The 56,756-nt window shown below is 41.4% G+C and carries 58 protein-coding genes, 1 other RNA gene and 1 other annotated feature; of the genes, 50 read left to right on the top strand and 9 right to left on the bottom strand.

Annotated elements, in window-relative coordinates; all coding sequences use genetic code 11:
• The first annotated feature begins 308 nt into the window (after nucleotides 1–308).
• The gene (locus CHI10_RS20090) at nucleotides 309–2,504 is read left to right on the top strand and encodes a RelA/SpoT family protein (protein ID WP_095245941.1); all 2,196 of its coding nucleotides are present in this window, start codon (nucleotides 309–311) and stop codon (nucleotides 2,502–2,504) included.
• A gap of 14 nt (nucleotides 2,505–2,518) precedes the next feature.
• On the top strand, nucleotides 2,519–2,959 hold the full coding sequence (gene dtd, locus CHI10_RS20085; RefSeq protein ID WP_095245940.1) for a D-aminoacyl-tRNA deacylase: 441 nt from the start codon (nucleotides 2,519–2,521) through the stop codon (nucleotides 2,957–2,959).
• 49 nt (nucleotides 2,960–3,008) lie between these two features.
• Here dtd and CHI10_RS20080 read toward each other — a convergent pair whose 3' ends face one another.
• The gene (locus tag CHI10_RS20080) at nucleotides 3,009–4,754 is read right to left on the bottom strand and encodes an N-acetylmuramoyl-L-alanine amidase family protein (protein WP_286137513.1); all 1,746 of its coding nucleotides are present in this window, start codon (nucleotides 4,752–4,754) and stop codon (nucleotides 3,009–3,011) included.
• Between the two features lie 249 nt (nucleotides 4,755–5,003).
• Between CHI10_RS20080 and CHI10_RS22505 the strand changes: the two genes are divergently transcribed.
• The 5 genes from CHI10_RS22505 to CHI10_RS20060 all read left to right on the top strand — a co-directional run bounded on the left by CHI10_RS22505 (nucleotide 5,004) and on the right by CHI10_RS20060 (nucleotide 10,082).
• Nucleotides 5,004–5,159 (top strand): hypothetical protein, encoded by a 156-nt coding sequence (locus CHI10_RS22505; RefSeq protein ID WP_163143348.1) that lies wholly within the window; start codon nucleotides 5,004–5,006, stop codon nucleotides 5,157–5,159.
• Between the two features lie 114 nt (nucleotides 5,160–5,273).
• Nucleotides 5,274–5,513, top strand: a binding site (T-box leader).
• Nucleotides 5,514–5,609: 96 nt separating this feature from the next.
• Nucleotides 5,610–6,884, top strand: a complete 1,275-nt coding sequence (hisS, locus tag CHI10_RS20075; RefSeq protein ID WP_095245939.1) for a histidine--tRNA ligase — start codon at nucleotides 5,610–5,612, stop codon at nucleotides 6,882–6,884.
• Nucleotides 6,885–6,909: 25 nt separating this feature from the next.
• Nucleotides 6,910–8,685 carry an aspartate--tRNA ligase gene (gene aspS, locus CHI10_RS20070; RefSeq protein WP_095245938.1) on the top strand — a complete coding sequence of 592 codons (1,776 nt, stop codon included), beginning with the start codon at nucleotides 6,910–6,912 and terminating at the stop codon, nucleotides 8,683–8,685.
• Between the two features lie 187 nt (nucleotides 8,686–8,872).
• A non-coding RNA gene (gene ssrS / locus CHI10_RS20065) (6S RNA) lies at nucleotides 8,873–9,060 on the top strand.
• 260 nt (nucleotides 9,061–9,320) lie between these two features.
• A complete protein-coding gene (locus CHI10_RS20060; RefSeq protein ID WP_095245937.1) occupies nucleotides 9,321–10,082 on the top strand; it encodes a tRNA threonylcarbamoyladenosine dehydratase in 762 nt (253 codons plus the stop codon).
• Between the two features lie 61 nt (nucleotides 10,083–10,143).
• Here CHI10_RS20060 and CHI10_RS20055 read toward each other — a convergent pair whose 3' ends face one another.
• Entirely contained in the window at nucleotides 10,144–10,662 is a 519-nt protein-coding gene (locus tag CHI10_RS20055) for a hypothetical protein (RefSeq protein ID WP_095245936.1), read from the bottom strand.
• A 177-nt stretch (nucleotides 10,663–10,839) separates the two neighbouring features.
• Between CHI10_RS20055 and CHI10_RS20050 the strand changes: the two genes are divergently transcribed.
• Nucleotides 10,840–11,781 (top strand): ABC transporter ATP-binding protein, encoded by a 942-nt coding sequence (locus tag CHI10_RS20050; RefSeq protein WP_095245935.1) that lies wholly within the window; start codon nucleotides 10,840–10,842, stop codon nucleotides 11,779–11,781.
• Nucleotides 11,759–12,718 (top strand): ABC transporter permease, encoded by a 960-nt coding sequence (locus tag CHI10_RS20045; protein WP_095245934.1) that lies wholly within the window; start codon nucleotides 11,759–11,761, stop codon nucleotides 12,716–12,718. The genes CHI10_RS20050 and CHI10_RS20045 overlap by 23 nt, the downstream gene beginning before the upstream one ends.
• A gap of 39 nt (nucleotides 12,719–12,757) precedes the next feature.
• Here the strand turns inward: CHI10_RS20045 and CHI10_RS20040 are convergent, their stop codons facing one another.
• Entirely contained in the window at nucleotides 12,758–14,017 is a 1,260-nt protein-coding gene (locus CHI10_RS20040; protein ID WP_179289092.1) for a replication-associated recombination protein A, read from the bottom strand.
• Nucleotides 14,018–14,408: 391 nt separating this feature from the next.
• On the opposite strand from CHI10_RS20040, the gene cymR reads away from it, so the two are divergent.
• The 22 genes from cymR (at nucleotide 14,409) to CHI10_RS19935 (ending at nucleotide 35,905) form a co-directional block, all read left to right on the top strand.
• Nucleotides 14,409–14,828, top strand: a complete 420-nt coding sequence (gene cymR / locus CHI10_RS20035; protein WP_095245932.1) for a cysteine metabolism transcriptional regulator CymR — start codon at nucleotides 14,409–14,411, stop codon at nucleotides 14,826–14,828.
• 68 nt (nucleotides 14,829–14,896) lie between these two features.
• Nucleotides 14,897–16,039 (top strand): cysteine desulfurase family protein, encoded by a 1,143-nt coding sequence (locus CHI10_RS20030; RefSeq protein ID WP_095245931.1) that lies wholly within the window; start codon nucleotides 14,897–14,899, stop codon nucleotides 16,037–16,039.
• 242 nt (nucleotides 16,040–16,281) lie between these two features.
• Nucleotides 16,282–17,397: a tRNA 2-thiouridine(34) synthase MnmA gene (gene mnmA, locus CHI10_RS20025; protein WP_095245930.1), complete on the top strand. Its 1,116-nt coding sequence runs from the start codon at nucleotides 16,282–16,284 to the stop codon at nucleotides 17,395–17,397.
• Between the two features lie 115 nt (nucleotides 17,398–17,512).
• Nucleotides 17,513–18,178, top strand: a complete 666-nt coding sequence (locus CHI10_RS20020; RefSeq protein WP_095245929.1) for a tetratricopeptide repeat protein — start codon at nucleotides 17,513–17,515, stop codon at nucleotides 18,176–18,178.
• 26 nt (nucleotides 18,179–18,204) lie between these two features.
• Nucleotides 18,205–20,631, top strand: coding sequence for an SF1B family DNA helicase RecD2 (gene recD2, locus CHI10_RS20015; protein ID WP_095245928.1), 2,427 nt, complete (start codon nucleotides 18,205–18,207; stop codon nucleotides 20,629–20,631).
• 102 nt (nucleotides 20,632–20,733) lie between these two features.
• The gene (locus CHI10_RS22500) at nucleotides 20,734–20,883 is read left to right on the top strand and encodes a hypothetical protein (protein WP_179289091.1); all 150 of its coding nucleotides are present in this window, start codon (nucleotides 20,734–20,736) and stop codon (nucleotides 20,881–20,883) included.
• 121 nt (nucleotides 20,884–21,004) lie between these two features.
• Nucleotides 21,005–21,475 (top strand): PRC-barrel domain-containing protein, encoded by a 471-nt coding sequence (locus tag CHI10_RS20010; protein ID WP_095245927.1) that lies wholly within the window; start codon nucleotides 21,005–21,007, stop codon nucleotides 21,473–21,475.
• A gap of 15 nt (nucleotides 21,476–21,490) precedes the next feature.
• On the top strand, nucleotides 21,491–21,682 hold the full coding sequence (locus CHI10_RS20005; protein WP_095245926.1) for a hypothetical protein: 192 nt from the start codon (nucleotides 21,491–21,493) through the stop codon (nucleotides 21,680–21,682).
• 26 nt (nucleotides 21,683–21,708) lie between these two features.
• Nucleotides 21,709–21,843, top strand: coding sequence for a YrzQ family protein (locus CHI10_RS20000; protein WP_081757307.1), 135 nt, complete (start codon nucleotides 21,709–21,711; stop codon nucleotides 21,841–21,843).
• Nucleotides 21,844–21,964: 121 nt separating this feature from the next.
• Nucleotides 21,965–23,053, top strand: a complete 1,089-nt coding sequence (locus CHI10_RS19995; RefSeq protein WP_095245925.1) for an AI-2E family transporter — start codon at nucleotides 21,965–21,967, stop codon at nucleotides 23,051–23,053.
• A gap of 368 nt (nucleotides 23,054–23,421) precedes the next feature.
• Nucleotides 23,422–26,055 (top strand): alanine--tRNA ligase, encoded by a 2,634-nt coding sequence (gene alaS, locus CHI10_RS19990; RefSeq protein WP_095245924.1) that lies wholly within the window; start codon nucleotides 23,422–23,424, stop codon nucleotides 26,053–26,055.
• Between the two features lie 239 nt (nucleotides 26,056–26,294).
• Nucleotides 26,295–26,561 carry an IreB family regulatory phosphoprotein gene (locus CHI10_RS19985; protein ID WP_009333061.1) on the top strand — a complete coding sequence of 89 codons (267 nt, stop codon included), beginning with the start codon at nucleotides 26,295–26,297 and terminating at the stop codon, nucleotides 26,559–26,561.
• A 2-nt stretch (nucleotides 26,562–26,563) separates the two neighbouring features.
• Nucleotides 26,564–26,980, top strand: a complete 417-nt coding sequence (gene ruvX, locus CHI10_RS19980; RefSeq protein WP_048010335.1) for a Holliday junction resolvase RuvX — start codon at nucleotides 26,564–26,566, stop codon at nucleotides 26,978–26,980.
• Between the two features lie 14 nt (nucleotides 26,981–26,994).
• On the top strand, nucleotides 26,995–27,279 hold the full coding sequence (locus tag CHI10_RS19975; protein WP_095245923.1) for a DUF1292 domain-containing protein: 285 nt from the start codon (nucleotides 26,995–26,997) through the stop codon (nucleotides 27,277–27,279).
• 259 nt (nucleotides 27,280–27,538) lie between these two features.
• Nucleotides 27,539–28,672 carry an endolytic transglycosylase MltG gene (mltG, locus tag CHI10_RS19970; RefSeq protein ID WP_095245922.1) on the top strand — a complete coding sequence of 378 codons (1,134 nt, stop codon included), beginning with the start codon at nucleotides 27,539–27,541 and terminating at the stop codon, nucleotides 28,670–28,672.
• 270 nt (nucleotides 28,673–28,942) lie between these two features.
• On the top strand, nucleotides 28,943–29,578 hold the full coding sequence (locus CHI10_RS19965) for an O-methyltransferase (RefSeq protein WP_095245944.1): 636 nt from the start codon (nucleotides 28,943–28,945) through the stop codon (nucleotides 29,576–29,578).
• Between the two features lie 5 nt (nucleotides 29,579–29,583).
• Nucleotides 29,584–30,513, top strand: coding sequence for a peptidase U32 family protein (locus tag CHI10_RS19960; protein ID WP_095245921.1), 930 nt, complete (start codon nucleotides 29,584–29,586; stop codon nucleotides 30,511–30,513).
• A 35-nt stretch (nucleotides 30,514–30,548) separates the two neighbouring features.
• Nucleotides 30,549–31,817, top strand: a complete 1,269-nt coding sequence (locus tag CHI10_RS19955) for a peptidase U32 family protein (RefSeq protein WP_095245920.1) — start codon at nucleotides 30,549–30,551, stop codon at nucleotides 31,815–31,817.
• A 3-nt stretch (nucleotides 31,818–31,820) separates the two neighbouring features.
• Entirely contained in the window at nucleotides 31,821–32,456 is a 636-nt protein-coding gene (gene udk / locus CHI10_RS19950) for a uridine kinase (protein ID WP_095245919.1), read from the top strand.
• Nucleotides 32,457–32,701: 245 nt separating this feature from the next.
• A complete protein-coding gene (gene greA, locus CHI10_RS19945) occupies nucleotides 32,702–33,178 on the top strand; it encodes a transcription elongation factor GreA (RefSeq protein ID WP_095245918.1) in 477 nt (158 codons plus the stop codon).
• Between the two features lie 56 nt (nucleotides 33,179–33,234).
• Nucleotides 33,235–35,028 (top strand): peptidoglycan D,D-transpeptidase FtsI family protein, encoded by a 1,794-nt coding sequence (locus tag CHI10_RS19940; protein WP_095245917.1) that lies wholly within the window; start codon nucleotides 33,235–33,237, stop codon nucleotides 35,026–35,028.
• A 211-nt stretch (nucleotides 35,029–35,239) separates the two neighbouring features.
• Nucleotides 35,240–35,905: a YrrS family protein gene (locus CHI10_RS19935; protein WP_095245916.1), complete on the top strand. Its 666-nt coding sequence runs from the start codon at nucleotides 35,240–35,242 to the stop codon at nucleotides 35,903–35,905.
• A 23-nt stretch (nucleotides 35,906–35,928) separates the two neighbouring features.
• Here the strand turns inward: CHI10_RS19935 and CHI10_RS19930 are convergent, their stop codons facing one another.
• A complete protein-coding gene (locus CHI10_RS19930) occupies nucleotides 35,929–36,135 on the bottom strand; it encodes a YrzA family protein (protein WP_048010327.1) in 207 nt (68 codons plus the stop codon).
• Between the two features lie 215 nt (nucleotides 36,136–36,350).
• Between CHI10_RS19930 and mtnN the strand changes: the two genes are divergently transcribed.
• From mtnN to sigK, 4 genes are all read left to right on the top strand, one after another.
• Nucleotides 36,351–37,055 carry a 5'-methylthioadenosine/S-adenosylhomocysteine nucleosidase gene (gene mtnN / locus CHI10_RS19925; protein WP_095245915.1) on the top strand — a complete coding sequence of 235 codons (705 nt, stop codon included), beginning with the start codon at nucleotides 36,351–36,353 and terminating at the stop codon, nucleotides 37,053–37,055.
• Nucleotides 37,056–37,171: 116 nt separating this feature from the next.
• On the top strand, nucleotides 37,172–37,432 hold the full coding sequence (locus CHI10_RS19920) for a YrhC family protein (RefSeq protein WP_095245914.1): 261 nt from the start codon (nucleotides 37,172–37,174) through the stop codon (nucleotides 37,430–37,432).
• A 372-nt stretch (nucleotides 37,433–37,804) separates the two neighbouring features.
• Nucleotides 37,805–37,945, top strand: a complete 141-nt coding sequence (locus CHI10_RS19915) for a YrzI family small protein (RefSeq protein ID WP_095245943.1) — start codon at nucleotides 37,805–37,807, stop codon at nucleotides 37,943–37,945.
• 838 nt (nucleotides 37,946–38,783) lie between these two features.
• Complete coding sequence (gene sigK, locus CHI10_RS19910; RefSeq protein WP_095245913.1) at nucleotides 38,784–39,503, top strand: RNA polymerase sporulation sigma factor SigK; 720 nt, start codon at nucleotides 38,784–38,786, stop codon at nucleotides 39,501–39,503.
• Between the two features lie 25 nt (nucleotides 39,504–39,528).
• On the opposite strand, the gene CHI10_RS19905 is transcribed toward sigK, so the two are convergent.
• A complete protein-coding gene (locus tag CHI10_RS19905; RefSeq protein WP_095245912.1) occupies nucleotides 39,529–40,494 on the bottom strand; it encodes a F510_1955 family glycosylhydrolase in 966 nt (321 codons plus the stop codon).
• Nucleotides 40,495–40,941: 447 nt separating this feature from the next.
• Here CHI10_RS19905 and CHI10_RS22495 point away from each other — a divergent pair, with 447 nt between their 5' ends.
• Together CHI10_RS22495 and CHI10_RS19900 are read left to right on the top strand one after the other, a co-directional pair.
• Nucleotides 40,942–41,094, top strand: a complete 153-nt coding sequence (locus CHI10_RS22495; RefSeq protein WP_174749532.1) for a hypothetical protein — start codon at nucleotides 40,942–40,944, stop codon at nucleotides 41,092–41,094.
• 124 nt (nucleotides 41,095–41,218) lie between these two features.
• Nucleotides 41,219–43,018, top strand: a complete 1,800-nt coding sequence (locus tag CHI10_RS19900) for a M3 family oligoendopeptidase (RefSeq protein ID WP_095245942.1) — start codon at nucleotides 41,219–41,221, stop codon at nucleotides 43,016–43,018.
• A 38-nt stretch (nucleotides 43,019–43,056) separates the two neighbouring features.
• Here the strand turns inward: CHI10_RS19900 and pssA are convergent, their stop codons facing one another.
• Nucleotides 43,057–43,596 (bottom strand): CDP-diacylglycerol--serine O-phosphatidyltransferase, encoded by a 540-nt coding sequence (pssA, locus tag CHI10_RS19895; RefSeq protein ID WP_095245911.1) that lies wholly within the window; start codon nucleotides 43,594–43,596, stop codon nucleotides 43,057–43,059.
• Nucleotides 43,597–43,866: 270 nt separating this feature from the next.
• Between pssA and CHI10_RS19885 the strand changes: the two genes are divergently transcribed.
• Entirely contained in the window at nucleotides 43,867–44,643 is a 777-nt protein-coding gene (locus tag CHI10_RS19885) for a phosphatidylserine decarboxylase (protein WP_095245909.1), read from the top strand.
• A 71-nt stretch (nucleotides 44,644–44,714) separates the two neighbouring features.
• On the opposite strand, the gene CHI10_RS19880 is transcribed toward CHI10_RS19885, so the two are convergent.
• Complete coding sequence (locus tag CHI10_RS19880) at nucleotides 44,715–44,855, bottom strand: sporulation histidine kinase inhibitor Sda (protein ID WP_035331211.1); 141 nt, start codon at nucleotides 44,853–44,855, stop codon at nucleotides 44,715–44,717.
• Nucleotides 44,856–45,384: 529 nt separating this feature from the next.
• Here CHI10_RS19880 and CHI10_RS19875 point away from each other — a divergent pair.
• From CHI10_RS19875 to CHI10_RS19840, 8 genes are read left to right on the top strand one after another with little or no spacing between them, the layout of a single operon-like run.
• Nucleotides 45,385–45,900, top strand: a complete 516-nt coding sequence (locus CHI10_RS19875; protein ID WP_095245908.1) for a YqeG family HAD IIIA-type phosphatase — start codon at nucleotides 45,385–45,387, stop codon at nucleotides 45,898–45,900.
• A 3-nt stretch (nucleotides 45,901–45,903) separates the two neighbouring features.
• Complete coding sequence (gene yqeH / locus CHI10_RS19870) at nucleotides 45,904–47,010, top strand: ribosome biogenesis GTPase YqeH (protein ID WP_095245907.1); 1,107 nt, start codon at nucleotides 45,904–45,906, stop codon at nucleotides 47,008–47,010.
• A gap of 46 nt (nucleotides 47,011–47,056) precedes the next feature.
• Entirely contained in the window at nucleotides 47,057–47,896 is an 840-nt protein-coding gene (gene aroE / locus CHI10_RS19865) for a shikimate dehydrogenase (protein WP_095245906.1), read from the top strand.
• Nucleotides 47,890–48,180, top strand: coding sequence for a ribosome assembly RNA-binding protein YhbY (gene yhbY, locus CHI10_RS19860; protein WP_095245905.1), 291 nt, complete (start codon nucleotides 47,890–47,892; stop codon nucleotides 48,178–48,180). Before aroE ends, yhbY begins: the two co-directional genes overlap by 7 nt.
• A 39-nt stretch (nucleotides 48,181–48,219) precedes the next feature.
• On the top strand, nucleotides 48,220–48,789 hold the full coding sequence (locus CHI10_RS19855) for a nicotinate-nucleotide adenylyltransferase (RefSeq protein WP_095245904.1): 570 nt from the start codon (nucleotides 48,220–48,222) through the stop codon (nucleotides 48,787–48,789).
• Entirely contained in the window at nucleotides 48,779–49,345 is a 567-nt protein-coding gene (gene yqeK / locus CHI10_RS19850; RefSeq protein ID WP_095245903.1) for a bis(5'-nucleosyl)-tetraphosphatase (symmetrical) YqeK, read from the top strand. The genes CHI10_RS19855 and yqeK overlap by 11 nt, the downstream gene beginning before the upstream one ends.
• 4 nt (nucleotides 49,346–49,349) lie before the next feature.
• Nucleotides 49,350–49,706 (top strand): ribosome silencing factor, encoded by a 357-nt coding sequence (rsfS, locus tag CHI10_RS19845; protein ID WP_095245902.1) that lies wholly within the window; start codon nucleotides 49,350–49,352, stop codon nucleotides 49,704–49,706.
• Entirely contained in the window at nucleotides 49,703–50,452 is a 750-nt protein-coding gene (locus CHI10_RS19840) for a class I SAM-dependent DNA methyltransferase (protein ID WP_095245901.1), read from the top strand. Before rsfS ends, CHI10_RS19840 begins: the two co-directional genes overlap by 4 nt.
• A 76-nt stretch (nucleotides 50,453–50,528) precedes the next feature.
• On the opposite strand, the gene comER is transcribed toward CHI10_RS19840, so the two are convergent.
• Complete coding sequence (comER, locus tag CHI10_RS19835; protein ID WP_095245900.1) at nucleotides 50,529–51,353, bottom strand: late competence protein ComER; 825 nt, start codon at nucleotides 51,351–51,353, stop codon at nucleotides 50,529–50,531.
• An 89-nt stretch (nucleotides 51,354–51,442) separates the two neighbouring features.
• Between comER and CHI10_RS19830 the strand changes: the two genes are divergently transcribed.
• The 3 genes from CHI10_RS19830 to CHI10_RS19820 all read left to right on the top strand — a co-directional run bounded on the left by CHI10_RS19830 (nucleotide 51,443) and on the right by CHI10_RS19820 (nucleotide 55,138).
• Nucleotides 51,443–52,075, top strand: coding sequence for a helix-hairpin-helix domain-containing protein (locus CHI10_RS19830; protein ID WP_095245899.1), 633 nt, complete (start codon nucleotides 51,443–51,445; stop codon nucleotides 52,073–52,075).
• A 102-nt stretch (nucleotides 52,076–52,177) separates the two neighbouring features.
• Entirely contained in the window at nucleotides 52,178–52,741 is a 564-nt protein-coding gene (locus CHI10_RS19825; protein ID WP_095245898.1) for a ComE operon protein 2, read from the top strand.
• A 69-nt stretch (nucleotides 52,742–52,810) separates the two neighbouring features.
• Nucleotides 52,811–55,138 carry a DNA internalization-related competence protein ComEC/Rec2 gene (locus CHI10_RS19820; protein ID WP_095245897.1) on the top strand — a complete coding sequence of 776 codons (2,328 nt, stop codon included), beginning with the start codon at nucleotides 52,811–52,813 and terminating at the stop codon, nucleotides 55,136–55,138.
• A gap of 126 nt (nucleotides 55,139–55,264) precedes the next feature.
• On the opposite strand, the gene CHI10_RS19815 is transcribed toward CHI10_RS19820, so the two are convergent.
• Nucleotides 55,265–55,399: a YqzM family protein gene (locus CHI10_RS19815; protein WP_095245896.1), complete on the bottom strand. Its 135-nt coding sequence runs from the start codon at nucleotides 55,397–55,399 to the stop codon at nucleotides 55,265–55,267.
• A 298-nt stretch (nucleotides 55,400–55,697) separates the two neighbouring features.
• Between CHI10_RS19815 and holA the strand changes: the two genes are divergently transcribed.
• Nucleotides 55,698–56,726 carry a DNA polymerase III subunit delta gene (gene holA, locus CHI10_RS19810; RefSeq protein ID WP_095245895.1) on the top strand — a complete coding sequence of 343 codons (1,029 nt, stop codon included), beginning with the start codon at nucleotides 55,698–55,700 and terminating at the stop codon, nucleotides 56,724–56,726.
• Nucleotides 56,727–56,756: the final 30 nt, after the last annotated feature.

Below are 56,756 nucleotides of genomic sequence, written 5' to 3'. Positions count from 1 at the left end.
CGGAAATCAACGGGCAACATTAATAGGTGAAAACAACAATTTATACTAAAAGAGCCTTTTAATTTTTTAAAAATAGTATTTAAAGGGTTTCCAAATCCATTTCTGGAAAAACAATAAAGGAATTAGGACAAAAAACGACAAAATTTTTGTTATTCCCATAAAAATAACAGTCTATCCCTTTACATCTTCACTTTTTTTTTCGATAATAGTAGCAATATTAATTTTTTTAATAACTTGTTATTTATGACCATTTTCAAAATTATTACATTATGCAACTGCATAAAATTCAGGGAGATAAAGGTGATTCCATGGCGAACGATCAAGTTCTGACCGCCGAGCAAGTCATCAACAGGGCAAAAGAATATTTAAACGATGAGCATGCAGAGCTTGTTAAAAAAGCATACGAGTTTGCCAAGCATGCCCATCGTGAACAATATAGAAAATCCGGTGAACCATACATCATCCATCCAATCCAGGTAGCAGGCATACTTGCTGATCTTGAGATGGATCCATCTACGATTGCAGCCGGCTTTCTTCACGATGTGGTTGAAGACACCGAAGTCTCATTGGAGAATATCGAAGAAGCCTTCAATTCAGAAGTGGCCATGCTTGTCGATGGTGTAACAAAGCTGGGGAAAATTAAATATAAATCTCAGGAAGAGCAGCAGGCTGAAAACCACCGGAAAATGTTTGTGGCTATGGCCCAGGACATCCGTGTAATCCTGATTAAGCTTGCTGACCGCCTTCACAATATGCGGACACTCAAGCATCTGCCGGCTGAAAAGCAGCGCCGCATTTCAAATGAAACACTTGAAATCTTTGCGCCTCTTGCCCATAGGCTTGGAATCTCCAAGATTAAGTGGGAGCTTGAAGATACAGCCTTGAGGTACCTAAATCCGCAGCAGTATTACCGGATTGTAAACCTGATGAAGAAAAAAAGGGCGGAGCGGGAAGAGTATTTAGATGATGTAATCAATGTTATGAGGAGCAGAATGTCAGAGGTCTCGATTAAATCAGAAATCTCGGGACGCCCTAAGCATATTTACAGCATCTACCGTAAAATGGCCCTTCAAAATAAGCAATTCAATGAGATATATGATTTGCTGGCTGTACGCATTGTTGTAAACAGCATTAAGGATTGCTATGCGGTTCTCGGGATTATTCATACTTGCTGGAAGCCAATGCCCGGCCGTTTCAAAGATTATATTGCAATGCCTAAACAGAATATGTATCAGTCACTTCATACTACGGTTATCGGACCAAAGGGCGACCCTCTGGAAGTCCAGATCCGCACTATGGATATGCACAGAATTGCTGAGTTTGGTATTGCTGCACATTGGGCTTATAAAGAAGGAAAAAGAGTGAATGAGGGCTCTTCTTTCGAGGAGAAGCTGACATGGTTCCGTGAAATACTTGAATTCCAGGATGATGCAGCCAATGCTGAAGAATTCATGGAATCGTTGAAAATTGATTTGTTTTCCGATATGGTGTTTGTGTTTACTCCCAAAGGGGACGTCATCGAGCTTCCTTCCGGGTCAGTCCCGATTGACTTTGCTTACCGGATACATTCGGAAATAGGAAACAAGACTATCGGCGCCAAAGTGAATGGGAAAATGGTAACCCTGGATTATAAGCTGAAAACCGGAGATATCATTGAAATTCTGACATCCAAGCATTCCTATGGGCCAAGTAAAGACTGGCTGAAGCTGGCTCAGACTTCACAGGCAAAAAATAGAATTCGGACGTTCTTCAAAAAGCAAAGAAAAGAAGAAAATGTGGAAAAAGGGAAAGAGCTTGTTGAACGGGAAATCCGCAATATGGAATTTGAGCTGAAGGAAATCCTGACACCTGATAATGTCAAAAGGATTGCAGAGAAATTTAATTTCGCTACTGAGGAAGATATGTATGCTGCTGTTGGCTATAATGGGGTAACAGCCCTTCAGGTTGCCAACAGGCTTACAGAAAAATGGCGCAAGAAGCGCGACCTTGAACAAACCTCCGATATTACAAATGCTGTTTCGGAACTAAAGACATTTACTTCAGCAAAAAAACGCGAATCCGGTGTCCGGGTTTCAGGCATAGATAACCTCCTCATTCGCCTTTCCCGCTGCTGTAATCCTGTCCCGGGGGATGAAATCGTCGGGTTTATTACAAAGGGCAGAGGTGTCTCTGTACACCGTGATGATTGCCCTAATATCGAAACGGATGATGCAAAACAAAGGCTCATCCCGGTAGAGTGGGAAACAGCATTAAATGACCGGAAAGAATATAATGTTGAAATAGAAATTACCGGTTATGACCGCAGAGGTTTATTGAACGAGGTTCTTCAGGCTGTTAATGAAACGAAAACCAACATTTCAGCCGTATCGGGCCGTTCGGACCGAAACAAATCAGCAACGATCAATATGTCCATTGCTATACACAATGTAAGCCACCTGCAAAGGGTTGTAGAGCGGATAAAGCAAATCCCTGATATTTACGCGGTAAGAAGGATTATGAACTAAAGGGAGCAGATAGAATGCGTGTTGTAGTGCAGCGAAGCAAAGAAGCCAGTGTAACGGTGGACGGAGTAACCGTTGGAAGCATCAAAAAGGGGTTTGTTTTGCTCGTTGGAGTCACCCATGAAGATAAAGAAGAGGACGCAGCATTTCTGGCTGATAAGATTGCCAATCTTCGCGTCTTTGAAGATGATGCCGGCAAAATGAATCTATCACTGCTCGATCAGAAAGGTGAAATTCTTTCAGTTTCGCAATTTACACTGTATGGAGATTGCCGAAAGGGCAGACGGCCCAATTTCATGGATGCGGCCAAGCCTGCGCATGCCGTGAAAATCTATAATGCTTTCAACCGGTTTCTGAAAGCTAAAGGCCTGAAAGTCGAAACAGGTGAATTCGGCGCCATGATGGATGTTCAGTTAACCAACGATGGGCCAGTTACCTTAATCTTAGAAAGCAAATAATGAACGCAAAAAGCCCCGGCATCCCAATTTGAGTGCCGGGGCTTTTTTGCTAATTCTTAAAATAGCGGGCAAGTCCCTGATAAATTCCTGCTGCTGCTGATTGCTGATACTGTGCAGAAGCAATCAGGGCTTCTTCTGCCGGATTGCTTAGATATCCAAGTTCAATCAGAACGGCATTCCGTTTGTTCTCCCTGATTACATGGTAGTCTCCGACTCTATATCCCCGATCTCTCAGGTTTGTCATCGCAGTTACATTGGAGTGGATATTGGAAGCGATTTCCTTTTGGAAAGGATGATAGTAATAGGTAGTCGCTCCCCGAGCAGTCCGGTCCGGCGTGCTGTCATAATGAATGCTGATAAAAGCATCTGCATTATGATGATGTGAAATGCCTACTCTCGAAGGCAGCGGCAAATAGGTATCTCCGCTCCTGGTCAGAATGACATTAGCACCTGCAGCCCTTAATTTTTCGGCAAGCAATTGAGCGGTCCTGATAGTAATGTCCTTTTCACGTGTCCCTCTTGCTCCTGTTGTCCCGTTATCACGGCCTCCATGACCGGGATCAATCACAATAGTTTTATTATTCAGGTGCTTTTCCGCTCCCGGCTTTGTTACTGCAGGTGCAGATCCTTCAACTGAAACGATCCAGCCTGCTACAAAACCCTTTCCGCCGTTTGGCAGGCGAATTTCATACCAATCATTATTCAGACTGATAATCTCGAAGCTGTCTCCTTTATTTGCTCTATGGACGACACCTGACTGGGTACTCGCTTTTTTTCTAATATTTGATCCGTTATGTAAGATAATTGCAGAACTGCCGTTTATATTTTGCTGAGAGGAGCCGGAGTTCTTTTCGGCTGTTATGTCTATGAACCAGCTTGCCGCCCATCCATAAGAACCAGGCTGATATTCAATCTTTACCCAATTATTAGCTTCTTCAAGAATGGAGAAAGCTTGGCCTTTGGCAACTGAACCAATTGGTTTTCCATTTAACGATGCTTTGTTTCTTACGGTTAAAGTGGTTGCTGTTACAGTGCCGGTTTTTCCGGATGAAGCCTGTTTTGGTTTGCTTTCTGATTGTGAGGATTGAACCGTAATATATTGGCTGCTGATCCATCCTGTATTTCCTGAGAAAGAGATTTCTGTCCAGCTGTTATTTTGAGAAAGTACCGCAACTGTCTCACCCGAATTAAGTTTGCCGATGATGTCACTTTGTAGAGAAGGCTTGTTTCTCACATTTAGAGAGTTTGCCGTGATAGTCCCGGTTTGGCTGATGCCGGATGAACTTTTCTTTCGTGTGCTGCTGAATTTGATAAATTCAGTTGCCACCCATCCATCTCCATATGGAGTTTGAATCTTAACCCAGCTTCCTTCTGTGCTCTTGACCTTATAGGCTGTTCCTTTTTGGATGGTCCCCAGAACGCCGTAACTTGTACCAGGACCCTTTCTCACCCTAAGGCCATCTGTTGTGATAACTGCCTGGGAATTTTCACCTGCCGTTTTTTCTCCGGTCTGATTTGAAGTCAAATTGGAAACAAGCCAGCTTGCGACATAGCCATTTTCCCCCTGAAAATTAATTTTAATCCACTCTCCTTCACGGGAAAGGATGTTAAATTGATCTCCTTTCTGGGCTTGTCCCAGAATGGGGTAGCTTAAACCAGGTCCTTGACGGACGTTAAGATTGCTGGTGGTGATTGTTACAGAACTGTTTTCAGCTTTAACCTGTGTTTCCGTCTGTGTTATGCCGGCAAAAAGCATTAGGCATATCACGAGAATAAGTGGCTTTCTTTTCTTCAACAGGCCGCCTCCTTTCAAAATTAAAATCCTTATTAAAAGAAAAACAAACAAGGTGCCGGCAGTCAAGAGAACTTTGGTCCTAAAATACTTCTCCATCTTGTGCAATATCCCTTCTAATATCGGATTATCATCCATCATTTTTAGCTGGGAAATTAATTTTTCCCTTATGAAACATTTCAACTGAAAATGGCAAGAATAGAACAGACTACATAAAAAAGGGTGAGCACAATGAGATTTGGAGATAAAGGAATGTCTGCACAATCTGGTGAAAATCAGCTGTTTGGGGTGGATTTTCATGATTTTATACAAAAAGAACAGAACTCGAACATGATCGAACTCGCGTCAGAGTTTGGACTATCTCTCAGGGATGTAAGAAAACTGAAAAAAAGGCTGGAACGATCATAGCATGTTTTTAGTCTTGACATTGAAGGAAATGCTCCGTATTATAATATAAATAAAATGACAAAACAATTAAATGTCTAGCTGCAGCGCCAGACCAAGGCGTTCATGCTTTTCGATAATAAACCATTGATGGAGAAGAGTAGTTAAACCCCACATGAAAAGAGAGAGAATGCCGCCCGGCTGAAAGCATTCTCACATGATGATTTAACGAAAGAACACTTCGTAGGTTTCTCTCTGAAAAGGATTCATCTTTAGTAGGAGCTGAACGTTAACAGGCGTTAACTGTAAAAGAGGAAGTCTATTTATAGGCTTCAACTAGGGTGGCACCACGGGAAAAACCAGACTCTCGTCCCTTGTATTTAATATACAAGGAGGCGGGGGTTTTTTTGTTTTTACGATTGCAAATCTGAAATTTCATACATACTTATCATTTTGCATTAGGAGGTAATTTTTATGTCAATTCGAATACCGAGGGGAACGCAGGACATTCTGCCGGGAGAAGTTGAGAAATGGCAATTGATTGAAGAGAAGGCAAGGGAGCTTTGTGAGAAGTTTCAATACCGTGAAATCAGGACACCAATATTCGAACATACAGAATTATTTCTTCGCAGTGTTGGAGATACAACGGATATTGTTCAAAAAGAGATGTACACATTTGAAGACCGCGGCGGCCGCAGTCTGACCCTTCGTCCTGAAGGAACAGCTTCAACTGTAAGATCATTTGTTGAGCATAAAATGCATGGCGATGCAAGCCAGCCTGTAAAGCTTTACTATATGGGGCCTATGTTCCGTTATGAACGCCCACAGGCTGGTCGTTTCCGCCAGTTTGTCCAGTTCGGTGTCGAAGCGATCGGCAGTGCAGATCCGGCAATTGATGCAGAAGTAATTGCACTGGCAATGTCACTTTATAAAAGCATGGGTCTGCAAAAGCTTAAGTTGATTGTGAACAGCCTTGGAGATAAAGAAAGCCGTACTGCACACAGAGAAGCCTTGGTCAACCACTTTAAGCCGCGGATTGGTGAGTTTTGCCAGGATTGCCAGAACCGTCTTGAGAAGAATCCAATGCGCATTCTGGACTGTAAACAAGATCGTGAACATGAACTTATGAAATCTGCTCCATCCATTTTAGATTTTTTAAACGATAATTCCAAAACCTATTTCGAAAAGGTTCAAAAGTATCTAAAGAACCTGGATATTGACTTTACGGTCGATCCGAATCTTGTTCGCGGCCTGGATTACTACAATCATACAGCTTTTGAAATTATGAGTGATTCCGAAGGTTTCGGAGCTATTACTACTCTTTGCGGCGGCGGACGATACAATGGCCTCACTGAGGAAATTGGCGGTCCTGAAGCGCCGGGAATCGGGTTTGCTTTAAGTATTGAGCGATTCATTGCTGCTCTTGAAGCGGAAAAGGTCGATCTGCCTCTTGCTAAGAGCATTGATTGCTACCTTGTCTCCCTTGGAGAGGAAGCTAAGGATTATACAGTCGGCCTTCTTCAAAAACTTCGGATGGCAGGATATTCTGCTGAAAAAGATTATCTTGACAGAAAAATTAAAGCGCAGTTTAAAGCGGCAGACCGCTCGAATGCGAAATTTGTTGCTGTCCTGGGCGAAGATGAACTTAAAGCGAATAAAATTAATGTAAAATCGATGGAATCAGGGGAGCAAACAGAGGTTGAACTTGATTCGTTTATAGAGAAGTTCACAGCACTTTATCAATCATAAACTTGTGTTTACAGGAGGAATTAGTATGTTTGGGCGAACGTATTTTTGCGGGGAAGTAACGGAAAGATCTATTGGAGAAAAAGTAAGCTTAAAAGGCTGGGTGCAAAAACGCCGGGATCTGGGCGGCCTGATTTTTGTCGATCTTCGTGATCGCACTGGCATCGTTCAGGTTGTATTCAATCCGGAAGTATCCCCTGAAGCTCTTGCAGCAGCTGAAAAGATCCGCAATGAATTCGTGCTGGATATAGAGGGAGAAGTAATTGCACGTGAAGATGGCACGATCAATGAGAATCTGAAAACAGGGCGCATTGAGATAAAAGCTGAAAAAGTTACAATCATAAATGAAGCAAAAACACCTCCTTTTGTTATTGGTGATAATGCAGATGTTTCCGAGGATGTCCGTCTTAAATACCGCTATCTGGATTTGAGACGCCCGGTTATGTTTGATACCTTTAAAATGCGTCATCAAGTAACAAAAGCTATGAGGGATTTTCTTGACAGCGAAGGGTTTCTTGATGTAGAAACACCGATCCTAACGAAGAGCACCCCGGAAGGAGCCCGTGATTATTTAGTTCCAAGCCGTGTGCATCCGGGTGAATTCTATGCTCTTCCGCAATCCCCTCAAATCTTTAAGCAGTTATTAATGGTAGGCGGTATTGAACGCTATTACCAAATTGCACGTTGCTTCCGTGATGAAGACCTGCGTGCAGACCGCCAGCCTGAATTTACTCAGGTCGACATCGAAATGAGCTTTATGAGCCAGGAAGAAATCATCGGCCTGATGGAAAACATGATGGAAAAGGTCATGAAAGAAGTAAAAGGCCTGGATGTCCAGCTTCCATTCCCGCGCATGACCTATCAGGAGGCGATGGACCGTTTTGGGTCTGATAAGCCGGATACACGCTTTGGGATGGAATTAACGGATCTGTCGGAAATAGTGAAAGAGTCAAGCTTCAAGGTGTTTGCCGGAGCAGTAGCTTCCGGGGGCCAGGTTAAGGCCATTAATGTGAAAAATGGGGCAGGAAAGTATTCCCGAAAAGATATTGATGCTCTAACAGAGTTTGCAGCTGTATATGGTGCAAAAGGGCTTGCGTGGTTAAAAGCTGAAGAGGACGGATTAAAGGGGCCGATTGCCAAGTTTGTGACTGAAGATGAGCAAACATCATTCTACGCAGCTTTGTCAGTAGAACCAGGAGACTTGCTCCTCTTTGTTGCTGATAAGAAGAGTGTAGTCGCTGATGCACTTGGCGCTCTGCGATTAAAGCTCGGAAAAGAGCTTGAGCTGATTGATCAAAGCAAATTTAATTTCCTTTGGGTTACAGACTGGCCGCTTCTGGAGTACGATGAGGAAGAAGGCCGCTATTATGCAGCCCATCATCCTTTTACAATGCCTGCCAGAGAAGATTTAGATCTTCTTGATAAGGATCCTGCTGGGGTCCGTGCACAAGCATATGACCTTGTGTTAAATGGCTACGAGCTTGGCGGCGGTTCATTGCGTATTTTCGAAAGAGATATTCAGGAGAAAATGTTCAGTGTGCTCGGATTCTCAAAAGAGGAAGCTGTAGAACAGTTTGGATTCCTGCTTGAAGCATTTGAATACGGCACTCCTCCGCATGGCGGTATTGCCCTGGGATTGGACAGACTCGTAATGCTATTGGCCGGCAGAACAAATCTGAGGGATACAATTGCATTCCCTAAAACTGCAAGTGCGAGCTGTGTGCTTACAGAAGCTCCCGGCGAAGTCAGCCAATCGCAGCTAAATGATTTGAATTTAGCACTTAATTTGAAAAAAAGTGAGTAATTTCCTATTTAATGGTTAATTTGCTGAAAAAATTTATTTTTCAGAAAGTTAAACCAGGAAGTTACTCCTGACTTTTAGGGAAACTTCCATATCTCAAGGAAGAAAATGGATATATTTGTCCATATCACCTCCATTTCAGCAGCTTGAAAAAGACAAAATCGTGTGATATGATCATATCAATAAATAAAGAGTCCTGATGTGTTCGTTGTAAAACCTGAAATTTTGACCAACATTATTCCTTCGGGAGTCCGGAGTTTTCCAGCAGCGTAAATGCCTCATGGATGAGGACTTACAAACGCAGGAAATAGGACACCCACCTGCTGAGTGCGGGTTCAAAACGAGGGCATCAACAGCGACGGCACGATTGGGACTCTTTAGTAAATACGACGATAAAAATCCATGCCAGCTCAGGCATGGATTTTTTGTGTCTGTTTATTATGATCACTGCTAAGAAGATTAGTTTTAAATACGATAACGCTGTTAACACTATTGAAGATAAGTTTTGATTTTAGTTTAAAATGCTAATATCATTAATCCCATAGAACTACTTGCTTTAATATTAAAGTATGATATATTCATTATCGGGTATAAGATAAAACATGCTTATTAAATAACATCTGATGGAGTTGATATATATGCTTCACCAATTTTCCAGAAATGAATTGGCTATTGGCAAAGAAGGCCTCGAAAAAATGAAAAATAGTACCGTTGCCGTACTGGGCATTGGAGGAGTTGGTTCCTTTGCAGCGGAAGCATTGGCACGTTCCGGTGTTGGCCGGCTTGTGCTGGTTGATAAAGACGATGTTGATATTACAAATGTGAACAGGCAGGTCATCGCTTTATTATCCACTGTCGGGAAACCAAAGGTGGATTTAATGAAAGACAGAATCAAGGATATCAATCCTGACTGTGAAGTTATTGCTTTGAAAATGTTTTATACGGAAGAAACTTATGAGCAATTCTTTGATTATGGTCTGGACTTTGTAGTTGATGCTTCCGATACAATTGCCTATAAAATTCATCTAATAAAAGAATGCTTGGATAGAGGAATTCCAATGATCTCAAGTATGGGTGCTGCAAATAAGATGGATCCAACCAGGTTCCAGATTGCTGATATCTTTAAAACTCATACCGACCCGATTGCTAAGGTTATCCGCACGCGCCTGAGAAAAGAAGGAATCAGAAAAGGCGTTCCGGTAGTATTTTCCGATGAAAGCCCGATCGTAATCCGGGAAGATGTCCGAAAAACAGTTGGAAAAGATGATGCTGAAATCAGAAAGGCCAAAATGCCGCCATCTTCTAACGCATTTGTTCCTTCTGTTGCTGGTTTAATCATGGCCAGCTATGTAAACAGAGAACTTCTAAGCGATATAAAAATTGCACGTGTAAATGACTGAAAAGAGACCGGCCTTCAGCAGGCCGGTTTTTGCGCGTTTAAATGTCCTGAAATTCCTGCAGTTAATGAACTGCTCTTTTCTCTTCTATGCTGTCATTCTTCAGCAGCTGGTCTGCTTCTTTCAGGATGCATGCCATTTCCTCATATTGCAAAAGGTGATTTTTATATTCCGCTTCTTTTTCATTCAACTTTTTAATTAACTGCTCATATTGAATCTTTAAGTGAACTTGTTCTTCGTGCAGACGTTTATTTTCCTTCATTTGCTCTGGGTTAGGCTTTGTCTTGGCATAGTTTTTTAAAAAGTGTATGACTTGAGCCAAATTGGCTGGCGGAGCAGTATCAGGAGTTTCAGGTGTTTGAGTGCCAGCAGTATTCCTTGAGCTTTTTTCTGATCCATGATCTTCTCTTTTTGTAATGACCATGTTCCATCGATATTGACAGGCTGAAACCGTACGTCCGAGCACTGTACTAGCCTTCTTAAAGGCTGATGCTTTTGAATCGCCATTTGATGTGTATTCAAGTACTGTCTCTTCGAGTAATTGATCCTCTTCCGGCTTCCATAAGTCTTTCCGTTCCTTCATTTCTTTGATCACCTCGAAAATACGATTGTTAGGCTTATCGTCACCTTAATAGATGAAAATATTCCATTCTCAGCCCGTGAAGGGTAAAATAGCAAGGAGCAAATCTAATTTTGATCCCGGCCTTAAAGATGTCTGCAAAACGGACAAAACATTATTAGCTGGGAGGAGGATGAATACATGGATACTCTTGTAGAAATACAGGAAGTGACAAAAGTGATAAAAGGAAAAACAATAATTGATTCTGTCAGCTTTGACGTGAAAAAGGGAGAGGTATTCGGTTTCCTTGGCCCAAACGGTGCAGGTAAAACCACCACTATTCGAATGCTGGTGGGCTTGATCGGCATTACTTCCGGGGACATAAAGATTCTTGGCAGCAGCATTAAAACAGATTTCGAAAAAGCGGTTTCCCATATTGGAGCTATTGTAGAGAATCCTGAGATGTATAAGTTTTTGTCAGGTTATCAAAATCTCATCCATTATGCACGAATGTCAAAAGGAGTGACAAAGGAGAAAATTGATGAGATTGTCGAGCTGGTAGGCCTGACTGATCGTATTCATGATAAAGTGAGGACATACTCGCTTGGAATGAGGCAGAGACTTGGTCTGGCGCAGTGTCTTTTGCATGATCCCAAAATCCTCATTCTGGATGAGCCTACGAATGGGCTTGATCCGGCAGGCATCAGGGAGATTCGGGATCATCTGAGGATGCTTGCGAGAGACAGAGAAATGGCTGTCATTGTTTCAAGCCATTTATTATCTGAAATGGAAATGATGTGCGACAGAATCGGCATTATTCAAAACGGGAAGTTGATTGATGTTCAGCACATCAGTGATTTTGTACAGGGAAAAGAAAAAGTGTATGAAATGGAAGTGGATGACCCTGATATAGCAGAAAGAATGTTAAAAAGTATATACCCCGAATTACCTATACAGACCACTGAAAACAGCGTGATTCTTCCGCTCGTCCGTGAACGCATTCCTGAGATGGTAAAGGAGCTGGTCCGGAAAGATATTAATATTTTTGCTGTCCGTGAAGTAACCAAAACATTGGAAGATCGCTTCCTGGAAGTTACTGAGTACAAGGGAGGTGCCGAACATGCCCGGACTGATTCAAAATGAATGGATGAAGATTTTTAGGCGCCCGGGGACTTTTGTCATGATTGGACTGCTTTTAATCATGACGACTGTTGCAGGCGCTTTTATAAAATATCAGGAAAGCGGTGGGACGGTCCCGGATAATACGGAATGGAAAAGGGGCTTGCAGACTCAAAACGAAAGCTATCAAAAACAGCTTGAAGAGATGGGAGAAACGGTTCCCAGAGATATGAAGGAACAGTATCTGAGGGAGATTGCCCTTAATGAATACCGAATCCAGCATGATATTTCACCGAATGAGGAATACTCTGTCTGGGGATTTGTATCCGATACCTCACAGCTGATTGAATTTGCCGGCCTTTTTACCATCATCATTGCCGGAGGGATTGTGGCAAATGAGTTTAGCTGGGGAACCATCAAACTTCTTTTGATTAGGCCTATCAAAAGAGTGAAAATCCTTGGAGTAAAGTATATTACCGTGATTTTATTCGGTCTGATGCTGCTGGCCGTCCTCTTCGGATATTCAGCACTTCTGGGCGGTCTCCTCTTTGGATTCCCTGAAAAAGCAGTTCCTTATTTATATTATTACAATGGGACAGTGGAAGAGCAAAGCATGGGACTTCATCTGATAGCTTATTATGGCCTTAAATCCATAAATATGCTTATGCTTGCAACCATGGCTTTTATGATTTCGGCAGTTTTCAGGAATAGCTCTCTGGCAATAGGACTTTCGCTGTTTCTGATGTTTATGGGAGGACAAGTCACAAGACTGATAGCCATGAAGTATGATTGGGCAAAGTACAGCCTTTTTGCCAATACAGATCTTCTTCAATATTTTGAGGGAGTGCCAATGGTTCAGGGAATGACACTTGGATTTTCGATCATGATTATTTTTATCTACTTCCTGCTTTTCCAGGTGCTTGCATTTTATGTATTTAATAAAAGAGATGTTTCTGCTTAGTAAATAAGAGAAGGTCTGGCATCGCTGCCAGACCTTTTGCTATTTACGGAGTTTTTCATAAATCGATGCTAATGCCTGTTCAAATTTGCCTGTTTTCTTAGGCTGATAGTATACCTTGTTTTTTATTCTGTCCGGTAAGTACTGCTGTTTGACCCAGCCTGTTTCGTAATCGTGAGGGTACAGATAGCCGGTGCCTCTTCCAAGCTCTGTGGCTCCTTTGTAGTGGGCGTCCTTCAAATGATCGGGGACTTCACCGCTTTTGCCTGCCCGAATGTCTGCAATGGCAGAATCCAAAGCTTTGTATGCAGAATTGGATTTTGGAGATAAGCAAAGCTCTATGACCGCATTTGCAAGCGGTATCCTTGCTTCCGGAAATCCAATTCTTTCGGCTGTTTCAACGGCTGCGAGAGTTCTGGCACCGGCTTGGGGTGATGCAAGGCCGATATCTTCATAGGCAATAACCAGCAGTCTTCTGCTTATACTCTGCAGATCGCCTGCTTCAATTAATCTGCCCAAATAGTGAAGCGCAGCATTTACGTCGCTTCCGCGGATAGACTTTTGAAAACCGGATAATACATCGTAATGGGCATCCCCATCTTTATCGTGTGTAAAGCTTTTGCGCTGAATGCATTCCTCGGCAACAGACAAGTCAATTTTAATGATGCCTTCTTCATCCTCATTTGTTGAAAGTACAGCCAGTTCCAAGGCATTAAGGGAGCTTCTGACATCGCCATTCGAAGCGGTGGCCAGATGAGTTAGAGCTTCTTCGGTAACATCGGTTTGTTTATTGCCAAGGCCCCGTTCCTTATCCTGCAAGGCTCTTGCCAGTGCTTTTTTTATTTCATCTGCAGACAGAGACTTCAGTTCGAAAATTTGACACCGGCTTCTGATCGCAGGATTTATTGCATGATATGGGTTGCTGGTTGTGGCGCCAATTAAAGTGATGCTGCCATTTTCCAGATAGGGAAGCAGAAAGTCCTGTTTGCCTTTATCAAGCCTATGGACTTCATCCAGAAGCAGAATGACTTTACCCGACATTTTTGCCTCTGCCGCTACCACTTCCATATCTTTTTTATTATTAGTCACTGCATTTAAAGTGCGGAAAGCATATTTGGTGCTTCCAGCAATGGCACTTGCAATAGACGTCTTGCCTATGCCTGGAGGCCCGTACAGAATCATCGATGAGAGCTGCTTAGCCTGCACCATGCGATAAATAATTTTTCCTTCTGAAACAAGATGCTCCTGGCCGATGATTTCATCTATCGTTCTCGGCCTCATCCGGAATGCAAGAGGTTTAATGTTCAAAGTTATCACTCCAGCCTTTTGCCGGCAGTTTGCAGTCTGCCTATCAATTTTCAGCAAAGCTTCCGCTTTCTATTTAAGATACCATAACATTTCCTGCTGTAAAATCAATTAGACCGCCATTGCAAGCGTACGGGATTCAATCCCTCGCGCACCTTTTCTCCGTGAAATATGCTATAATGTCAAAAGTCTATAATCTTACTAAGGATTTAACATTTCATATATAATGAAGCCGATTATTTTAAGGGAATTCGGCAGCCAGGCGAATTGCCGGGGCAGCTTTACAGTATTGTGAAGCTTTAATTGACCGTTTTTTGGAAAAGCTTAATAGAAAAGGATAAATCGTTGCGATTAAAATGCTCTAAGAAAAGGATAGAGGTGCAAGCTGATGAAAATATCTACTAAAGGCCGTTATGGTTTAACTATAATGATTGAATTAGCTAAAAAGCATGGGGAAGGTCCCACTTCATTAAAATCGATTGCCCAGACCAATGACCTGTCTGAGCACTACCTGGAGCAGCTTATTGCTCCGCTTCGGAACGCCGGGCTTGTTAAAAGCATCCGCGGTGCATACGGCGGATATATTTTAGGCAATGAGCCGGCAAAGATTACCGCCGGGGATATCATCAGAGTTCTGGAAGGACCGATCAGTCCAGTGGAAGGAATTGAAGATGAGGAGCCTGCAAAGAGGGAACTGTGGATGCGAATTCGTGATGCAGTGAAAGATGTGCTTGATAACACAACGTTAGAAGATCTTGCCAGCCATACAGATACCGGAGAATCGGATGCTTATATGTTTTATATTTAGGCCTTAATCATAGAATAATTTTCGTGGAAAATACAAGCAGCAGGATGAAATGAAGTAGGTGAACTAATTTGGAAAGAATATACCTTGACCATGCAGCAACTTCTCCAATGCATCCGGAAGTGATTGAACGGATGACTGAAGTCATGAAATCTGAATATGGAAATCCCTCAAGCATCCATTATTTCGGGAGGAGTGCACGCCACATTGTCGATGAAGCAAGATCTGCTTTAGCAAACAGTATTGGTGCAAAAGCCAATGATATTATTTTTACAGGCGGCGGAACAGAAGCTGATAATCATGCGATTTTTGGAACGGCTGAATCCTGCCGCCATATGGGCAAACACATTATCACAACTCAAATTGAACATCATGCGGTTTTGCATGCATGTGAGGAGCTTGAAAGACAGGGGTTTGAGGTAACGTATTTGCCTGTTGATCCAAATGGGCGTGTTTCGGTAAAGGACGTAGAAGATGCTTTGCGTGAGGATACAATACTCGTAACGATCATGTACGGAAATAATGAAATAGGGTCTCTTCAGCCGATTAAGGAAATAGGCGGGTTATTGGCAGAGCATCCTGCCAAATTCCATACTGATGCTGTTCAGGCATATGGGCTTGAAAAAATTGATGTGCAGGAATTGAGAGTGGATTTGCTTTCCGTCTCCGCCCATAAAATAAATGGCCCAAAAGGGATCGGATTTTTATATGCCCATCCTGATGTGAAGCTTTCTTCACGGCTATTTGGCGGTGAACAAGAAAGGAAGCGCCGGGCAGGAACGGAAAATGTTCCTTCTATTGCAGGCTTCCAGGAGGCTGTCCGGATCACTCAGAAGGAAATGGAAGCTAAGCGGGAAGAACTGCATTCTTTTAAGATGCTGTTCATGGATAAACTGAAACAGGAAGATGCTGTTTTTGAACTGAACGGATTGCTTGATTATTCCCTTCCTCATGTTTTAAACTTAAGCTTTCCCGGAACAAATGTTGAAGCCATGCTGGTTAACCTTGATTTGGCTGGAATAGCAGCATCAAGCGGATCGGCCTGTACTGCAGGCTCCATCGATCCATCCCACGTCCTTGTCAGCATGTTTGGAAAAGGTTCAGACAAACTGCAAAATTCCATCCGTTTCAGCTTCGGCCTCTTTAATACAAAAGAACAAGTCGAACAAGCAGCAATACAAACAGCTAAAATCGTGAAACGGCTGGCTAAATAGATTAAGATATTGGAAACATGCATTAGGATGAACATGATTCTTAAGAAATTGCTTTTAATTTGTCACTAAGTTTTTACACTGAGTTGATTGGAGCGGAGGGCACTTGACTCCTGAGGGAAGTGAGAGAAGTGCGAGACCCCACAGGCGGAGCCGAGGAGGCTCGCATCTCTCCCCGCGGAAAGCAAGTGTCCGCAGCGGAAATCAACGGACAGAATTATGAGTGAGGAATAGAGGTGAAATAGATGAACAAAGATCCAAAGGATACCCGGGTAGTGGTTGGTATGTCCGGAGGCGTTGATTCTTCTGTGGCGGCCCTGCTTTTGAAAGAACAGGGTTACGATGTAATCGGCATCTTCATGAAAAACTGGGATGATACAGACGAAAATGGTGTTTGTACCGCTACAGAGGACTACAATGATGTCATCCGGGTATGCAACCAAATCGGCATCCCATATTACGCAGTCAACTTCGAAAAGCAATATTGGGATAAAGTATTTACCTACTTCCTTGAAGAATACAAGGCAGGGCGGACACCTAATCCTGATGTTATGTGTAATAAAGAAATTAAATTTAAGGCATTCCTTGAACATGCTGTGAACCTCGGCGCCGACTATCTGGCGACAGGACACTATGCGCGTGTGGAATTCAGGGATGGCGAATACAAAATGCTGAGAGGCCTTGATGATAACAAGGACCAAACCTATTTCCTGAACCAGTTGACACAGGAGCAGCTTGAGAAAGTGATGTTCCCAATTGGCGACATTGAAAAATCAAAAGTTCGTGAACTTGCAAAAGATGCCGGTTTGGCAACTGCAGCAAAGAAAGACAGTACGGGAATCTGCTTTATTGGTGAGCGCAACTTCAAGGAGTTTCTTGGGAATTACCTTCCGGCACAGCCCGGAAACATGGAAACTATGGACGGAAAAGTTGTCGGCAAGCATGATGGCCTTATGTACTATACCATCGGACAGCGGCATGGACTTGGCATTGGCGGAGCAGGTGAACCCTGGTTTGCCATCGGTAAAGACCTGAAGAGAAATGTCTTGTATGTCGGACAAGGCTTCCACAATGAAATGCTCTATTCAGACTCCATTATTGCTGTTAATAGCAGCTGGGTAACAAATTCAGAAATGCCGCAGGAATTTGAATGTACGGCTAAGTTCCGATATCGTCAGGCTGACAGCAGGGTAAAGGTTCAAATACTTGAAGATGGCAAGGTCAAAGTTGCTTTTGAGGAGCCAATTCGGGCTGTTACCCCTGGTCAGGCGGTTGTCTTTTATAATGGAGACGAGTGCCTTGGCGGAGGAACAATTGATGAAATATTCAAGGATGGCAAACAGCTGGATTATGTAGGTTAAGAAAAGATGGACCCCGATTCCTATCAAAGGATCGGGGTTTTATTACGGGAATAGAAGGCAGCGGAAAAGGTGAATTCAAATATGCTATACTTTGATTTGAATGGAGTGATGAATAATGGATAAAAACCAAATGGGTATTCAATATATGCAAGAAGGAAAATGGGAGGAAGCAGCGAAGGTTTTTATGGAAGCAATTGAAGAGAATCCTTCAGATCCTGTTTCCTATATTAACTTTGGAAATGTGCTATCAGCTGTAGGTGAAAACGAAAAAGCGCTGAAGTTCTATGAGAAAGCAATCGGACTTGATGAAAATGCAGGTGCTGCTTACTACAGTGCCGGAAATTTATATTATGAATTACAGCAGTTTGATGAAGCTAAAAAGATGTTTGAAACTGCATTGCAAAAAGGGCTGGAAACTGCAGATAATTTCTTCATGCTTGGCATGTCCCTAATAGCCCTTGACCAGGGAAGACTGGCTTTGCCTTATTTGCAGAGAAGTGCGGAGCTGAATGAAAATGACGCCGAAGCGCATTTCCAATATGGATTATGCCTGGCACAGCAGGAATACATTGATGAAGCGATCAGGCAGATGAAAAAGTGCATCGAAATTGAGCCGGAGCATGCAGATGCTTACTACAATCTTGGAGTAGCATATGGATTTAAGGAAGACGATAATGAAGCACTTGCTTACTTCAATAAGGCACTGGAAATTCAGCCGGACCATATGCTTGCGGGCTACGGAAAAAAGCTGATTGAAAAGGGCGGCAGCGAATTGAATTAAAGTTGTTTTTAGGGGAGGGAATGGAAATGGAAAAACAGGATTCCATGGATCTTTTTGCCGAACAGGGGAAGTTCATAAAGGGCAGACATCTGGTCACTATCTTTCATAATGAGCAAAACTTATATACGGTTGTGCGCATTAGGGTTGATGAAACGAATGACTCTTATGATGAAAAAGAAGCAGTCATTACCGGCTATCTGCCAAAGATGCATGAGCATGAAACCTATATTTTTTATGGTGAATTCAAAGACCACCCTAAGTTCGGCATCCAATTCCATGCAAGCCATTACAGGAAAGATCTTCCCCAGACGAAACAAGGCGTAGCCAATTATTTATCAAGTGAATTATTTAAAGGGATTGGCAAGAAAACAGCCGAGCAAATCGTGGAGACACTTGGAGAAGATGCGATTACTCGTATTCTAAATCAGCCGTCCCTGCTCGATAATGTTCCCAAGCTGTCACCTGAAAAAGCTAAATTGCTTTACGATACGCTGATGGAACACCAGGGCCTTGAGCAAGCCATGATCGCACTGAATCAATATGGCTTTGGCCCGCAGCTTTCCATGAGAATTTACCAGGTCTATAAAGAAACGACAATTGAAGTCGTTCAAAATAATCCTTATAAGCTGGTTGAGGATATAGAAGGGGTCGGATTTGGCCGTGCTGACGAACTGGGATATCAAATCGGAATATCAGGCAATCATCCTGACCGTATAAAAGCTGCCTGCCTCTACATATTGGAAACGGAGAGCATGCAGGCAGGCCATGTTTATATTGAAGCAAAGCCTCTTTTGCAAAGTGTGAAGAAGCTGCTGGAGGAAAATAAGCGTGATTTGATTGAATACAAGGATATTTCCAATGAACTGATTAAGCTTGAAGAGGAAGGGAAGATCATGGCTGAAGGCCAGAAAATTTTCCTTCCATCTCTTTATTTTTCCGAAAAGGGACTAGTAACCAATATTAAGCGGATTCTAAATCAAACCCAGTATGATGAACAGTTCCCGGAGTCTGAATTTCTTTTGGCCCTTGGGAATTTGGAGGAACGTCTGGGTGTCCAATATGCCCCAACTCAAAAGGAAGCCATTCAAACAGCTCTTATGTCTCCTATGCTAATATTGACCGGCGGGCCGGGGACAGGAAAAACAACCGTTATTAAGGGGATTGTTGAGTTATATGCCGAGCTGCATGGCTGCTCCCTGGAACCCAAAGATTATAAAAAGGAAGAACCCTTTCCCTTCCTGCTGGCAGCCCCTACAGGAAGAGCTGCAAAACGGATGGCAGAATCAACAGGGCTTCCCGCAGTAACAATACACCGCCTTCTTGGCTGGAATGGTTCTGAAGGATTTGACCGGCACGAGGAAAGTCCATTAGAAGGCAGGATTTTAATCGTAGATGAAACATCAATGGTTGATATTTGGCTGGCAAATCAGCTTTTCAAAGCACTTCCTGGAAATATGCAGGTGATCTTGGTTGGTGATGAAGACCAGCTGCCATCAGTGGGTCCCGGCCAGGTTTTGAAGGATCTTTTGCGCTCAGAACGCATTCCAACAGTCCGTTTAACAGATATATACAGGCAGGCTGAAGGATCCTCAATTATTGAACTGGCACATGAAATGAAAAAAGGCAAGCTTCCTGCGAACATCTCTGCACAGCAATCTGATCGTTCATTTATCAAATGCCAGCCGGGCCAAATTGCTGATGTTGTTGAAAAAGTTGTCCTGAATGCCAAAAAGAAAGGTTATTCTTCTAAAGATATTCAGGTGCTGGCCCCAATGTACCGCGGACCTGCTGGCATCGACAGACTAAACGAAATACTGCAGGAAATACTGAATCCAAATCCCGATGGATCGAGGAAAGAGCTGTCCTTTGGTGATGTGAAATACAGAATTGGCGATAAGGTCCTTCAGCTTGTCAACCAGCCTGAGAACAATGTTTTTAACGGGGATATGGGTGAAATTGTTTCTATTTTTTTCGCAAAGGAAAATACGGAAAAACAGGATATGATTGTTGTATCCTTTGATGGGGCGGAAGCTACATATACAAAGCAGGATCTAAACCAGATCACTCATGCCTACTGCTGCTCTGTCCATAAATCCCAGGGTAGTGAATTTCCGATCGTCATTATGCCTGTTGTTAAAAGCTATTACAGGATGCTTAGAAGAAATCTCCTTTATACTGCCATTACCCGCAGCAGACAATTTTTGATATTGTGCGGTGAAGAAGATGCATTGAAAATCGGTGTGGAACGTGCGGATGAACAGGCCCGCCTGACCACTCTTTCTGAAAAGCTGAGAGATGCAATCCTGTTTAATGATGAAACAGAGCTTGAAGATACAGCTGAGTCTTCTCTTACGGAAACACTTTCTCTCGAAGAAAAGCTTCTTCAAGCCGATCCAATGATAGGAATGGGAAATATAACACCGTATGATTTTTTGGAAAAAGAATATAGCTAAGAAGAGCAGTCTACAATAAAAGACTGTTCTTTTTGTTTATCTCAGCAATAGACATGCATGCAATTTGGCGGTTTAATCTAAATATATAAAGGAGAGATAAATGTGGAAAAGAAAAGCAGAACTTCTCTTCTCAATCTCCATGGAGTAAAACGACGCAGACAGCCGCGGCAGGACTATGAGTTCTCAGAGGAGCTGTCAGACGGCGGGGAGCGCAGCGAGCGTTTTAATAAGCCAAGGTATAGCAGAAAGTAGGCTTATGCAGGCTTTCTAATCCGTTCTTAACAATACTTTTTGGATCCCATGGCAATGGTTTTCCGTTATGTTTTTTTCGGGAAAGTGAAAACTATAAATGTTCGGGAAGGCGGGATTCTCTTTGCGGACATTTTCTTTATTAAAAGGCCTGCCGGTTTTTGAGTTAAAAACCGGCAATAAAGCAGGCGATATCTGTGATTTATCCATTTCTGGAACCGGAAAAGTTCAGGGATTACTGCTGCGAAAGGGCGCATTTCTGAAAAAAAACTATATCATCAATATTGAAGACGTGGCATCTTTCGGCTGGGATGGAGTGATGATTGAAGATACCTCTGTTCTGCAGGCAATTCCTAAACATGATGATTATACATGCGAGACCCATAACCGGTTAACCGGCAAAATGATTATGAGCCGGGAAGGAGAACGGCTTGGTTTGCTTGAGGATGTATACTTTAAGGAAGAATTGGGCACGATTGTAGGGTACGAACTGTCGGATGGCTTCTTTTCAGATGTGCTGGAAGGAAAACGTGTCATAAAAACCGATGACCCGCCTGCAATTGGAAAAGACGCCATAATTGTAAATGTAAAATAGTGAGGTGTCTTTTTCGTGCTGAAATGTCCAAATTGCCAGAGTAAAGATATTGGTAAAATCGGGATTAACCAATATTATTGCTGGAGTTGCTTTATTGAACTTTCCTTGTCCAAAGGGATCATTAACACCCATCAAGTAGAGGAAGATGGTACGCTCAGTTCCCTTGATGATTTATTTGAAGAAGAAGAGCGCCGGTTTCTTTCGTAAGAATTAACGGAAGAGGTGAGCCAGTTATGAACAAAATATTAACCTCTGCAATGATGCTTGGGGCAGGCATGGCTGCTTATAATTATGCCCAAAAGAATAATATGATATCAGGCCGAAAAATGAAACGTATCCAGAAAAGAATAACCAAAGCTTTATTTTAAATGATCAAGGCTGGTTCTTAAAAAAGGGCCAGCTTTTTTTCGCAGTTTCATGGTATTCATAATGAGTAAGATGCATAATTCCCATGGAAGCTATCACAATAAATATAAGGAGGGAGGCATATTGAATATTCAAATGAAATGGTACTACAGGCTTGGATTTCTGCTTCTCTTGTTTATTGTGATTTTAGTGTTCCTAAAGCTCCAGGCATTATGGATGCCCCTTCTGGAAATCGTATTTGCCGTATTCATTCCTTTTATCATTGGGGCATTTATTACATATCTTCTTCACCCGATCGTGGAAAAATTGCATGAAACGGGCCTTCACAGAGGACTTGCCGTTTTTATTATTTATTTTTTGTTCTTCGGGGGAATTGGCCTTACCCTGTATAAAGGGATTCCGGCTTTTATTCATCAATTGCGTGATTTGGCGGAAAATGCACCTCACTTTGCAAATCAGTACCGCGGATGGATCGACACGATTCAGAGTAAAACATCAACATGGCCTGATGGCCTGCAGACCAGGATTGATGATGTTATTGCAGCTGTAGAGCAGCGGCTGAATAATCTTTTGTCGAAGGTAATCACATTTTTTCTTAATGTATTGAACTATGCTGTGATTATCGCAGTTATCCCCTTCATCTCCTTTTATCTTCTTAAAGATTTTTCGATTATGAAAAGAGCTGCCTGGTATTTGACTCCAAGAAAATGGAGGAAGGAAGGCGTGTTATTCTTAAGAGATATAGATAAGTCCCTCGGAAGCTATATCAGAGGCCAGCTTCTGGTATGTGCAGCCATTGGAGCCATTTCTTCTCTGCTGTTCTGGGCTTTTGATATGCGCTATCCTCTTTTGCTGGGCACTATAATAGGTGTTACCAATGTAATTCCTTATTTTGGTCCAATTATCGGAGCGGTCCCGGCTGTGATCATTGCTTCAGCTTTATCGGTTAAAATGGTCGTAATAACAATTGGGATTATTATGGTTCTTCAATTCCTTGAGGGAAATATCCTATCACCCCTGATTGTTGGAAAAAGTCTTCATATGCACCCTCTTCTCATTATGCTTGCACTGCTGGCGGGCGGAGAAGCTGGAGGGATATTGGGCCTGATTATTGCAGTTCCGATTTTAGCTGTCATTAAAGTAAGTATCATACATGCAAAAAAACACTTTTCAAAAAATAAACAGCCAAAAATCAGCGGAACCTCATCCTGATGTTGACAACAATAAAGGTAAATCGCTATAATGCGTCTATAAAGCTATATATTAAACATTTTGACGGAATGAGTATGTTATAGGCCATCTGCGTGAATGCATTGCTGCATTCATAAAAGAGAGGGAGTTCCATGGCTGAAAGAACTTCCAGATGAAGGATAACAGAAAGCTAATCCTGAGTGCAGCTAATCCCTGCCGTATTTCCGCGTTAAGGATCTGAGAGATGGGAGATTGCCTATGAAACGGCATTATTCATTTAACTTCCATAATCAGGGTGGTACCGCGAGCAAGCTCTCGTCCCTGTCCAGGGATGAGGGCTTTTTTTGTTGTTTTCAAAGGTTTTTACATATTTTAGGAGGTTGGTTAGAATGAAACAATTATCAGGTGCTGAAATACGCCGAATGTTCCTAGATTTCTTTAAGGAGAAAGAACACGCTGTTGAACCGAGCGCATCCCTCGTTCCGCACGAAGATCCTTCCCTGCTCTGGATTAATAGTGGTGTCGCCACTCTGAAAAAATATTTTGACGGCCGTGTCATCCCTGAGAACCCGAGGATTACAAATGCCCAAAAATCCATACGTACCAACGATATCGAAAATGTCGGCAAAACAGCAAGGCACCATACATTTTTTGAAATGCTGGGCAACTTCTCAATTGGTGATTACTTTAAAGAAGAAGCAATCGTCTGGGCTTGGGAGTTCTTGACTGATGAAAAATGGATCGGTTTTGAAGAAGAAAAGCTTTCTGTTACAATTCACCCCGAAGATGATGAAGCTTTTAACATCTGGCGGGAAAAAGTGGGCGTGCCTGAGGAGAGAATTATCCGCCTGGAAGGAAACTTCTGGGACATCGGAGAAGGCCCAAGTGGTCCAAATACAGAAATCTTCTATGACCGCGGTCCTGAATATGGAAATGACCCAGGAGATCCTGAACTATATCCCGGCGGTGAAAACGATCGCTATTTAGAAGTCTGGAACCTTGTGTTTTCTGAATTCAACCATAATCCTGATGGCACTTATACGCCGCTTCCTAAGAAAAATATTGATACCGGGATGGGGCTTGAGCGGATGGCATCTGTCGTTCAAAATGTTCCTACTAACTTTGATACAGACTTATTTATGCCGATTATCCGGGGAACAGAAGAAATTTCAGGCCGGAAATATGGAGCATCAAATGAAACGGATGTTGCATTTAAAGTTATTGCTGACCATATCCGCACAGTGGCATTTGCAGTGGGTGACGGTGCGCTGCCTTCTAATGAAGGACGGGGCTATGTATTAAGAAGATTGCTTCGACGTGCTGTCAGATATGCCAAACAAATCAATATAAACAAGCCATTTATGTATGAATTGGTGCCAGTGGTAGGAGAAATTATGCATGATTTCTATCCGGAGGTAAAAGAAAAAACAGAATTTATTCAAAAGGTCATCAAAAACGAAGAAGAACGTTTCCATGAAACACTTCATGAAGGTCTTGCCATTCTTTCATCTGTTATCAAGAAAGAAAAGGAAAAAGGCAGCGATACGATTCAGGGTGAAGACGTTTTCCGTCTTTATGATACGTACGGATTCCCTGTTGAGTTAACAGAGGAATATGCTGAAGAAGAAGGTATGAAAGTGGATCATGCCGGATTTGAAAAGGAAATGGAAGGACAGCGAGAGCGTGCACGTTCAGCACGTCAGGATGTAGATTCCATGCAGATTCAGGGCGGTGTGTTAGGAGAGCTGAAAACCGAAAGCAAATTTGTCGGATATGATAAGCTTCAGACAGAAGCCAGAATAGCTGCAATTGTGAAGGATGGGCAATTAATTGAGGAAGCTCATGCTGGAGAGGAGATTCAGCTGATCCTGAATGAAACACCATTTTACGCAGAGAGCGGCGGACAGATTGCTGACCAGGGAACTCTTGAGGCAGAAGGATTAAAGGTTTCCATTAAGGATGTTCAAAAAGCTCCGAATGGACAAAACCTTCATAGAGCTGTCGTTGAAAAAGGAAAGCTGAAGGCAGAAGCATCTGTACTGGCTGCTGTAAATGAGCAAATCCGTTCAAAGGTAATCAAAAATCATACTGCAACTCACTTGCTTCATCAAGCTTTAAAGGATGTTTTGGGAGGCCATGTTAACCAGGCTGGTTCTCTAGTAGGCCCGGATCGTCTGCGTTTTGACTTCTCTCATTTTGGGCAAATTACTTCTGAAGAGCTTGAGAAAATTGAAGCGATTGTCAACGAACAAATTTGGCAAAGCCTTGAAGTTGAAATCAACTACAAGGACATTGAAGAGGCAAAGGCAATGGGGGCTATGGCTCTATTTGGTGAGAAATATGGCAAGATTGTCCGGGTCGTTCAAGTTGGTGATTACAGTCTTGAGCTTTGCGGCGGATGCCATGTTCCGAATACTGCTTCCATCGGATTGTTCAAGATCCAATCGGAAAGCGGAATTGGCGCTGGAACTCGCAGAATAGAAGCAGTAACTGGCGAATCTGCATACAAGCTAATGAATGACCAGATTACTGTATTAAAAGAAGCATCAGGCAAATTAAAGACCAATCCAAAAGATTTGTCCGCAAGAATTGATGTGCTTCTTGGAGAAATGAAGCAGCTGCAGCGTGAAAACGAATCTTTAGCAGCAAAATTGGGCAATATTGAAGCAGGGAGCCTGGTATCAAAGGCAAAAGAAGTCAATGGCATTACCGTTCTTGCTGAAAAGGTCCAGGCATCAGACATGAATAACCTGCGCAATATGGCTGACGATTTAAAACAAAAACTCGGATCTGCAGTTGTTGTATTAGGCAGTATAAACGAGGGAAAAGTGAATATTATTGCCGGGGTGACAGATGATTTGATTAAAAAAGGCTTCCATGCGGGCAAAGCGGTCAAAGAAGTTGCTGCAAAATGCGGAGGCGGAGGCGGAGGCCGTCCGGACATGGCTCAGGCTGGCGGAAAAGACCCGGAAAAACTTGAAAGTGCTCTGCAATTTGTAGAAGAATGGGTTAAATCCGTTTGATATCCCTGTAAAGTAGTGTAAAATGGAGATAACCAAGAGAGATTGTTCATCATCAGGAAGTAACAGCTTGTTCTTCACCATGTTTTCCTGTCAGGAACAAGATCATTTATTGATCGCTCTGATTTTTCAGGCGGCAGGCCAAACAGTTATGAAGAGGGGGACAAGCTGGTAATGACCCGGATTTAATCCGGCAAATATAAGCTATCCTATCCTTCATGCAGAAAAGCGAGGTGTAAGATATGAGCTCATTTGACAAAACAATGAGGTTTAACTTTCCTGAAGAACCAATCGAACAGGATGTGAATGAAGTTCTGTTTCAAGTTTATGGCGCCCTCCAGGAAAAAGGGTATAATCCTATAAATCAAATTGTCGGTTATCTGCTGTCCGGGGATCCGGCTTACATTCCCCGCCATAAGGATGCACGCAATATCATCCGTAAACTTGAACGGGATGAGATCATCGAAGAATTGGTTAAATCATACTTAAAACAGCAGCGTGAGGGGTAAACATGCGGACTATGGGACTGGATGTCGGCTCTAAGACAGTCGGCGTCGCTCTAAGCGATGCGTTCGGATGGACAGCGCAGGGCTTGGAAACCATCAAAATCAACGAGGAAGAAAAAGAGTTTGGTTTTGAAAGAATTGGTGAAATAATAAAAGAGCATGAAGTCAGTAAGATTGTTGTCGGCTTGCCTAAAAACATGAACGGAACCATTGGCCCACGCGGTGAAGCCAGCCAGTTCTTTGCTTCAGAGCTGGAGAAGCTATTTGGCCTTCCGGTCGTATTGTGGGACGAGCGTCTCTCAACAATGGCAGCTGAAAGAGTTTTGCTTGAAGCGGATGTCAGCCGCAAGAAACGGAAAAAAGTCATTGATAAAATGGCAGCCGTAATGATTTTACAAGGCTTTTTAAATAGCCAAATTTAATGAGGTGAACAGAAATGAACCATGGAGATAACAACATTACTGTAATTGACGAGGAAGGCAACGAGCAGCTTTGCGAAGTATTGTTCACGTTTGATTCGGAAGAATTCGGCAAGTCATATGTCCTATACTACCCAGTGGGGGCAGATGAAAATGATGATGAAGAAATTGAAATTCACGCATCAGCATTCAGCCCAAGCGAAGACAGCAAGGATGGCGAACTGCAGCCAATCGAGACAGAAGAGGAATGGGATCTAATTGAAGAAATGCTAAACACATTCCTTGAAGAGCAGGAAGATTAATTAAACTGGCCCCCGGGCCAGTTTTTTATTTGCTCTTTTTTCGGCTGGAGCTGAATAACCGAAAGTGCAAATTGTGGAAAAAAATGGCGAATCCTTTTGGTTTTTGTAATATCCTGCGACTTACAAAAGAAAATATAGTATAATAAGCCCGTGATGTCTCAGAAACAAAAAGAAAATACGAGTTCTTAGGCCAGTTGGCAAAATAACCTGCTAGTAAATTTCCAAGGAAGCCAACGTCTTTTTAACGGGGGGATATGTGATGTCGGCAGACGATCAAAAAGGGAAAAAAGAAATAATACGGGAAAAAATGATTGAGCGCCAAGGCGAAGCAAAAGTAGTCCGTAAAATTGTACTGATAGTTGCAATCATATTATTAATCTCAGCTGCTGCAGTGCTCGGCGGCGGATATTTTTATATTAATTCAGCTTTAAAGCCTGTTGATCCCGATAATAATAAGCCGAAAAAAGTAGAAATACCAATCGGGTCATCTGTGACGGGAATCGGCACTGTTCTTGAAGAAAATGGAATTATCAGGGATGCACGTGTATTTAAATATTATGTGAAATTTAAAAATGAAGCTGGGTTCATGGCAGGAGAATATGAATTAAAGCCTTCCATGAATATGAAGGAGATCCTTGATAGCTTGAAAACAGGTAAGGTAATGGAAGAAGTAGCTTTCAAGATCACCATTCCAGAGGGAAAACAGCTTGAGCAGATAGCGGGAATCATTGCAGAAAAAACTGAAAAAAATCCTGAAGATGTCTTGAAAAAACTTAATGAAGAAGCTTTTATTAAATCTTTAATGGCAGAATATCCTGATTTGCTTACAAAGGAAATCCTGGGTGAGAATATTAAATATCCTCTTGAGGGATATCTATTCCCGGCAACCTATCCTTTTTACAAAGAAGATCCGACTATAGAGGAAATTGTTAAAGTTATGCTTGATAAAACGGCTTCAGTTGTTAAAGAGTATAGCGGTGATATGGATAAGCGGGAATATACTCCGCACAAATTATTGACAATGGCATCGCTCATAGAGGAAGAAGCAACGGCGAAAGTAGACCGTGATCAGATTGCGAGTGTTTTCTACAACCGGATTGACACAGGGATGCCACTCCAGACAGATCCAACTGTCCTGTATGCACATGGTGAACATAAATCAAGGGTCCTATATAAAGACTTAGAGATCGACTCACCATACAACACATATAAGTACCCTGGACTGACGCCCGGGCCAATTTCAAATGCAGGAGTTTCCTCAATTGAAGCAGCATTGGTTCCTGCAGAAACAGATTACCTTTACTTCCTTGCTACATCAACAGGAGAAGTTCTTTTCTCGAAGACACTGGATGAGCATAATCAAAAAAAAGCACAGCATATCTCAAATAATTAAATTAGTAAAAGGGGAATGTGCAGATATAGCATTCCCCTTTTACTTATGGTAAAATAGATCAGGTGTTTTATATTTCTTCGCGATAGCGTAAATCACGGACAAGCATGGATACAGGCTCATCTAAGCCGGAATGCAGCACAGCGCATTTTCACATCCTATCTGTGAACGCTATTTTTTCATGTCTAAATAGAAAAGCGGCTGAGACCTGAGTTTCTCTCAGATCCGCAGCTTGACAATAAAATTCCATCTGATTGAGGTGATGCCAGCTTGATGAACGATAAGCTGCATGCATATATAGAGGAAATAATACCTGGGAGACCCCAGTTGCTGGATAAAATGGAGCAGTACGCCAAAGAGCACAATGTTCCAATTATGGAGCTGGCAGGAATCGAAGCGATGCTTCAGCTTTTGCGCATTCAAAAACCGAAAATGATACTCGAAGTAGGCACGGCAATCGGTTATTCAGCACTCAGAATGGCCTTCACAGTTCCTGAATCGAAAATTGTTACGATTGAACGCGATGTGGAACGTTACCAGCTTGCCGAAAAGTATATAGAAGAAGCCGGGAAAAAAGAGCAAATCATCATCATTAAGGGAGATGCCCTGGAAGTCGAGGAAGACGTTGAAAAGCACGGACCTTATGATGCTATATTTATTGATGCAGCAAAAGGCCAATATCAGCGGTTCTTTGAAATCTACTCACGATTTCTCTCAGATGGCGGCGTGATTATTACAGATAATGTCCTTTTCAAAGGCCTTGTGTGTGAATCAAATATAGAAAATAAACGTATCCGGAATATGGTTAGAAAAATTGATGTGTTTAATAAATGGTTAATGAGTCATCCTGAATATCATACAGTTATTTTGCCTGTTGGGGATGGCGTGGCAATTAGTAAAAAGAGGTGATTATAATGAAAAAACCTGAACTGTTGGTAACGCCAACAAGTGTTGAAGATATTGGGCCCCTTATGTCTGCAGGTGCAGATGCCTTTGTTGTAGGAGAACAGCGATATGGACTGAGACTTGCAGGAGAATTCACAAGAGAAGATGTGAAAGAAGCGGTTGAACTTGCACACAAGCATGGGAAAAAAGTGTATGTCGCAATGAATGCTTTATTTCATAATGATAAAGTGCCTGAACTTGAAGATTATATCAGTTTCCTGAAAGAAATAAATGCTGATGCAATTATATTTGGAGATCCTGCTGTATTAATGGCCGCCCGCTCGGCTGCGCCGGACATGAAACTTCATTGGAATACAGAAACTACTGCAACAAACTGGTATACATGCAACTACTGGGGCAGAAAAGGTGCTAAACGCGCAGTCCTTGCCAGAGAGATTAATATGGATGCCATCATTGAAATAAAAGAGAATGCCGAAGTGGAAATAGAGGTGCAGGTTCATGGCATGACTGCCATGTTCCAATCAAAGCGCTCCTTGCTGGGCAATTATTATGAATATCAGGGGAAAGCCCTGGAAGTGGAAAACCGCAAACAGGAAAAGAATATGTTTCTTCACGACAAGGAACGGGAAAATAAATACCCGATTTTTGAAGATGAAAATGGCACTCATATCATGAGTCCTAATGACATCTGCATTATAGATGAACTGCAGGAAATGATTGAAGCAGGCATTGATTCATTTAAAATTGACGGGATATTAAAAACTCCTGAGTATATTGCTGAAGTGACTAAACTCTATAGAAAAGCTATTGATCTATGTGTCGAAGATCCGGACCAATACGATGAAATAAAAGATGGTCTTCTCACTGAAGCTGAAGAAATTCAGCCGGCGAATCGTCCGCTTGATACCGGATTCTTCTTTAAGGAAACTGTCTACTAATTTGACTATATGAAAAAGAAAGAGGAGGAAGCTCTATGGCAGCGGTAAAAGAAAAAATTTCCGAAATTGTCAACGGCAAACGGGTTATTGTAAAAAAACCTGAATTGCTTGCTCCGGCTGGGAACCTTGAAAAGCTGAAGATTGCCGTTCACTATGGTGCTGACGCTGTTTTTATCGGCGGACAGGAATACGGCCTTCGTTCAAACGCAGGCAACTTCACTTTTGAAGAAATGAAAGAAGGCGTCGAATTCGCCAAAAAATACGGAGCGAAGATTTATGTTACAACCAATATTTTTGCTCATAACGAAAATATTGATGGTCTTGAGGATTATTTGCTGGGCCTTAAAGGAGCAGGAGTTGCAGGAATCATTGTGGCAGATCCGCTGATCATTGAAACTTGCCGCCGTGTTGCACCTGAGATAGAAGTTCATTTAAGCACACAGCAATCCCTCTCCAATTGGAAGGCAGTCGAGTTCTGGAAGGAAGAAGGATTGGAGCGTGTGGTCCTTGCGCGTGAAACAAGTGCGGAGGAAATCAAAGAAATGAAGGAGAAGGTTGATATTGAAATTGAAACCTTCATTCATGGGGCGATGTGTATTGCCTACTCCGGGCGCTGCACACTCAGCAACCATATGACTGCACGTGATTCCAACAGGGGCGGCTGCTGCCAGTCCTGCCGCTGGGATTATGATTTATATCAGCTTGAAGGGGAGAATGAAGTTCCTTTATACAGCGAAGGAGATGCTCCATTTGCAATGAGTCCTAAAGATCTTAAGCTGATTGAATCAATTCCGCGTATGATCGAATTGGGAATTGACAGTTTAAAAATTGAAGGACGTATGAAATCCATCCATTACATTGCAACAGTAGTAAGCGTGTACCGCAAAGTGATTGATGCCTATTGTGCAGATCCCGACAACTTCCAGATTAAGCAGGAATGGCTTGAAGAGCTTGATAAATGTGCAAACCGCGAAACAGCGACAGCTTTCTTTGAAGGGGTTCCAGGGTATAAAGAGCAAATGTTTGGAAATCATAGCAAAAAGACGAATATCGATTTCGTCGGGCTTGTGCTGGATTACAATCCGGAAACACAAATTGTTACCCTGCAGCAGAGAAACAAATTTATGCCTGGAGAGGAAGTAGAATTCTTCGGCCCTGAAATTGAAAATTTTACACAAGTCATCGATAAAATATGGGATGAAAAAGGCAATGAGCTGGATGCAGCGCGCCATCCGCTTCAAATTGTTCAATTTAAAGTTGATAAGCCGGTATACCCTGACAACATGATGCGAAAGGAGCTCTAATCAATGAAACGCAAACCCGTTGTAATTGGGGTGGCCGGCGGTTCCGGCTCAGGAAAAACGAGCGTTACTAAAGCGATTTATGACCGATTCAAAGGGCACTCAATCCTTATGATCGAACAGGATTATTATTATAAGGATCAGACTCATCTGCCTTTCGAGGAAAGACTGAAGACAAATTATGACCATCCTCTTGCATTTGACAACGACCTGCTTATTGAACATATTGAAAGCCTGCTGAAATATGAGCCGATAAGAAAGCCTGTATATGATTATGCCATGCATACAAGGTCTGAAGAAGTAATTAAAGTCGAGCCAAAGGATGTGATCATCCTAGAAGGCATTCTGATTCTTGAGGATGAGAGGCTCCGTAATCTGATGGACATGAAATTATATGTAGATACAGATGCAGACCTGCGGATCATCCGCCGCTTATTCAGGGATATAAAAGAGCGGGGACGCACCATGGATTCAGTCATTGAACAATATGTGAATGTTGTACGGCCAATGCATAATCAATTTATTGAGCCGACGAAAAGATATGCTGACATCATTATTCCCGAAGGCGGGCATAATCACGTTGCGATCGATTTAATGGTCACAAAAATTCAAACAATTCTTGAACAAAAGTCATTTTTATGAAACAATAGCATTGAAAATGTTCTATAGGACATATCCTTTTACCGAGTGGCTTTTTAAGATTGCTTATCCCGGTTCATTTTTACCGTCAGCAAATCTTTCAAAGCCGGTCAATATAAAAAGATGATCTGCGCGCCCTTTAACAAAGGACGCGCTCCTGTTCATTTTCCTGAAAATATGATAAAAAGAAGTACATACATTATAGAACACATCCTTTAAAGGATGTGTAATTCGAAGGAGTGAAGGTTTTGGCTACAGAAAAAGTTTTCCCAATGACACAGGCAGGTAAAGAAAAACTTGAGCAGGAACTGGATTATTTAAAATCGGTTAAGCGCAAAGAAGTGGTTGAACGTATAAAAATCGCAAGAAGCTTCGGAGATCTTTCCGAGAACTCAGAATATGATTCAGCGAAAGAAGAGCAGGCTTTTGTTGAAGGACGGATTACAACTCTTGAAAATATGATCCGCAATGCTAAGATCATTCAAGAAGAAGAAATGGCCGGAGATATCGTTGGACTTGGCCGTTCCGTTACGTTCGTAGAGCTTCCGGATGGTGACGAGGAAACTTACACTATCGTAGGAAGTGCAGAGGCGGATCCTTTTGAAGGAAAAATCTCTAATGATTCTCCAATTGCCAAAAGCCTGATGGGCCGTACAGTTGGAGACGAAGTTACCGTTCAGACTCCTGGAGGAGAAATGAACGTACGCATTGTTTCCATTAAATAAGAATAGCTGGTTTGAAATCAGAAAACCTCGTCAAGACTTTTGACGAGGTGTTTTTTATGTGGAGAAAAAGAGCAGTTGGCTGGTTAATCGTTAGTTTCATAGTCCTTTGCTTTCTTATGGGAAGGCTGATACAGCTGCAGCTTGTTTCAACAGAGCATTTTACAGGCAGGGAAATCAATCTTCTTGAAGCGAGTGTCCGTCAGCGCTCCCAGGAAATGATTATCGATGCCGGGAGAGGGGATTTTCTTGATCGCAGCGGTAATCCCATGACATTTGAAAATAAATCTGTTCTTATATTATTCCCTTTCCTCACAAGAATGGATTGGGATATAAAAAAGGTATCTGAAATTACGGGTGCTTCGGAATATTCATTGCGGCATTCTGTTGAGAATGCAAAAGAACCTTTTGCATTTGGAAGTCCGGAGCCCATTCAGCTGTCTTTCGATCAAATGGAGAAAATCAATGACTTGAAAATTCCGGGTGTCTTTGCTGTTGAGAAGAAATACAGCCGTTCCGAGAAACCTGCATCCCAGCTAATCGGAATTACCGGTCAGAATCAGGCCGTCCTTAAAGAAAGATACCCGGACAAAGATCTGTCTTCCGATACAATGATTGGCATTACCGGCATGGAGAAGAGCTTTGATGAATTTCTGCTTCCTGAAGGGGCATCAAAACTTGTCTATCATGTGGATGGGACTGGCGGACCGCTGTTTGGCATCGATGTGAAATATGTAGAGCCGGCAAACCCCTTTTATCCAGTCAATATTAGGACAACTGTGGATTATGATTTACAGATGATGGCCGAAAAATTGGCGGATCAGCATGGGATTAAAAAAGGCGGTATTATTCTGCTTGATATAGAGACTAATTCAATTTTGGCAATGGTGTCGCGTCCAGCCCTTAATAAAAATAATCCTTTTGATGAAAAAAGCAAAGGGACGGTTAATCATATGATTAAACAGCAAATCATGGGGTCAGTTTTTAAAACGGTGGTGGCAGCAGCCGCAATTGATCATGGTCTGGACGATCCTAAGAGGCAATTTGACTGCAGCAGGAAAATTAATGGGGAACCGGATCTTAAATATCAGCATGGCATGCTGAATTTCGATGAGAGCTTTGCCAGGAGCTGCAATAATACATTTGCATCCATTGCTAAGGAGTTGAAAGATATTAACCCGGATCTCCTTGAGGAGTATGTAGACAAACTGTCATTAATAGGTCCTGTAAGCTGGGAGGGAGATATTTATCATTTCAGCGATTTTAAACAGCTTCAGGATGAAGAAAAAGGACGGGTGTTTCTGTCTGAAGATGCTAAAAAAGACAGTAATTTTGCAGGTCTGACAGGAATTGGACAGCATGAGGTGAGAGCTACTCCACTTGCTGTTGCCAACATGATGGCAACTATAGCCAGAGGAGGAGAGAAAGAAATGGTCCGGGTTGCTTCAGAAATTGAATATAAAAACAGTACATCTCTTATAGAATTCAAGAAACAGAAGCTGCAGGGAGAAATAATTGCCCCGTTTACCGCTATGAAGCTTCAAAGACTGCTAAGGGAAGTAGTAATTAATGAAGAAGGGACCGGCCGCTGGTTTAAAGAACTTCCTTACGAAGTTGCAGGGAAATCCGGCACAGCTGAAACGGGCATAATGGCAGATGGAAAGCAGCTGCACAATAAATGGTTCGCGGGTTACTTCCCATATAAAAATCCAAAATATGCCCTTGTAACTGTAAATCTGGAGGTTACTGAAGACACAGGGGGAGTGAATCCGCTCTTTGCTGATATCGTCAAAGAAGTCTATAACTATAATCATAAACAAGAAACTCCTCCATTGGGCTCTGCAGACCAGTAAACAAATATGGTATAGTGTAACTTTCCGTATGCTGCTGTCGTCCATTTAATTGCCGGCAGTACGATGTCCATAGGTTATTTCTTTTAACATAACCTAATTACGTGTTAGAATGTTGACAGCCGCTGTTTAGAGCCCGTAGGCAGATGGCTGCGATATTATTTCTACTCATTTTTTATTATACCTATAAGTCTGAATTGGGGAGGAGAAAGTCTTGAAAGGGAATAACAGAGAATCCCGTTTTGGTAAACGGGAAAAAAGAAAAAAAACTAATATCATCTTAAATAGCCTTATTGCACTTGTCATCATCCTTATTATTGTTGTATCAGCCAAAATATTCTTTGGCGGTAATAATGATCAGGCACTTCCTGCCGATGAACAGACAGCATCTGAATCGAAACAAAAAGAGAAAAACAAGGAAGATAAGGGCAATGACATAGAGCAAAATAAGGATAAAGACAAAGAGAAAGCAGATAAAGATTCTGAAGAAGAAAAAGAAAAAGAAAAAGAAGAAAATGCTAAAGAGACTGAAGAAGATCAAGAACAAGTCGTAACAGAAGGCGGAAGCGGGCCTGACGTTGAAAAAACGATTGAAAATCCAGCATGGAAACCAGTCGGAACCTCTCAAACCGGAGAGCATACTGCTGTCTATGATCAAAATCATGCAGATTGGCAGGAAATGCTCAGTGCCATTTCTTATGCTACAGGTGTTGATCAGGGAAATATGACTGTTTGGTTCCTCGGAAATAATGGGCCCAATAGCTCTGTTGGAACAATTTCCACAAAAGATCAAAGTGAAAAGTACCGTGTCTATATAGACTGGGTTGACGGAGAAGGATGGAAGCCTTCCAGGGTAGAGGTCTTAAATGAAATAAATTAGTTAATAAGGACGCCAGGGCGTCCTTATTTTTTTGCTTTATAGTGGACCACCGCCGAGAAATAAGTCCTTCCATTCTCATCAAGATGCATTTGATGCGATACGTGGTGGACAGATAAAAGGATGGCTTTATTATGCTCAATCTGTAAATTTATCTTCTTTTCAAGCTCCTTTAAAGTAGGAGCTTCATAAAACTCAACCTTATCTTCTATCAAATCAAACTGGAAATTCATCATAATTCCCCCTTCCCTTCGATACTATCTTTTATTTTATGGGGTTAGTTTTAGTCTGGCAACTTTCAAAACCTGAGAGGTTAATGTATGAATTATTTACGAATCTGGCAAACATCCCGTCTATGATGGTAGAATAGAGTTTGCATAAATCATATGGGCATGCTAATAACCATGAATGTAATCAAAGCATAGAAAAATAAGAAAGAGGTTTTAAAATGAAAATAGCTATTATTGGAGCAATGGAAGAGGAAGTTACTTTACTTAGAGATAAAATAGAAGATAAGCAACAGGATACGATTGCCGGATGCGAGTTTACAGCAGGAAAAATGAATGGTGCAGATGTCGTGCTGCTCCGTTCTGGAATAGGCAAAGTGAATGCAGCCATGTCGACTGCCATCCTCTTGGAGCGGTACAAGCCGGATTTTGTCATTAACACCGGTTCAGCTGGAGGATTTAATCCTGAACTGAATGTGGGAGATACGGTAATTTCGACTGAGGTTAGACATCATGATGTAGACGTTACTGCTTTTGGCTATGAATATGGCCAGGTGCCTCAATTGCCGGCAGCATTCGAAGCCGATCACGGCCTCGTGCAGATTGCTGAAGCATGTGCCAGAGAAATCGGTGATATCCAGGTTGTCAGAGGGTTAATTGCAACAGGTGACTCCTTCATGAGTGATCCTGCAAGAGTGGATTATATTCGTGATAAATTTACAGATCTTCAGGCAGTAGAAATGGAAGCAGCAGCAGTTGCGCAGGTTGCTCATCAGTTTGAGACTCCTTTTGTTGTCATCCGTGCCCTGTCAGACATTGCAGGAAAAGAATCCGATGTTTCATTTGAACAATTTTTGGAAAAGGCAGCCCTTCATTCTGCTACACTCGTAATGAAGATAGTAGATGCCCTTAAGAATAACAAATAACTTTTAAAAGGGATAATCCTTTCCTTTTTTTTCCTATCTTACATTATTTACATCACCTTCAAACTTGCTAAGTATGTTAAAGTAGAAATATAGTCTTTCTTAGAAGGTGATAATAAATGATGAACGAAGCAAAGCATTTATATCAAAAAATGGTTGATTTCAAGCAGTTTGCAATATCAATGCTCGCTGTCGGATCGTTTTTTTACATTGGTTTAATTATCCCTGACACTGCCAATACAGTTTCTGATTTATATATAATGGCTGGATCTTCCTCAGCTTTCCTTATAGGCTCAATCCTTTTCTTTATCCTTTCCAAACGATGCAGAACGAAATTGAATGAAACGGATGAAGGCCAGGAATACCTCATGAGAAAATAAGTAAAACCAACGCCCGGATTTCCGGGCGTTTTTTCATAAATTAATATTTTTAATAAAAGTGAATAAAAAAGGTTTACAAACTGCATAATCGTGGATATAATTACCAGTGTAAGTGAAAATTCTAAAAAGGAGGTCGAATGAAATGATGTTAACTGCAATTGTATTAAAAGCACAGCTAAATAAAGATTGTACAAATTCGACCTACATGGAATGGATCGCTTAGATTTGCATTATTGACATTACATATCCATGCCGCAGGGAGAATTGTGCCCTGCGGTTTTTTATGCCTAAATGGCAAGCCGCTGGGAGTATATCTCTTTGCGGCTTTTTTGTGCCTTTTGGCAGGATATGAAAGAGGAGGTGGAATATCTAATGACATTAAATATCTTATTTTTGACAGTCACAATAAAAAAACGTTACGTATCAGCAGAAGATGTTGTCCGTGAACAAATGGCTAAAAAAATTATTGAACAAAACCGTGATCGTCAATTCTCAATTTACCGTCCATTTTAATTTCAGTGACAAAAAAACAAGAAAGGTGGTTTGTTAAATGATTTACATTTTACAAGGACGTCAGGCAATTTTCTGGGTGGAGAAAGATTCCACCTAACAAAGCTGTAAACGGTTAGGAGGTAAGGAGCATGTCTTTGCATATATTAATTTTAACCTTGAAATTCCGAAAGAAAAGGAACTGATCCACTTGATGCGGATTAACAGAATGTTCACATTCCTCCCATTTTTTGAAACAGAAACCATGTTACATTAAAGAAAATAAGGAATTAAAAAAGGGGTGTGGAGGATGTTCTGGATCGTAATGGGATTGGTTGTGTGCGGTACTGTCGGCTGCATCATTTCTGCTGAGGTAAGTGTAACAGAGGAATATGAAATATAAAAAAAGGACTGACTTCCGGATTGAGAAGTCAGTCCTTTTTGTTAGGGTAAATCCAAAGAAATAGGACAATTCCAGAAACTGCAAGCAATATCAGCAAGGTCTTTAAAGAAAAACCTTCAAAAATAAACTTTGCAAGGCTGTCAAGAAAAACAATAAAAAATACGAGGGCTAAAATTATTCTCTGACCATTCAAATTATCAAGACCTCTTTCTTCCTGATTATTTATATAACTTGAAACGAAGCTATGTATATCGCATGCAGGCGATAATAATTATTCCAAGAATAATTATATCCTATCATCGTTGTGAAAAGCTTTAATGAAGGTTTATTGGCTGAAAAAACGAGGGAAGCAAATTTTTCTGAGGAAATTATCTGAATTGGACAGACAAAAACAACTCCATCCATACATAGGAATTAGTTATAGGCATTTTTGAACGCATTATAAGCGGGGGTGGAACGATGTCCGGTATTTTGACTGCACTCGGGTTTTTGGTTAAGGAGATAGTGTTTCTTGTATCTTATGTAAAAAATAATGCATTTCCCCAACCGCTGTCTCCTGCAGATGAAAAGAAATACCTGCGTTTGATGGCTGCAGGTGATTCGCATGCCCGTAATATGCTTATTGAACATAATCTAAGGCTGGTTGCCCATATTGTAAAGAAGTTTGAAAATACAGGAGAGGATTCTGAGGATCTGATTTCAATAGGGACAATCGGACTGATAAAGGCCATCGAGAGCTATTCGGAAGGGAAAGGAACAAAGCTTGCCACCTATGCAGCCCGCTGTATTGAAAATGAGATATTGATGCACTTGCGGGCACTGAAGAAGACTAAAAAAGATGTATCCCTTCATGATCCTATTGGGCAGGACAAAGAAGGCAATGAAATATCTCTTATTGATGTTCTTAAGTCGGAATCTGAGGATGTTATTAATACAATTCAGCTAAATATGGAACTGGAAAAAGTGAAGGAGTACATTGATGTTTTAGATGAGAGAGAAAAAGAAGTCATTGTCGGCAGGTTCGGACTTGATCTGCAAAAAGAAAAAACACAAAGAGAAATTGCCAAAGAACTTGGCATATCAAGAAGTTATGTCTCCAGAATTGAAAAGAGAGCATTAATGAAAATGTTTCATGAGTTTTATCGGGCAGAAAAAGAAAAAAGGAAAAATAATAGCTAAAGGGACAGTTTGACTGTCCCTTTAGCTATTTAATTCTGCCGTTTTTCAATAAAAGCTTCCAGCTCTCACCGCTGTCTGCAGATTCATATACATCTTTGAGATAAGTTGAAATAGCAAGCTTTCCGTCAGATTTTTGATCGGCAGCAATGTATGTAATAGGGTTGTCATAGCTGAGAAAAGGGATTTTAATCTGTGAGTTTTCCATCGTTTTAAGATCGATTTTGCTCATTTGAACCTTTTCATGATCGGCATAGGCATAATACAGGCTGTTCTCCGTAAATGCGAGGGCTGTAGCCATAATTGAATCAGATACTAACTTTACAGTTTCCCCTTTATCCTGTGAGTAAAAGATGCCGCTTCTTGTTGACATGGCCATGATTTCAGGATTAGTTGGATGTGCTGCAATCATACCAAGTGTGTCGGCCTCAAGCCCTTTTAAGCTGACTGGATCCCATGTTTTGCCTGCGTCCTGAGAGCGGTATACACCTGCCTTGAGTTCATCGTTATTTTCCTGATTTATCATATAGGTTAGATTGGTATCATAGCCTGCAGCTAGAAAAGGAAAGGAACTTGTTCCGCTAAAAGCCAGTTTCTTGAAAGAGGCTCCTTTATCTGTACTTTTTACAATTCCAAGAGGGTTTTTTATAACGGAATTCTTATCAGGATGGCCGCTGACAATGAATCCATCTTTGACTGCCTGAAACCCCATATAGTCATGGTTAAGAGAAGTGGTCTCGTGCCAAATGCCATCTTTGAAAAACTTGAATCCTTCGCTTGATGCAAGATAGAGGCCAGTATCATTTCCCGGATATCCGATCCCTTGAATATGCTCGATTTGCTGGGCTGAGGCCTCGATAATAGTATAAACAGGTGCTTCTGAAGTTTTATTTGAAGGTTCATCAGCAGTTTTCTTACTTTGCTCATCCTCCACAGAACAGCCGGCTGTGAGCAATAATAGGAGAATCGCCAAAATCGTTCGGCCTTGTTTCATTTGTTTCACTCCAATTCATAGCATTTCAATGGTTATTATTATCGATGTCATTATATAGTATTTCAGCTAAAAATAAAAAACCCTTGCCTGTGGAAGGGTTCATATTAATGGCTCCCTGCTATGAGTGAAGAAAAAACTTATTCCTCTCCTTATACTTGATATCGGAAAGATGTTTTGTCATTTTGCCTGACCCCTTACAGGCAGGGCAGGTTTTCTTTAAGAATTTACATGCTGTTATGCTGCCTGTGCCTTTGCATTTCTTGCAGATTGAGATAATCTTCATTTAACACTCCTCCCATAAAATTCCTTCTAGTATATTCTATGAACTGTTCAAATAGAGGTGCTAAGAAAACATCGATTTTTAGCAGTTATTTAGTACAAAAGCCTAAGCGATTGTCCATTTTTTACATATCTTAAATAATAGAAGGTGAAGGGAGGTAATTGGTTATGCCTTATGGTTACGGCGGTTATCCTGTTCCCCCTCCTTATCCATGCGGTTATTATGGAGGGGGCGGTTTCTGGCTGGCCCTCGCAGTTGTCCTGCTGATTCTGCTGCTTGTTTTTGGGGGATTTGCTTATTATGGAGGCTATTTCAGGTAGCGATAACCAGCAGTTGGCTCATATCTTATGATATGGGCTCTTTTAAATGTGCAATTTTATAGAAATTTCGGAAAAATCAAGGTATAATATTTCTGCAGCCGAAACTTTTTTATGGGGGGATAATATGACTGCAACAGCATATTCATCAGTGTGGGATTTAGATGTTTTTTTTAAGGATGGAAGCGGTTCAGCTGAATTTAAACAGCATTTACAGGAAACAAGAAAACATATTGATTCATTCTCTAATCTAATACATAATTGGGAGCCTTCTAACTCAAGCGAAGATGCCGCAGAAATAAGTAAGATTATTGAGCTGTTTCAGCAGACAGCAAGAAAAGTGCGCCAGGCCGGAGCTTTTGTCAGCTGTCTTCAGGCACAAAATACCGAAGACAAAAAAGCGAAAGACCTTAGAGGCGCAACTACGGAATTGAGTGCAGGTTTTCAAAATGCTTTAACTGTATTTGATCAGAAGCTGGCAAGTTTAAATCAGAGTGCATGGGAGCAGATAATAAATGATCAGGAATTAAATGAACTCTCATTTGTATTAAGCGAACGCCGCGAAAAGGCCTCAGAAAAACTTTCGCAGGAGGAAGAAACTGTTATTAATGCTCTTGCTGTTGATGGGTATCACGGATGGGGCCAGATGTATGACGTAATAGTAGGAAATATAAAGATTCCCTGCACTGAAAATGGGGAGATAAAACAGCTGTCAGTTGGACAGGCTGCCAATAAGTTTTCAAGTCCTGACCGAAAGCTGCGCAAGGAAGTTTTTGTTAACTGGGAAAAATCATGGGGCAGCCAGTCCGATTATTTATCCAAGACCCTAAATCACTTAGCCGGTTTTAGATTAAATGTATATAAATTAAGAGGCTGGGATGATTTTCTTAAGGAACCGCTGGATTTAAACAGGATGAAAAAAGAAACCCTTGAGACAATGTGGGATGTCATTTCCCGTAATAAAGCACCTCTTGTTAAATATTTGGAGAGAAAGGCAAAGCTTTTAGGTTTAGAGAAATTAAGCTGGTATGACCTGGATGCGCCGCTCTCCGAGTCAGAAACGAAATTATCCTATCAGGAGGGCGCAGAATTTATCCTTGAGCAGTTTGCCCACTTCGGAGAAGAGATGACCCTATTTTCTAAAAAAGCCTTTGAAGAAAAGTGGATTGAAGCTGAGGACCGTCCAGGAAAGGCGCCAGGCGGTTTTCATACTTACTTTCCTGAAGACAGCCAATCAAGAATCTTTATGACATACTCAGGGACACCATCCAATGTTTCTACTCTTGCACATGAACTCGGGCATGGTTTTCATACCTATGCAATGAGAGATCTTCATTTGCTGAATCGAAATTATGCCATGAATGTTGCGGAGACAGCATCTACTTTTGCAGAAATGATTGTCTCTGATGCCGCAGTGAAAAAAGCAGGATCAGAAGAAGAGAAACTGGCACTATTAGAAGATAAAGTTCAAAGATCGGTTGCACTGCTAATGAATATCCATGCTCGATTCCTGTTTGAAACCAGATTCTATGAAGAAAGAAAACAGGGAAATGTGAGTGCCGAACGTCTGAATGACATCATGGCGGCAGCCCAAAAAGAGGCTTATGGAGACGCACTTGATGAGTATCATCCTTCCTTCTGGGCTTCAAAACTGCACTTCTTTATTACTGGCGTCCCATTCTATAATTTCCCATATACTTTTGGATATTTATTCTCGCTGGGAATCTATGCACAGGCACTAAAAGAAGGGAAAGGATATGAAGAAAAATATATAGCATTATTAAAGGATACTGCATCGATGACAGTTGAAGATTTAGCGATGAAGCATTTAAATGCTGATTTAACCAAGCCAGAGTTCTGGGAAAGTGCCGTACAATTATGCATGGATGATGTGGAAGAGTTCCTGGCATTAACAGAAGAAAAATAAAACATAGAAGCCGCGCTCTTATTTTGAGCTCGGCTTTTTTACATTTTTTTCACCCTGAAAGGGCTTATCATTAAAAATGAAAGTATCAGCATGATGAAAAGGAATATAGGTGAAGGCCAAAACGGGATCGCAAGATAGCATAAAGTGGCGAGGCATCCGGAAGCTGTTATTGGCAGACCGGTAAAATAGCCGTTATTCTCGCTAATGTTAAAACGGGCGAGCCGCAAAGCTCCACATCCGATATATAGAGCAGTCAGGAAGGCGCCGGGTGCCCCGAATTCAAAAAGTATTCCCGTGTATAGGAGCAGTGCAGGTGCAACTCCAAATGAAATAATGTCACTCATCGAATCGAGCTGCTTTCCTAGTTCCGATTCAATATTCATTTTCCGTGCTGCCATCCCATCAAATCGGTCAGCAAGAGCTGCGATAAAGATAAGCAGCACACTCAATTTCAAATTGTCGTTAATAGAAAATAAAATAGCAAAGCATCCTAAGAACAAATTAGACAGAGTTAAGATATTGGCTGTCTGTGCCTTTAGCTTCTTAATGGTTAAATCAAGAACATCCTGAAAAAACATATCGAACACTCCTTGCAACGGGGAATCACAGCTTGCAGACTTTAGGAAGTTTTTCTAACAGCTATGTGCTAATGTCTTCCGGCAAATGGGAACTATCGGGAAGGGTAGAAATAGAAGTAATCCGCAACTTTACTGAAGCCAATAATAAAAAAAGTGCCAAATCCGGGGAAGTCTATGGCAAACTTAGTTTTATATGTTATATAATAATATTTTATTCTATGCTTTTTATGCCTGTTCGTAAAGAACATATTTAGTTAGGGGGCATTTCCTTTGTTAAAACCTGTATATCGACTGCTGATTGAATTGACAAATGGAAGATGGACATCCGGTATACTTCAGAAATTTGCACAATCAAATCTAAGCAGGAGGGTCATTCCTTCATTTTCAAGAATTTATAATATTAATGAAAGTGAAATGGAAAAAAAACTGCATGAATATCCAACACTTCATGAGTTTTTCATTAGAAGGCTGAAAGAAGATGCACGAGTAACGGATGAGAGCCCTGATTCAGCAGTGAGTCCTGTAGATGCTGTAATCGAAGATATTGGGGATATCCGGGAGGATCGTATAATTACGGTAAAAGGGAAGAACTATTCCATCTCTGAGATGCTTGGTGCAAATAAAGCAGGGAAATATGCAGGCGGCACTTACATGATCTTTTATTTAAGTCCGAGCCACTACCACAGGATACACAGCCCGGTCACTGGAAAAGTAACAGATCAATGGATTCTGGGGTTAAAATCTTTTCCTGTTAACAAATGGGGTTTAAAATATGGAAGAGAAACGCTTTCTAAAAATTTCCGGAGCATAACTGAAGTAAAGCATGGTGATTCAGCCATCGCAATTGTGAAGGTGGGTGCTATGTTTGTAAATTCCATCGAACTTACCCATGAAGGGGACCAGCTTGAAAAAGGAAAGGAAATGGCCTATTTTACATTTGGCTCTACTGTCATTCTTCTGTTTGAGAAGGGGAAATTCCAGCTCGAAAAGTCAATTAAGACCCCTGCTCAAATTAAAGTAGGGGAGCGGATTGGAACCCTGTTGTGAATGAAAAGACCAGTTATTTCAGGTGTTTAAATATGAGTATAAAAAAAGCCCTAGTAAGGGCTTGTCCATTTTTATGATGTAACTTTTATTCTGTTTGATAGTGATCGACGGTGGATTTCTGTTTCAATTAAACGGATGAAGTCTTTGCTAAGCTGCAGTTCTTTTGCTTTATAATAGGATTCGATTAATAATTCATCTGACAGTTTACGCATTCCTGTCCCACCTCCAGGTACTTGATATTTCAGTTCTAAAAGAATTATTTTATACATATAATGTAAGATTTTATGTTGTACCCCTACTTTAGCAAATTAAAACGGTTAGAACAACTGTTCTCTTATCCACAGGAAACCGTGGATAACCTGTGATTATTTTGTTTATAAAAAGGGAAAAAGTAGTAAAATCATATTGGATTATGTGCATAAAGTTATCCACAGGGCTGAGGAGCAGTTGGTTTTTGTCGAAAAATTTTTATTTTAAGGTTAATTAACAACTATTCTGTGGAAATTTACTGAGTTTTGAGTGTCTTTCCCCATTTTGTGGAATCGTATAAAATAGAACGGCCTGATTGAAATCCGTCATTCTTTATTTTGAAAGAGTGGACGAAATTGGGTATGATGAAATCGGTGTTTTATCTAGTGAATGGCTGCAGACACTAATTAACATTTAAGACCGGGATTAATTTGAGGGCAATAGATACACTATTGCCGGACAATATGAATAAATGATTGAGGTGTAAATATAGTGTTAAAGCATTTTTTGCCTAATCAGCATGTTAAAAGTATTTTTGAAATAACTCCACATAGTTTACAGGGAAAGGGAGTTAAAGGGATAATCACGGACCTGGATAATACACTTGTTGAATGGGACAGGCCCAATGCAACGCCGAAGCTGATTAACTGGTTTGAAGAAATGAAGCAAAGCAATATTAAGGTTACCATTGTGTCTAATAATAATGAAAATCGCGTTAAGGCTTTTTCCCATCCACTTGATATTCCATTTATTTATCAGGCGAGAAAGCCAATGGGCAGGGCCTTCCGGAGAGCTCTAGCTGAGATGGGACTGAGAAAAGAAGAAACAGTGGTGATTGGAGATCAATTGCTGACTGATGTACTGGGAGGAAACAGAAGCGGTTTCCATACTATATTGGTCGTACCTGTTGCTCAAACTGACGGGTTTGTTACGAAATTTAACCGGCTGGTAGAGAGACGGATTTTAAATTGGTTCAGAAAAAAAGGCATGATTCAGTGGGAGGATTAAAAAGTGAGTGAAGAACAATTTGTTTGCGTAGGCTGTGGAGTGAAAGTTCAGGCAGAGAATCCTGATGAATTAGGTTATGCTCCTCAATCAGCTCTGCAGAAGGAAACGATTATTTGCCAGCGCTGTTTCAGGCTGAAGCACTATAATGAAGTTCAGGATGTAAGCTTGACTGATGATGATTTTCTAAAGATCCTGAATGAAATTGGACAAAGTGATGCACTTATTGTGAAGATTGTGGACATTTTTGATTTTAACGGCAGCTGGCTCCCAGGTCTTCACCGTTTTGTGGGCAGCAATAAAATTCTGCTTGTTGGAAACAAAGTTGACCTGCTTCCAAAGTCCGTGAAAACAAACAAGCTGATTAACTGGATGAAGCAGGAATCAAAACAGCTGGGGCTGAAACCGGAAGAGGTGTATCTGGCCAGTGCTGCAAAAGGGTACTCCATTAATGAAATTGCAGCAGCCATCGATCATTATCGGGAAGGAAAAGACGTTTATGTAGTAGGATGTACGAATGTAGGTAAATCCACTTTCATCAATCGCATATTAAAAGAAGTAACAGGTGAGGGCGATGTCATCACTACTTCCCACTTCCCAGGAACGACTCTGGATATTATCGAGATCCCTCTATCTGATGGAAAGGCTTTGGTGGATACTCCAGGCATAATTAACCATCATCAGATGGCTCATTATGTAGATAAAAGGGATTTAAAGGTGATAACACCTAAAAAGGAGATTAAACCTAAGGTTTTCCAGCTGAATGAAGAGCAGACTCTGTTTTTTGGCGGACTGGCCAGGTTTGATTATATTGCTGGCGGCCGGCGGTCATTTGTTTGTCATTTCTCCAATGAATTAAATATTCACCGCACCAAAACAGAAAAGGCGGATGAGCTATATGAGAATCATGCGGGAGAGATGCTTACACCGCCAAGAATAGAGCAGATGGAAACCTTCCCGGAGCTTGTGAAACATGAATTCACAATTAAAGAACCGAAAACAGATATAGTATTTTCAGGACTTGGCTGGATAACGGTAAATGAGGGTGGGGCCAAAGTAGCTGCATATGTTCCTAAAGGTGTCCATGCCATGATAAGGAAGTCATTAATTTAGGCTGTTACTTGCATTTGCTTACGCTTTTCAAAAGGGGTGAGGATTTTTGAAAAAGCTGTTTGGGGTGATTGGGGATCCAATTTCCCATTCAATGTCCCCCGCTATGCACAATGAATTATTTAAGATTTACAGTATTGATGCACATTATCATCCATTTCATGTATCCAGGGGAAATCTGAATGACGCTGTTAAAGGGTTCAGGGCAATCGGCATTGAGGGATTTAATGTTACAGTACCCCATAAGGAGGCTATCATTCCTCTTTTAGATGAACTGGATCCTCTGGCTGAGGCAATTGGGGCAGTTAATACAGTGGTCAACCAGGATGGTAAGCTAATAGGCTGCAATACGGATGGACGGGGATTTGTAAAAGGCCTGCTGAATCAAAACCGATCAATTAATGAGAAAAAAGTGCTGATAGTGGGGGCAGGCGGAGCTGCGAGAGCCATTTATTTTACAATTGCTAAAGAGGGCCCGGAGCTTCTGGACATTTGCAATCGGACTCCCGAAAGGGCAGAGCAGATTTTGAATGACTGCCCTTTTGAGGTCCCTGCTCGTGTGCTGAACCGGCAGGAAGCAGAGGAAAGCCTGGAAACATACGATTTAATTGTTCAGACTACATCAATTGGAATGCATCCGGAAATTGGCCAAAGCCCGCTTTCGGTACATAAGCTTAAGCCTGGAGCCTTTGTTAGTGATATCATTTATAATCCGCTGCAAACCAGGCTTTTAAAGGAAGCTGCCGTAATGGGCGCCGGAATTCAGAATGGTATTGATATGTTCGTTTATCAGGGGGCTCTTGCTTTTGAAATGTGGACTGGCATTGAGCCTGACATTGAAAGAATGAGACAAAAGGTTTTAAATCAGCTGGGAGGATTATTATGCTAACAGGAAAGCAAAAGCGTTTGTTGCGATCAAAAGCGCACCATTTAAACCCTATTTTCCAAGTGGGAAAGGGCGGGGTTAATGAAAATATGATTAAACAAGTAGGAGAAGCACTGGAAGCCCGTGAGTTATTAAAGGTTTCAGTCCTTCAAAACTGTGAAGAAGACAGAGATGTGGTGGCACAGCAGCTGTCAGAAGGCGCGAAGGCTGATGTTGTCCAAATCATCGGGAATATTATTGTTTTATACAAAGAATCAAAAGAAAACAAACAAATCAACTTGCCGTAAGCTTCGGGAAAATTAAACTGATTGTATGGAGGAGTGTAAATGGAAAAGGTAGGCATACTTGGAGGGACCTTTAATCCGCCTCATTTAGGCCATCTCATTATTGCAAATGAGGTAATGTCTTCCCATGGTTTGGATGAAGTATGGTTTATGCCGAACCATGAGCCTCCCCATAAAAAGAGGTCAGATCATGTCAGCAGCAGTGATCGAATAGAAATGCTGAAACTCGCATTGCAGAATCATCCAGGCTTTAAATTAGAGTTAATTGAGCTGGAGCGGGAAGGTCCTTCATTTACCTACGATACGATCAGGATTTTGAAGGAACACTATCCTCAAAAGCAATTTTATTTTATTATTGGAGCTGACATGGTTGAATATTTGCCCAAGTGGCATAACATTGACAAACTTCTTGAATTGATTACCTTTATAGGAGTAAGGCGGCCATCTTACAATTTGCAGACTCCGTATCCAATTCTTTCTGCTGGCGTTCCTGAAATGGGGATCTCCTCAAGTATGATCAGAAGCCGTGTAAAGGAAGGCGGTACTATACGATATCTGGTACCGGATTCTATAAGGAGTTATATAAAGGAGAATCATTTATATGAATCGTGAAAAAGCTCTGGCTATTGTAAAGGAGCAGCTGACTGAACATCGCTACCTTCATACAGTCGGGGTGATGGAAACAGCCATTAAACTTGCAGAGAAATATGGCGCTGATAGTAAAAAAGCTGAACTGGCAGCCATTTTTCATGATTATGCTAAGTTTCGCCCTAAGGAAGAAATGAGGGAAATTATCATTAAGACTGGTATGCCAGCCGAGCTTTTGGATTACAATAGTGAACTTTGGCATGCTCCTGTCGGTGCTTATTTGGCTGAGAAAGAAGCTGGAATGCATGATAAAGAGGTTTTGGATGCAATAAGATATCATACTTCAGGGAGGCCGGGAATGGCACTTCTTGAAAAGATCATTTATCTAGCAGATTATATTGAACCTGGAAGGCATTTTCCCGGAGTTGACGAAGTGCGTGATTTAGCACAGACCAACTTGAACAAGGCTTTAATAAAATCTGTCCAAAATACCATTATGTTTTTAATGAAAAAAGGGCAGCCTGTTTTTCCGGCTTCCTTCGAAACTTATAATGACCTTGTAATAAATAAGGAGGATTGATTAAATGAAAGAAAATACTATGCTGATGACGGCAGTAAAAGCAGCGGATGATAAACGTGCAGAAGATATAACGGTTCTAAATATGAAGGGGATTTCCCTGATTTCGGACTACTTTGTTATTTGCCACGGAAATTCTGATAAACAAGTGCAAGCCATTGCTCGGGAAATGAAAGAAAAATCTGAAGAACAAGGGTTTACGGTTAAGCGAATGGAAGGCTTCGATGAAGCAAGGTGGATTCTGGTAGATATGGGTGATATCGTTGCACATATTTTCCATAAGGATGAAAGAAGCTACTATAATCTTGAAAGACTCTGGGGAGATGCCCCGGTCGAAAACGTTCAGGGCATTCTTAACCAATGAGCTACGGTAAGTTCGCTTATCTCTATGACAGGCTGATGGAAGATGTTCCTTATGACAGCTGGATTAAATTGATCAATGAAAAGCATGTGGAATTTAATGTTACAGGCAAACAATTGCTGGATCTTGCATGCGGTACAGGGCAGCTTTCCATAAGGTTTAGTGAACAGGGCTATGAGGTAACCGGTGTGGATTTATCAGAGGATATGCTGGCTGTAGCCCATTCAAAGGCGGAGCAGAAAGGTCTGCAAATCCCCTTTTACCTGCAGAACATGGCAGAGCTTGAAGGGTTTAGTGAATTTGATATCATTGGCATATTTTGTGATTCTTTGAATTATCTGGAGACGGAATCAGATGTAAAAAACACCTTCCGGCGGGTCCATAGCTATTTAAAAAACGATGGTCTATTTATTTTTGATGTTCATTCCATTTATAAAATCATGCAGATATTTATGAACCAGACCTTTGCTGAAAATGACGAGGAAATTTCATATATCTGGCACAGCTTTCAGGGCGAATACCCTAATTCTGTAGAGCACGATCTTTCATTTTTTGTTCAGGACGAAAAAACAGGAAAGTATGACCGCTATGACGAACTGCATTTGCAGCGCACTTATCCTATTGACCAATATAAAAGCTGGCTTGAGGAATGCGGTTTTGACCTTGTTGACGTTTCAGGAGACTTTAAAGAAGGACCTCCAGACAGCCAGGCTGAACGAATCATCTTTATTGCAAAGAAAAAGGACTAATATAAAAACAGCCGGTTCAATTTTTCCGGCTGTTTTTTTAAAATAGTGAAGGATTATTTCCATTAACATCGAATAGCTAATGGAGAGAATACTGCTTTTTTACTTCGACAAGATCTTCGTCAAACTTGGAATGTGTCGCCTGGAATAAGTGTTCAAATACACTGCCGAGCTCGCTTTCAAGAATTTTAATTCCCTCTCCTGTAATTCCTCCTTTGACACATACCTTCTCCTGCAATGTAGGTAATGTATAAAAACCCTTTTTCAGTAATTCCCCAAGCCCGATCAGCATTTCTCCTGCAAGCTTTGTAGCTGTTTCATTATCAATCTCCGTTTCCGCAACTGCGGCATTGATGAAGCGCTGTGTCAAGTAGCTGAAAAAGGCAGGTCCGCAGCTGACAATATCCGAAGAAACCCTGGTAATCGCTTCCTCTATAAAAACAGGTGTGGAGATACTTTCAAAAAGCCTGTTAAGTTCCCCTTTCCATTGTTCGCTGCATTGTTCACCGAATGATAATAAAGACACCCCTGATAAGGCCCGGTTAGTAATGCTTGGAATCGCCCTCGCCGCTGAACAAGGCACAATTGATTCAAGCTGTTTTACACTAATGGGGCTGGTTATGGACACTACACATTTATCTTCTGACAGGAACGGCAAAATATCCTGAACGACATTATACACATCATGGGGCTTTACACAAATAAAGATCAGCGAAGAACGATGTGCGGCCTCTCTTGCATTATTTACAACGGTAATTTCATGATGTTTTTCCTTTATTTTCATTGCTTTTGCCACTGTCCGATTGGTTATCGTCATGGAGGCCGGGGAAACGGCTCCCCCATCAAGGAAGGCCTCGGTCAAAATTCTCCCCATATTACCTGTGCCGATGATTCCGATTTTCAATGCTACATCCCTCCTTTGAAAGCAGGCTCTCTCATATAACGATATGTATCAAAAAAACATTTATTCCAAAAAGAAAGGATGGATCCATAGTGCCCGAATGGATAAAAGCCTATAAATTTTTCTTTGCAGGAGGTGCGGTTGCATTGGCTGCACTCCTCTATTATTTTTTAATGCCCGTTCAGGAGACTGAGGTATTTCCAGAGATTGAACAGTCAATTTCTTTGAACGAAGAAGAAGGTAAAGAAACAGCAGGTGATATGCAGGCTGAACAGGTGATGCAGACGATGAAAGCAGATATTAAAGGAGCAGTAAAAAAACCGGGAGTATATGAAGCAAAAGAGGGTGAAAGGGTAATAGACCTGCTGGAAAAAGCAGGGGGACTGACGGAAAAAGCGGATAGCACTAAAATTAATTTTGCCCTGAAAATTACAGATGAAATGGTGATATATGTTCCGGAAGAGGGTGAAATTCTTGAAGAGGCCCGGGCGGGAGCCGGAAATGTCGAGGTTAAAGGACAACAGGATAGCGGAAAGGTAAATTTAAACGGGGCGGATGAAACAGAATTACAGACATTGCCGGGGATAGGGCCTTCTAAGGCTGCAGCGATAATTGAACACCGTGATACAAATGGACCCTATAAGGATATTGAGGATTTGAAATTAATTTCAGGGATAGGGGATAAAACCTTTGAAAAACTCAAAGAGCATATTAGTGTAAACTAATTTCATTCCATTGACCTGCACAAGCTTGAGGCTTACACTTATTGAGAGAAAAAGCTATATTTTAATTCAGGGCATATATGCCTGTGTAAAGGGGAGAGACAGATGGACCGGATTTCCTGGAACCAATATTTTATGGCACAAAGCCATTTGCTTGCTTTGAGGAGCACATGTACAAGACTTGCTGTCGGAGCAACCATTGTAAGGGATAAGAGAATCATTGCAGGCGGCTACAATGGATCAATTGCCGGCGGTGAACATTGTGTTGATGATGGCTGCTATGTTATTGATAACCATTGTGTCAGGACCATTCATGCGGAAATGAATGCGATTTTACAGTGTGCAAAATTTGGGGTGCCGACAAGTGATGCAGAAATATATGTAACTCATTTTCCGTGCCTTCAATGCTGCAAAGCAATTATACAGGCGGGAATTAAAACAGTTTACTACGCACAGGACTATAAAAATCACCCTTATGGAATTGAACTCTTTGAGAAGGCTGGTGTGAAAACTGTCCATGTGGCGGCTGAAAAAGTATCCTTCGATGACAGCATACAGGAAAAACGTGATTTTATAGAGGATTTAATCAATGAGCTTGAAAAAAGCGGTAAAAATCAGGACATTATGAAAAGCTATAAAGAAAAAAAGGACAAACTTTTTCAAAATTAATCCATTGAAGCAGCGGCACCTTCAATGATAAGGTGCTGCTCCTTTAAAATAACTAAAGGAGCAAATGATATGAAAGGCAGATGGATATACGCAGCTGCTGCCTCACTCCTGGGGAATTTGACATCATTACTTCATCCGGCAATTGCTATCATTTTTTCTCTTCTTGTCCTTTTCCTTTTAAAAAGAAATATCTTGACTAAAAAGACCATGACTATCCTTATTTTGATTTACCTTGCCTTAATCATAAGGAGTGAATTAGCGGCAGAATATAACAGGACAAGCCTTACAGGAAATGAGGGTGATTTTGAAATTATCCTGTCTGATTCAGTGAAGATAGATGGGGACATTCTCACAGTCTTAATTGAATTGACTGATAAAAAGGAAAAGCTGGCTGCCAGGTATAAAATCAACTCCGAAACAGAACAAAAAATCCTATCAGACCATCTGAAGATAGGAATGACATGCCGGGTTAATGGCACCTTACAGACTCCTCCAACAACTACAAATCCAAATTCCTTCAGCTACAAGGATTACTTAAACCACAATAGTATCTTTTGGATCCTCGAATTGAAACAGTTAAACCTCTCTGATTGCACATACCATAAAAGCCGCATCACATTACCAGTTTTAAAAATGAGGGAGATGGGCACAAATCATATTTTAGAGCATTTCCCTGAACAGACAGCTCCACTTTCAATCGCACTTGTCTTTGGGAATCGGAATTTTATTGATGAAGATATTATCGCTACTTATCAGAAAATCGGAATTATCCATTTGCTTGCAATATCCGGACTTCATGTAGGAATGCTTGCTGGGATGTTTTTTCTTGCCGGAGTACGTGCCGGGATCACCAGAGAAAAAATGACCAGCATCCTTATAATGGTTTTGCCGGTATATGCAATACTTACAGGGGCTGCGCCATCTGTACTGCGGGCTGTGTTTATGATGCTTCTGGTTTTAATGGCAAAGAAGCTGAAGGCTCCTGTTCAATTAGCTGATGTTATCTCCATTGTGTTTGCCGGCTACCTTTTTATCTCCCCTTTTATTATCTATAATGCCGGGTTTCAGCTGTCTTTTGCTGTGGCCTTATCGCTTATTCTCTCAGCTCCAGCCATACTCAAAAAATTTACTCATCCTCTCGCTGCCCTCCTGTCTGTTTCTCTTATTTGCCAGATAGCGGCCATTCCGATCCTCCTTTGGCATTTTTATGAGGTATCGGTTATTTCCATAATTGCCAATCTGATCTTTGTGCCGTTGTATTCTTCCATAGTCCTGCCTGTGGTATTAATTTTATTTATTTTTGATTTAATAACAGGAGGAAGGGTAGATTTCTTACTCCATGTATTGGAAAAAATGATCGTTTTTCTTAATTGGATTGCTGAAATGCTTGCCGCCATTCCTAATTCGACCCTTATTCTTGGCAGGCCAGCCCCTTTAATGCTGATCATTTATCTTTTTCTCATTCCCGTATTCTTTGCCGGCTGGGAAAGATCAAAAAACAAAAAAGCTATTATTAAGAACGGTGTGCTTCCTATTCTTGCGATAGTCATTCATTATTTTTCAAATGTGTTTACACCAGCGGGTGAAATTACATTTATTGATGTGGGGCAGGGTGACAGCATCCTGATAAAGCTTCCGTATGGGAGAGGGAATTATTTGATAGATGCAGGAGGTGCGCTTATGTTTCAAACTGAGGACTGGAAGATGCGTAGCGATCCATATGAAACAGGAAAGGACACAGTAGTGCCTTTTCTGAAAAGCAAAGGGATCAGTAAAATAGACAAATTTTTTCTCACTCACGGGGATATGGACCACATTGGCGGAGCATCAGCTGTTCTGAAGGAAATGAAGGTAAAGTCCGTTGTGTTTCCGCAGGGAGCTGAGTTCTCGGAGGCTGAAAAGGATTTGATTGTACAGGCTGAAAATAGCAAAAGTGAAATCTTGTTCACTAAAGCCGGAGATAGCTGGCTCAAAGGAGATTCCGTATTTCAGGTTTTGTCCCCGTTTGGAGGGGAGATGGGGGACGGTGTGGGGAAAAATGATGGATCTATTGTCCTTTTTGCCAAAGTGGGAGGGTTAAACTGGCTGTTTACCGGAGATTTGGAGGAACAGGGGGAAGGCCAGCTCATAAAGTCTTATCCTAAGTTGAAAGCTGATGTAGTGAAAATTGCACATCATGGAAGCAAAACTTCCTCAACAGATTTATTTCTTGCTGGAGTGAAGCCGCGGATTGGAGTTATTTCTGCAGGCAGGAACAACAGGTATGGGCATCCTCATAATGTTGTAATGAGCAGGCTGAATGACTATAATGTCAAAGTATTGAGAACCGATAGGCAAGGGGCAATTACCTATTTTTTTAAAGGGGATTCAGGAACCTTTTCAGTGCAGCTTCCATAGTATATGTTAGAAAGCATCAGGTTCCAGACTTGATAGTGCTTTATCGAAACTCCGCTCAAAAAAAAGAGGCTGCTGAGGCAGCCTCAACGTGTCAGCAGTATTGTGACACATTACTGTATGTAGCCATTAAGCTCCTAAAAATTTAATGACTGTTGCAATAATAAATAACGTTGCGAAGAAACCGAATGATACGATGAATCCTACACCAGAGTCGATTGCATCATTACGTTTGCTTTGGACGTCCTTTTCAAATTCGTTCACAGTCTACCCCTCCTATTTCCTATATAGTATAAGTCATTCAAATAAAAAAATCTAGAGTTCGCCTGCCCTTTTCCTGCATTAGCAGGAGTTGTCACAAATATGACGAAACATCATGGGGAAAATAACAAACAAAGGTGCACCGCAGCTTCCTGAGTTACCCGGGCCTCAGGGATGCAGCGTTCTATATAGATTGGAAATTGGCGTTCATTTGGGCGCCAATTTCTTATGTCTTGTCAAATTGCCATCGCTTCTTTAGGATATATAGTGAATATATTGTTTGGCGAACGGAGAGAAGAAATTGGTTTTTGATATTTGGAACAGAATTAAAGCGAAAAGTTTTGCTCCTATTTATTTATTATACGGAACAGAACCATATCTTATAAACGAAACGAAGCAGCTTCTGATCAGCAATGTGCTAAGTGAAGAAGAAGCTGATTTTAATTTATCCTCTTATGACCTTGAGGAAACCCCCATTGATACAGCGCTTGAAGATGCGGAGACATTTCCTTTTATGGGTGAAAGAAGACTGATCTTTTTACATAACCCGGTTTTTTTAACGTCAGAGAAATCGAAAGCTAAACAGGAGCATAACCTGGCTAAGCTTGAAGCCTATATTAAAGAGCCTGCCCCATATTCAGTGGTGGTATTTTCCTCATCGGCAGAAAAACTCGATGATCGGAAAAAAATAACCAAACAATTGAAAAAAACGGCTGCAGTACTTGAAGCCAAGAAATTAAATGAAGGTGAATTGAAAGCCTGGATCAGGGAACGTGCAGCATTGAATGGTGTGCAGATTGATGAATCGGCTGTTGAGCTGATTTTGACATTGGCAGGCGCCAACCTGTTTATACTGACCAACGAGATCGATAAATTAGCCCTATATGCGAATGACACAAAGCGGATAGATGAACAGATGGCAGAAAAAATGGTATCACGGTCTTTAGAGCAAAACATTTTTTCCCTTGTGGATAAGGTGGTTCACCGCAAAATAGAAGAAGCCCTGAGAATTTATTATGATTTATTAAAGCAAAATGAAGAGCCCATTAAGATTTTATCTGTTATTACAGGGCAGTTTAGATTGATTTATCAGGTGAAGGAGCTTGCCAGGAGAGGCTACGGCCAGCAGCAGATTGCCGGCTATTTAAAGATTCATCCTTTCCGGGTAAAGCTGGCGGCCGGACAGGCTCAGCTGTTTGCAGACGAAGAACTGGCAGCGATCATAAGCTTGCTTGCTGATGCAGATTACCAAATGAAAACAGGAGGCATGAATAAAACCATGCTGATTGAAATGTTCCTGTTTCGTCTGCAAAGTCAGGCACTCAGATAAAATCCTTAATAAAAAAAGCGGTCCGCAATT

The sequence above is a fragment of the Bacillus sp. 7894-2 genome (assembly GCF_002272225.1).
In the GTDB taxonomy this organism is placed as follows: domain Bacteria; phylum Bacillota; class Bacilli; order Bacillales; family Cytobacillaceae; genus Cytobacillus.
Note: the sequence above shows the minus strand (reverse complement) of the source record. Positions and strands in the feature narration are given on the sequence as shown.

What these genes read in the sequence shown, in the direction of transcription:
- recD2 (WP_095245928.1), top strand. Translation starts at nt 18,205, where the DNA reads ATGGAAAAACAGGATTCCATGGATCTTTTTGCCGAACAGGGGAAGTTC.
- CHI10_RS20050 (WP_095245935.1), top strand. Translation starts at nt 10,840, where the DNA reads ATGGATACTCTTGTAGAAATACAGGAAGTGACAAAAGTGATAAAAGGA.
- CHI10_RS19855 (WP_095245904.1), top strand. Translation starts at nt 48,220, where the DNA reads ATGGAAAAGGTAGGCATACTTGGAGGGACCTTTAATCCGCCTCATTTA.
- CHI10_RS20000 (WP_081757307.1), top strand. Translation starts at nt 21,709, where the DNA reads ATGAACAAAATATTAACCTCTGCAATGATGCTTGGGGCAGGCATGGCT.
- CHI10_RS20055 (WP_095245936.1), bottom strand. Translation starts at nt 10,662, where the DNA reads ATGAAGGAACGGAAAGACTTATGGAAGCCGGAAGAGGATCAATTACTC.
- CHI10_RS19975 (WP_095245923.1), top strand. Translation starts at nt 26,995, where the DNA reads ATGAACCATGGAGATAACAACATTACTGTAATTGACGAGGAAGGCAAC.
- udk (WP_095245919.1), top strand. Translation starts at nt 31,821, where the DNA reads ATGAAACGCAAACCCGTTGTAATTGGGGTGGCCGGCGGTTCCGGCTCA.
- CHI10_RS19905 (WP_095245912.1), bottom strand. Translation starts at nt 40,494, where the DNA reads ATGAAACAAGGCCGAACGATTTTGGCGATTCTCCTATTATTGCTCACA.
- CHI10_RS19965 (WP_095245944.1), top strand. Translation starts at nt 28,943, where the DNA reads ATGAACGATAAGCTGCATGCATATATAGAGGAAATAATACCTGGGAGA.
- CHI10_RS19955 (WP_095245920.1), top strand. Translation starts at nt 30,549, where the DNA reads ATGGCAGCGGTAAAAGAAAAAATTTCCGAAATTGTCAACGGCAAACGG.
- CHI10_RS22505 (WP_163143348.1), top strand. Translation starts at nt 5,004, where the DNA reads ATGTCTGCACAATCTGGTGAAAATCAGCTGTTTGGGGTGGATTTTCAT.
- CHI10_RS20045 (WP_095245934.1), top strand. Translation starts at nt 11,759, where the DNA reads ATGCCCGGACTGATTCAAAATGAATGGATGAAGATTTTTAGGCGCCCG.
- CHI10_RS19820 (WP_095245897.1), top strand. Translation starts at nt 52,811, where the DNA reads ATGAAAGGCAGATGGATATACGCAGCTGCTGCCTCACTCCTGGGGAAT.
- CHI10_RS19840 (WP_095245901.1), top strand. Translation starts at nt 49,703, where the DNA reads ATGAGCTACGGTAAGTTCGCTTATCTCTATGACAGGCTGATGGAAGAT.
- CHI10_RS20020 (WP_095245929.1), top strand. Translation starts at nt 17,513, where the DNA reads ATGGATAAAAACCAAATGGGTATTCAATATATGCAAGAAGGAAAATGG.
- yhbY (WP_095245905.1), top strand. Translation starts at nt 47,890, where the DNA reads ATGCTAACAGGAAAGCAAAAGCGTTTGTTGCGATCAAAAGCGCACCAT.
- CHI10_RS19900 (WP_095245942.1), top strand. Translation starts at nt 41,219, where the DNA reads ATGACTGCAACAGCATATTCATCAGTGTGGGATTTAGATGTTTTTTTT.
- mtnN (WP_095245915.1), top strand. Translation starts at nt 36,351, where the DNA reads ATGAAAATAGCTATTATTGGAGCAATGGAAGAGGAAGTTACTTTACTT.
- CHI10_RS22495 (WP_174749532.1), top strand. Translation starts at nt 40,942, where the DNA reads ATGCCTTATGGTTACGGCGGTTATCCTGTTCCCCCTCCTTATCCATGC.
- CHI10_RS19915 (WP_095245943.1), top strand. Translation starts at nt 37,805, where the DNA reads ATGACATTAAATATCTTATTTTTGACAGTCACAATAAAAAAACGTTAC.
- CHI10_RS19930 (WP_048010327.1), bottom strand. Translation starts at nt 36,135, where the DNA reads ATGAATTTCCAGTTTGATTTGATAGAAGATAAGGTTGAGTTTTATGAA.
- mltG (WP_095245922.1), top strand. Translation starts at nt 27,539, where the DNA reads ATGTCGGCAGACGATCAAAAAGGGAAAAAAGAAATAATACGGGAAAAA.
- CHI10_RS19825 (WP_095245898.1), top strand. Translation starts at nt 52,178, where the DNA reads ATGGACCGGATTTCCTGGAACCAATATTTTATGGCACAAAGCCATTTG.
- dtd (WP_095245940.1), top strand. Translation starts at nt 2,519, where the DNA reads ATGCGTGTTGTAGTGCAGCGAAGCAAAGAAGCCAGTGTAACGGTGGAC.
- cymR (WP_095245932.1), top strand. Translation starts at nt 14,409, where the DNA reads ATGAAAATATCTACTAAAGGCCGTTATGGTTTAACTATAATGATTGAA.
- aspS (WP_095245938.1), top strand. Translation starts at nt 6,910, where the DNA reads ATGTTTGGGCGAACGTATTTTTGCGGGGAAGTAACGGAAAGATCTATT.
- rsfS (WP_095245902.1), top strand. Translation starts at nt 49,350, where the DNA reads ATGAAAGAAAATACTATGCTGATGACGGCAGTAAAAGCAGCGGATGAT.
- sigK (WP_095245913.1), top strand. Translation starts at nt 38,784, where the DNA reads ATGTCCGGTATTTTGACTGCACTCGGGTTTTTGGTTAAGGAGATAGTG.
- yqeK (WP_095245903.1), top strand. Translation starts at nt 48,779, where the DNA reads ATGAATCGTGAAAAAGCTCTGGCTATTGTAAAGGAGCAGCTGACTGAA.
- ruvX (WP_048010335.1), top strand. Translation starts at nt 26,564, where the DNA reads ATGCGGACTATGGGACTGGATGTCGGCTCTAAGACAGTCGGCGTCGCT.
- CHI10_RS20090 (WP_095245941.1), top strand. Translation starts at nt 309, where the DNA reads ATGGCGAACGATCAAGTTCTGACCGCCGAGCAAGTCATCAACAGGGCA.
- alaS (WP_095245924.1), top strand. Translation starts at nt 23,422, where the DNA reads ATGAAACAATTATCAGGTGCTGAAATACGCCGAATGTTCCTAGATTTC.
- CHI10_RS19920 (WP_095245914.1), top strand. Translation starts at nt 37,172, where the DNA reads ATGATGAACGAAGCAAAGCATTTATATCAAAAAATGGTTGATTTCAAG.
- pssA (WP_095245911.1), bottom strand. Translation starts at nt 43,596, where the DNA reads ATGTTTTTTCAGGATGTTCTTGATTTAACCATTAAGAAGCTAAAGGCA.
- CHI10_RS19960 (WP_095245921.1), top strand. Translation starts at nt 29,584, where the DNA reads ATGAAAAAACCTGAACTGTTGGTAACGCCAACAAGTGTTGAAGATATT.
- CHI10_RS19940 (WP_095245917.1), top strand. Translation starts at nt 33,235, where the DNA reads ATGTGGAGAAAAAGAGCAGTTGGCTGGTTAATCGTTAGTTTCATAGTC.
- hisS (WP_095245939.1), top strand. Translation starts at nt 5,610, where the DNA reads ATGTCAATTCGAATACCGAGGGGAACGCAGGACATTCTGCCGGGAGAA.
- CHI10_RS19880 (WP_035331211.1), bottom strand. Translation starts at nt 44,855, where the DNA reads ATGCGTAAACTGTCAGATGAATTATTAATCGAATCCTATTATAAAGCA.
- CHI10_RS20060 (WP_095245937.1), top strand. Translation starts at nt 9,321, where the DNA reads ATGCTTCACCAATTTTCCAGAAATGAATTGGCTATTGGCAAAGAAGGC.
- CHI10_RS19985 (WP_009333061.1), top strand. Translation starts at nt 26,295, where the DNA reads ATGAGCTCATTTGACAAAACAATGAGGTTTAACTTTCCTGAAGAACCA.
- mnmA (WP_095245930.1), top strand. Translation starts at nt 16,282, where the DNA reads ATGAACAAAGATCCAAAGGATACCCGGGTAGTGGTTGGTATGTCCGGA.